This is a genomic window from Stutzerimonas chloritidismutans (genome assembly GCF_038562055.1).
Taxonomy (GTDB): Bacteria; Pseudomonadota; Gammaproteobacteria; order Pseudomonadales; family Pseudomonadaceae; genus Stutzerimonas; species Stutzerimonas chloritidismutans_A.
On sequence record NZ_JBCFXD010000009.1, the window covers coordinates 1 to 57,396 of the forward strand.

A 57,396-nucleotide genomic window follows, 5' to 3' on the forward strand; every position below is an offset into this window, starting at 1 on the left:
CCATGTGAGAGTAGGTCATCGTCAAGCTTCTACACCAAACCCCCGATCTTCGTAAGAGGATCGGGGGTTTGTCTTTGGGCGCTGAAAATTCGAAATCCGCGGCACCGTTCTGCCCGGTAAATGATTCCGTAGCCCCCGGCCACTGACTTTCAGAACGGGCGAGCTATCGCGGCCTGACTTGGCAGCTAAGGGAACACGAGAAAGTCATCAGTGGTCTGCGCGGGTTGCCGGACGCTTGCAGGCCTAGAGTCAGGCGCTGATACCGCGCCAGGACGACCCTCTGCTTCGAGCGAATCGCTCAATCCCGCGTTCCGGGCGGATGCATTCCGCGGTGCCTGGTCCTCTCTAGAAAGGTCGCTGGTTGCTCTGCTCTTGTTCAGTAAGCGTTGTGGTCCACGCGCCAAAATTCGCCTGGTGGCGAAGAGTTCGGCACTTTCAAAGGCGACCGCCTACGGCGCTGGTATCTGTTCAACGCAAAGGTCGTTCGGCTGGCGACCAGTGGTTGCTCATACGTACCAGTAGGAGGAGCGCCCCGCGGCGAACCAGCCCTTCGCCTGCACAATACCCAATAGAAGCAGCAGCGCTTCGGATCGGGGCGTTTTTCAAGCTTGGCGCAATACTCATTAAAGAATCTCGCCACCTGTCCGAATACCTGTGCAGGCGGCTCGCTTCGTTGCGAATCCGCCGGTGTCGTACAGGTTGTTCTCGGGGCTTGCAAATTATTTTCGACCGCCTCCTAAAGCTCACCGAAACGGCGCCGATAAGCTAATCGAATGCGAACTCAATGGGTGCCTGGGCAAACAGCCGGCCCGGAGTCGCAAGCTCAGGCAACCCAAGTAACTAGCGCCCTTGGAGGCACATCATGGCTCTTACAGTCAATACAAACGTAGCGTCCCTGAATACTCAGCGGAACCTTAGCAGCTCGTCGAACGCCCTCAGCACCTCCATGCAGCGTCTGTCCACCGGTAGCCGCATCAACAGTGCCAAAGACGACGCGGCAGGTCTGCAGATCTCCAACCGTCTGACCAGCCAGATCAACGGTTTGGGTGTCGCGGTTCGTAACGCCAATGACGGCATCTCCCTTGCTCAGACCGCTGAAGGGGCTCTGCAGCAGTCCACCAACATCCTCCAGCGTATGCGTGATCTTTCCCTGCAGGCCGCGAACGGCTCTAACGCCGGTACCGAGCGAAGCGCTCTGCAGCAGGAAGTCACCCAGCTGCAAAGTGAACTGACACGTATTGCCGAAACCACCACCTTTGGTGGCCGCAAACTGCTTGACGGGTCGTTTGGCTCCTCCAACTTCCAGGTTGGTGCTAACGCTAACGAGACGATTTCTGTAGCGTTGGCCGGTGCCGGTGCGAACGCGATTGGCAGCTACCAGATCAAAGGCGGCGGCTCGATCTTCGGTACGGCTGTAGACGGTGCCACAAACGCGTCAGCTATCGGTGATCTGACTATTACTGGCAATGGTAAGACAGCCAATGCGGCTGTAGCTGCCAACGCATCTGCCAAAGATTTTGCAGCAGCCGTAAACTCCACTACTAGTACTACCGGGGTTTCAGCGACCGCGCGCACAGAAGCGATTCTCGGCGGTTTTAGTGTTGGCGCTGGCACTCAGATGACCTTCGATGTGACCGTCGGCACACAAACGGTTAGCATCGCCGGAGCTACGTCGCTGAAAGACGTATCAGACCAAATCAATTCCCAAGCAGGTAAGTCTGGCTTAAATGCGGTGCTTGAGGGCGACAAGCTACGACTCACTAATGATAAAGGTGAGAACATTGCGGTTGGTACCGTTACTGGTGATGCTGCTGCGACCCTAACGCTTGCCGGCGTTGCGGCTGATGGCACTGAGCAGACAACGCCTGAGAACGCAATGGACGGTTCGGTTGCAACTGGAAATGTCACGGTTAATTCGGCATCGGGCTATGTAATGACCTCTGCTGGAACTCTCACCGAAGCACTAAGCTCCGGTGTTGGAACCATGGCGACCGTAGGTAGCATTGATATTTCGAGTGAGTCTGGTGCGCAGGATGCCCTGGCGATTATCGATGGTGCGATTGCCAAGATCGACTCACAGCGGGCTGACCTCGGTGGTGTGCAAAACCGTTTCGACAACACTATCGCCAACCTGCAAAGTATCTCCGAAAACGTCTCCGCTGCTCGCGGTCGTATCCAGGACACCGATTTCGCAGCTGAAACCGCGAACCTGAGCAAGAATCAGATCCTGCAACAGGCCGGTACTGCGATCCTTGCCCAGGCGAAGCAGCTGCCGCAGGCTGTTCTCAGTCTCCTGCAGTAACAAACGAAAGGCGTTAGCGATGGGGGCGGGGTAACTCTGCCCCCATTGATTCATGAGAGGTGAATCAATGGACGTCGGAAAAATATTGGGCGGGACTACATCGCCCATGACAGCTGGTTCGTCACCCAGCCTCTTGAAGGAGGTTGGGTTTTCTGCGTCTGGAAATCAGGACAAACCGCAGAAAGCCGAAGAGGGGGACAAGTCTGTAAATATGACCGATCTGGTCGAGCGGTTTCGTTCACAGGTACAAAGCATCCAGCGTGACCTGAACTTCAGCGTCGACGACTCGACCGGCGACGTGGTAGTGCAGGTCATTGACGGCGATTCAGGCAAGGTCGTTCGGCAGATACCGTCGGAGGAAATCTTGCGGCTCACCGAGCGATTGGATGAAATGCGTAGTTTGATGTTTGAAGCCAAGGCTTAAGGTGCGTTTCTTGCATCACGCGTGCGGCTAACATTATCTTGACGGGGTGGGCTATGGCAGGCGTAACAGGCATCGGTTCCGGTATTGATATCGAAAGTATCGTGTCCAGTATGGTCGCTGCTGAGCGTGCGCCGAAACAAACGCAGCTTGCAAATCTCGAGAAGAAAACTACCACTCAGATCACTGCTGTCGGTGCCTTGAAAAGTGCCATCAACGATTTTCAAACTGCATTGGGTTCGCTTAACAAGGCGGATCTCTTTCAGGCGCGTTCGGCTACTTCCAGTAAAATGGATCTGGTGGGCGTAACGGCCAGCACCACGGCGGGTGTGGGAAGCTACCAAGTTGAGGTCAAGAGTCTGGCTACCAACAGCAAGGTTGCGCTTGCTGCTATCGAGAATACTGCCGAAACACCGGCTGCCTTCTCTAGCGGAACGCTGAATATTTCGTTGGGTGTACCAGGCACGCCCCCTTCAAAGGATACATTTTCCGTCACGGTGGATGAGAGTAACAATAGCCTTGCTGGTGTGCGTGATGCCATCAACGAGGCTGGGAAAGACATGGGCGTTAGTGCCACGATTGTGACTGATGAATTTGGCTCTCGACTCGTATTGACCAGCAGCAAGACGGGCGCAGGACGTGACATAACGGTAGGCGTAACGGACGAGGCGGCGCTGCAAACCGGGCAGACCTCTCTATCGGCCCTTGCGTTCGACGGTGCCACATCAAATACCGGAGCGGGTGCTCGGGTTCTATCTTCAGCGCAGAGCGCGGAGCTGTATATAGATGGTTTAAAAGTAATCAGCGAGACCAACAAAGTCGAAGGCGCCATCGACGGGGTTACGCTCGATCTTAAAGCCAAGACTGTCGCTAATGAGCCTCTCACCGTCAGCGTCGCGGAAGACAAGGCGGGCGTCAATAAGCAGGTGCAGTCTTTCGTTGATGCTTACAACAAGCTCATCGGCGTGATCAATGCACAGACAAAGGTGACGTCTGTGGGGGATGGCAAGGCGCCCGTCACTGGCGCACTTGTAGGCGATGCGACTGCTCGTACGCTGCTCGGAACGATCCGCAGTGAGTTAGTCAATACGCAGGGTGATGGCGCGATCCGCGCGCTGACGGATATGGGAATCACAACCCAGAAGGACGGGACCCTTGCCATCGATAGCACTAAACTCGACAAGACCTTGGCTGGCAATTTCGACCAGTTGTCCGGCTTCTTCACTGGCGACAACGGGCTCGCCGCCCGGCTCGATGCGAAGCTGAAGCCTTATACCGAAACCGGCGGCATTCTCGAACAACGCAACAAGGCGATGACAGAGACCATTACGAAGATTGACGATCAGAAAGAAAACCTCAATCGACGCATAACGGCTTTGCAAGAACGCCTGTACAAGCAATTCAACGCCATGGATTTGCTGGTTGGGCAGTTGTCTAATACCTCTTCCAGCCTGATAGCGTCTCTCGAGAATCTGCCATGGGCTGCCAGCAATTCAAAGAAATGATCTTAGCTGTATGAATCAAACCGCCGTCGAGGCGGTTTTTTCATTCTAAAGCAGATACACACTATCAAGCTTGAGCGCCGCTGACCGATAAGCTGTACATGCAAACGTGATGTAGCAAGGGGCTTTTCCATATGTACGCAATGTCCGCGATGAAACAGTATCAGCAGGTTGGTGTGAAAGCTCAGGTGACTGAGGCTGATCCGCACCGCTTGATTCAAATGTTGATGCAGGGCGGCCTGGATCGTATCGCCCAGGCTAAAGGTGCCATGGAGCGTGATGCGTTCGCTGAGAAGGGTGTTCTGGTCGGCAAGGCCATCAACATCATTGGCGGCCTTCGTGATGCGCTGGACAAGAGCATCGGTGGTGAGCTGGCCGAGAATCTGGATCGCCTCTACGAATACATGACGATGCGCCTGTTCGAGGCCAGCCGGCATAACGATATTGAGAAGTTGAACGAAGTTGGCAGGCTGCTGGGCGAGATCAAGGTGGCCTGGGACCAGATTGCGCCCAAAGCGTAAGTTATCTGTTCTCCTAGCATCCTGCGGATAGGCTTCCGATTTACTCACCATGCGCTAACAAACTAGGATGCCCATGTCGTCACCCAAGCAAGCATTCTCACTACTCGCGAACAAGTTGCGTGATGCATTCGCAGCGAGCGATTGGGAAGCCGTTGCGCTGTTGGATGAAGAATGTCGTGCCCTGGTGGCCGCACTAGGTGATGGAGATGCATCTGACCTGGAGCTACGCGAGCAACTGGCCGAGCTTTCACGCGTTTATGACGAGCTTCAACAGGCTGGTAGAGCGGAGCGAGAGCGATTGGCTGGGGAGCTGACGCGTTTGAACCAGTCGAAGCAGGTCAATCAGGCCTACAAGCCGCTGGGCTGAAGCGGTCGGGATCGATGTCTGTTTTCGGCTTTGGTGGGCTGAAGCCCACCCTACAGGTGACGTAGGGTGGATTAGCCGACGGAGTAGTCCGAGGTCCGGTTGATGCGGTTGTGGTGCCGCGGTGAGAAATGGCGCCGTACGCGGTAAACGACGGAAGCGCCTCTGGCGATTCCATCCTACGAGGAGCGTTCACCGTGCTGCGGCTGGGTGGGCTGAAGCGGAGCGCCGCCCGGCGCACCCTGCGGGTTACAGGGGACGTGGGTGGATGGCGCCTTACCCATCCACCGCAACAAAAGCCCGGATTGCCGCGTTTCAAATCTGCCGCTTAGCGGTACTCACACAAGTAGGCAGTCGCCTCGGCTACTTTCAGCTGAAACTTGCTGTTGGCCGGTACGGTGAACTGGGTGCCAGCGCCGAAAGTTTCGTAGTTTTCGCTTCCCGGCAGTTTCACGTCGAGGCTGCCGGCAACCACGTGCATCACTTCCAGCTGGCTGGTGCCGAACTCGTAATCGCCAGGCGCCATGACGCCGATGGTGGCCGGGCCTGCTGCCATGTCGAAGGCGATGGATTTGACGGTGCCGTCGAAGTACTCGTTGACCTTGAACATTTAGAAAATCTCTAAGGGGTGGGAAAGGGCGGCCAGTATGCCGAAGCCGCTGAATGCCGTCATCAGGTCGTATAACGGCATGGCACGGTGCAGAAATACCCGTCGAAACGGCTGCTACGAGCGAAAGATGAAGTAAACCGCCCCCAGCAAACACAACCCGGCCCACAGGTAGTCGAGCTTCATGGGTTGCTGCATGTACAGCACGCTGAACGGCACGAAGATGGCGAGGGTGATGACTTCCTGCATGATCTTCAGCTGGCCGATGGACAGCTCGGTGTAACCGATGCGGTTGGCCGGCACCATGATCAGGTATTCAAACAGGGCGATGCCCCAGCTGATCAACGCGGCTATCAGCCAGGGTTTACCGTTGAGCGTCTTCAGATGACCGTACCAGGCGAAGGTCATGAACAGGTTGGAAATGCAAAGCAGTGCAGCGGTCTGAATCCAGATAGGCATAGGACACTCCGGGGCGGTGGCGAATCCTATTGGCCCTGGATAGGGTCTCGCAAGTATCTGACGAACGCTGCGCAACGCTAGTGCCTTTTGCCGGGGCGGCGATTATGATCGCCGCCCCCGTTATTTCATTTCGGACGTTGAAATGAATTGCCGTCCCGGTTGCGGTGCTTGTTGTATTGCCCCTTCAATCAGTTCACCGATTCCCGGTATGCCTGCTGGCAAACCGGCGGGTGAGCGCTGCCTGCATCTTTCCGAGCGAAACCTCTGCGGGCTATTCGGCCTATCGTCCAGGCCTGCTGTTTGTAGTCAGTTTCAGGCCGATCGTGAGGTTTGTGGAGACTCTGAACAGGAGGCCATTCAGCTACTCGGGTGGTTGGAGCAGGCGACCGCCTAATCCCTTTGGCGTGTCAGTGGCAGTTACCGTTTCGGGACTGTTTTTCTGGCATACAGCCGCGCCAGCGTGAAGGGCGACAGCTTGAGCATGAACGCAATGGCTAACAGGCGGTTTCGACCGGCGCGGCGCCACCAGCCGTCACGTTGCCAGCGGCGTGAGCTGACCCCAAGGCCATGCTCGAGGCGCTGAAAAATTCCCTGCTGGCGCAATCCTTTGACCAGGGGCACTTCCTCGAAAAGCGGCCAGGGCGCATGTTGTCCAGCGGCGAAATAGGCCGTGCGCCGGGCGAAGATGCCCTGATCACCATAAGGCACGCCGACCCGGTTTCGCCACGCCACCAGGCGTTCGATCAAGCGGCCCTGCCAACAGTTGGTGTCGCTGAAGCGCAAGGTGAAGTAGCCTCCCGTAGCACCTTCCTCTATGGCCTCGCTTACGGCCATCAGTGCCTGACGCCCCAGATCGGCGTCGGCATGCAGAAACCAGAGGGTCTCATACACAGAGAGCGCGGCTCCCTGGCGTAACTGCTCGCCTCTCGACGGCGTTGCCGATGACCACAGCGCATCGTTGCTCCGGCACAGCGCTTGGCATCGCTCGCTGACAGCCGCATCCACTACGACGATTTGCAGCGGTATTTCTGTTTCTGACTCTGTCAGGCGCAATTGAAGAAGCAGCCGCTCAAGGCGGTCTTCGTCGTGCAGGCACGGAATGATCACACTGATCCCCGCTGAGCTCACGCTTGTCGTCTCTCAAGATTGTTCAGCGTCTTTAGCAGTCTCCGCCTCGCTGCTCGGGGGTCGTCAGCGAGCGCCTGGGCTGCAAGGGGTAGGTCTGCCTTTTCGTCGATATCAAACAACTCGCCGCTGAGCGAGACCGAATGACCCACCCGGCGGCATGCATCCGCCAGTGCGTGACCCAGCTCAGGGGTGCTCCAAGGCAAGGCAGCCAGGTCCGGCCAGGGAAGGTTCGACGCCATCAGTACCACCCCGCCGTCGCGCGCAGCGACGAGCACTGTATCCTGTGCCTGCAATGCAGTGTGTACCCGCCGATAGTCATCCGGTGTGAGCGCCGGAGCGTCGCTTCCTATGTACAGGAGCTGCCGGTGACCGAGGCCGCGCAGGCTGTGGTCCAGATTGTTGATACGCTCGCCCAGGTTGCCGGCAGTTTGCGCAAGGCACAGTGCCTGCGGCGCCTGCTGTATGGCCCAGTCGCACGCATCGCTCTGATCAGGGGCAATGACGACTGGTCCGGGCCAGCTGTGCAGGTCTTCCAATGCACAATCCAGCAGATGCTCGGCGATCTCCAGGGCTCGCTCGACTCCGACCTGCACGGCCAGGCGCTGTTTGCCGTGGCCAAGGGCAGGTCGCTTGCAGATGAGGACGAGCGCTGCGTCGGTTGGAAGGGTTTGCTTTGTAGTCATTAAGCTAGCTCGTTGGAAAAGGCGGGTGCTGCACATCTCGGCGATGCGGTTATGTTCCGTTTGGATAGGCCGCTCTACAGATTGTTGCAGTGAAGCGTTGAAGGTGTCTTTGGATTTGCCTGTCGGGCATTCGATGCAAGGTCTAGCGGCTAGCCGTTGAGTTTCATCCGCTGCTTACCTACACGAACAACAAAGTGACGGTGCCGTTTCTGTTTGCGCGGACTTGAACTGCGCTTTGCCATGGTTATTGCAAATCTGTGCTGCCGCCACGTCGCCAGCGATGAAACCACGCCACCCAGCGCAGCAACCGAGCTGGTGCATGGGCACGTTTCCATTCCCCTGCAACAGACTTGTTGGCTTCGGCCAGGGTTGGATAAATGTGGATGGTGCCGAGAATCTTGTTCAGCCCCAGCCCGTGTTTCATTGCCGAAACGTATTCGGAGATCAGGTCACCCGCATGCTCCCCGACGAGGGTAGCGCCGAGAATCTGGTCCTTGCCTGGCACCGTCAGCACCTTGATATAGCCAAGCGCGGCCTCGTCGGCAATGGCGCGATCAAGCTCATCCATGCCGAAGCGTGTGACCTCATAGGCAACACCCTGGGCTTGCGCTTCCTGTTCGTTGAGCCCGACATGGGCGACTTCCGGGTCAGTGAAGGTGGCCCAGGGAATCACGTGATAGTCCACTTTGAAGCGTTTGAACCCACCGAAGAGCCCGTTCACCGCGCCATACCAGGCTTGGTGAGAGGACACATGGGTGAACTGGAAAGGCCCGGTCACGTCGCCGACGGCGTAGATGTTGGGGAAGCGAGTAGCCAGGTAGTCATCGGTGGCGAGAGTGCCGTTATCCCGCACCTCCAACCGCAACGCCTCGGCACCAAAGCCCTTGATATTGGCGGTGCGGCCCAGTGCCAACAGCACCTGATCAAACTCGATAACCACGTCGCCGTCGCTATCACGACTGCGACTGACGAGCTGCCGCCGCCCCTCAATCACAGTGAAGTGTTCAGCGTTGTGCCCCAGGCGCACGTCCACACCGTCAGCACGCAAGCCCGCCAGTACTGCGGCGCTGGCATCGGCGTCCTCACGGGGTAGCAGGCGCTCGTTGCGCTGCACCAGCGTGACCTGGCAGCCGAGACGCTGAAAGGCCTGGGCCAACTCGCAACCGATGGGCCCGCCGCCGAGCACCAGCAGCCGTTTCGGCTGCTCGCGCAGTGCCCACACCGTATCTGACGTAAGCGGCGCAACCTGTTCGATACCTGGGATACGTGGCACCGTTGGGCTCGCACCGGTGGCGATGACGATGGCGCGGGTGGTGATTCGCTGGCTGTTGACTTCAACTTCAACTGTCCATGGCGAAGTGATTCGCGCCTCGCCTTCAATCACCTCGACACCGAGCCCGGTGTACCGCTCAACTGAATCGTGCGGTTCGACCGTGGCAATCACGCGCTGAATACGCGCCATGACCGCGGCAAAGTCCACTTCGGCGTCGATTGGCTTGAAGCCCAGCTGTTCGGCTTTCTTCAGATCGCTGGCCAGTCTCGCCGAACGGATCAGCGCCTTCGAAGGCACGCAGCCGGTATTCAGGCAATCGCCACCCATCTTGTGTTTTTCGATCAGGGTGACCTTGGCCTTTACCGCTGCCGCGATATAGGCGCTGACCAGCCCTCCGGAACCAGCGCCGATGACCACCAGATTCCGGTCGAACTGACGAGGCTTATTCCAGCCGGCGTACACCTTGCGCGCCTTGAACCCGTCCAGCGCCTTGCGCGACAGGACGGGCAACAGCCCCAACAGGACGAAGGCGCCGATCAGGCCCGGCGAGAGAATTCCGCCTAATGATTCCAGCTGACCAAGCTCGCGTCCGGCATTTACGTAAAGCAGCGTTCCGGGCAGCATCCCCAGCTGACTGACCCACCAGAATGTCCGGACGGGCAGTTGCGTAAGGCCCATCGCCAGATTGATCAGGAAGAAGGGAAAGACCGGCACCAGACGTAAGGCAAACAGATAGCTGGCGCCTTCGCGCTCGATCCCCTGGTCGATTTTCGCGAGTCGCTGTTGGAAGCGTGTTTGTACCCAGTTGCGGAGGAGGTAGCGGCTGAGCAGCATCGCCAGGGTCGCCCCCAGTGTCGACGCAAAGGAAACCAGCAAGGTGCCGCCCAGAAGACCGAACAGCGCGCCACCCACCAGCGTCATTAGCGCCGCGCCAGGCAGGGATAGCGCGGTAACCAACACATAGACGATGAAGAACACGCTGCCAGCGACCCAGGGGTGAGCCTGCACCTGCGCATCAAGCGCTGCTTGCTGTGCCTTGAGGGCATCGAGAGTGAGATACTGCCCGACATCGAATACGAAGAAGCCTGCCAGCAGGACCAGAACCAAGGCTATCAAGGCCACTTTGCGGCTGTTCATCCTTGCGTCTCCGTTCATTGAGGCCCGATCAGCTGGTGCAGCCGTTTGGTATTGCGCCTTACGTCTAATCGCTCAGGCTGCCACCGCAGCTCGAGCCCTGCCCGGCGGTGCAGGCGTAGCAATGGTCACGCGTGACGATGGCGTTGCCGTTGAGGCTCGTCGTCTGCAGCAGGTTGCGCAAGTGTGGTCGGTCACGACCAATCAGCTTGGGCATGGCCATTGGCAGGTCGAGCATCTGGTTGAAATCGCAGTCATACAGATAGCCCTGCCAGTCCACGCTGATCAGGCTGCGGCACATCAACGCGCCGAGATTCGCCGGCCGGTAGCTGTCGCGCAGCAACTGCATGTAATCACCGAATTGGCCCTTGCTGATCAGGGTACTGCCGAAGCGGGCGATGGGCTGGTTGGTGATCGTCAGCAGGTGATTGAAGCGAATGTCGAAGTCTTGCCCCAGGTGGCTCTTGTAGTCGGCCTCGAGCTGGTTCTGCGGGGGTGGCAGGCTGGGGCCTTGGGGGTTGTAGACCAGATTGAGGATGCGATCACTGCCCTCGGCTCCGTAGCCGAGACGGTTGAGTTTTCGTAGCCCGGCGATGCTGGCCTCGAACACGCCGTCGCCGCGTTGCTTGTCGACGTTTTCACGTGAGTAGCAGGGCAGGGAGGCGGTGATCTCAACGCCCTGATCGGCAAGAAACTCAGCCAGATCTTCGTATCCCGGTTCGCTCAGGATGGTCAGGTTGCAGCGGTCGATCACCCGCAACCCCTCTCGCCGCGCATGGATGACGATCTCGCGAAAACGAGGGTGCATCTCCGGTGCGCCTCCGGTTAGGTCGAGTGTGTGCACCGGGTGCGCGTCGATTACCTCATGCAGCAGGCTCAGGCTTTCATCGGTCATCGCCTCCGTGCGCGTCGGCCCGGCGTTCACATGGCAATGCAAGCAGCGCTGATTGCAGCGGTAGGTCAGGTTGACCTGCAAGGCCTCCAGCGACCCACGACTGATCGGGGGAAACGCCAGGGCGTTGAGAAGAGGAAGCGTGGCATGCATGGCGATCGCTACTCTTGAAGTGGTGTCCATTGGAGCCGCGCCGCGGCCCAGCGTTACAGTTTTTTCTGCATGCGAACAGCGGATCGGCTTGCTCAGGTCGCTTCGGCGAACAGACTCTCGCGATCCGGACACCGAACAGCGTCTCCGGGTGGCACCAACCTACGTGCAAAAGGATGCCCTCAGATCAGGTAAAAATGCACGGGCGATGTATGTCAGAAGGTTATCTATGGCTTACCAGCCAATAGTCACCTAGCCGTCCAGCAGCCCCTCAAGGCATCGCCTTTGCAAACGAGCTGTGTTCAGCAACGAGAGCAATGTCAGCCAGCCGAAGCCGCTTCCGAGCGTGCTTCGGCTTACAAATGCCCCCGATGCGTCAGAGCGGCTTGCTGGCCAGGGGCTGCGTGGCCGGACCGTGAATGACTTCGCCGTCGGCCTGGAAGATCGAGCCGTGACACGGGCAGTCCCAGGTGCGGTCGGCGTTGTTCCAGGTCACGCTGCAGCCCATGTGCGTGCAGGCCGCAGAGACGCCATGCAGCGCGCCGGCATCGTCGCGCCATACCGCAATCTGTTCATCGCCGCGGGTGATCACGCCGCCTTCGCCCGGGCCGATGGCCTCCAGATCATCGACCTGCGACTGGCTCTCACCGCTCTGGTTGTAGTCGTCCGGCGACGGACGCTGGGGATCGAACAGCGTCTTCCATGGCCTGCGTCCAGTCACTATCTGGCGGGCGATGCCGAGCCCGGCGGCGGTGCCGTTGCTGATGCCCCAAGCGTTGAATCCGGTCGCGATGAACAGCCCGGGCGCCTGCTCGGGGTCAGCTTCGCCAACGTAGGCCATACGGTCGGCCGTGTCGTAATCCTCGTTGCACCAGCGCCACACCGCTTCACCGACCGGCAGGTTGCTGCGCGCCCATTGCTCGAGATCGACAAAGCGCTTCGCCACGTCGCCGTCCTGTCCGGTGTTGAAGCGCGGTCCGAGCACGAGCAGCAGCGGGCCTTGTTCGTCGCGGCCCATGCGAATCGAATGAGTCGGCTCTTCAACCGCAATGAACATGCCGTCGAGGCTGGCGCCATCCTCTGGGCGGAAGGCGATTGCCACGTGACAGCGCGGTTGGGTGGGGCTGGCCAGATCGATTGGCGTCTCCACCGGCAGGTGCGTAGCAATGATCACCTGGTCGGCCTGGATCGTGCCGCCGTCGAAGCCTATCTGCCAGCGCTCGTTGCGCTCGAAGCTCTGGGCGCGGGTCTGCTGGTGGATCTGCCCACCGCGAGCCTGTACTGCCGCCGCGAGACCGACCAGATAGCTGGCCGGATTGAACTGTGCCTGATCGGGAAATTCCAGCGCACCGGTGGTTTCGAAGGGCAGGGGGGCGCGGTCGAGAACGCGGGCTGCAAACCCCAGGCAGTGTGCAGCTTCGGCCTCGCGCTCGATGGCTTCGCGGGCGTCTGCCGAACAGCCATAGGCGAAGGCAGATTGCCGCTGGTAATCACAATCGATCTCTAAGCTCTCCACCCAGTGACGAATGCGTTTCACCGCTTCGCGGTTAACGTCGGCGTAGCACTGCGCCAGCTCCTGGCCAAAAGTGTCGATCAGGTGGCGGTAGATGAGCGCATGCTGAGTGGTGACCTTGGCGGTCGAGCGTCCGGTGACCTGCCGGCCGACTTCGCGCGCTTCGAGTACCACGACTTTCTTGCCTGCCTCGCAAAGGGTCATGGCTGCGCTCAGCCCGACGATACCGGCGCCGATCACAACGACGTCGCATTCGCTGTGGCCAGTCGCTGGCGGAAAGTCGCAGTGGGGTGCGCTGGCAGTCCAGCAGCAGTCGGGTTTTGCAGATAGCGCAGGCATGGGGGACTCCTCGGCTGAGTCGCATGGGCTGTCGACATTTCGCCATCCGTCGCGGCGTAGTCGGCATGACGGGCGGAAAGAAACGTCAGGCACTATGCAGTAGAGCGACCCGGTTCGGGCGGGTTCCGGACCGCCTGGCAGGCGGCCGTTACTGTGCACAGGAACAATCAGCGCGAGGGCCGATCCGAACTAGCTATGGACTGGACTCAAAAGGTGGAGGGCAAGCCATGACCCAAGACATCCTGGTTGGGGTGACGATGGTATTCGTGGCGGTCACTCTCATTCAATACTGGAGCAACCCGAGCTGGTGGATACGTGGCTGGGATTTTCCCAAGTTGCAGATCGGTGCGTTATTGCTGGTGCTGCTGCTGATTCAGCTCGTACTGCTGGATTTTTCGAACCACTGGAACCTGCTGCTGCCACCAGTGACGCTAGCTTGCCTGGCCTACCAGTGGTGGTGGATACGCCCATACACGCCGTTGGTGCACTGTGAGGCCGATTGGGCCGACCCGAACGACGACGGGCCTCGGATTCGTATCCTGTCCTCCAATGTGCTCACCCCGAACCGCCATGCCGACCGCCTGATCGCTCTGGTCAGACAGTATCGTCCGGATGTATTGGTCACCCTCGAGAGCGACCAATGGTGGGAGGACCAGCTACAGGTCCTCAGCGACGACTACCCCTATTCCATCCGCTGTCCGTTGGACAACCTCTACGGCATGCACGTGTTCTCGCGGTTACCCTTGGAAAATCAGAGGCTGAGTTACCTGGTGCAGGACGATATCCCCTCGATGCACGCCCGGCTGCGGGTCGATGACGAGCTGGGCGTGCAAATGCATTTCCTGCATCCGGCACCGCCGAGTCCGACGGAAAACGATGAGTCCACCGAACGCGACGTCGAGCTGCTGATCGTCGGGCGCAGCGTCAAGCAGACCGATGAACCGGTGATCATCACGGGTGACCTGAACGACGTAGCCTGGTCGCCGACTACTCGCCTGTTCCGCAAGATCAGCGGCCTGCTCGATCCGCGCATTGGTCGCGGCATGTTCAACACCTTTCACGCGCAGCACCGCTTGCTGCGCTGGCCGCTGGATCACTTCTTCCACAGTGCTCACTTTCGCGTCGTGCGCATCAAGCGCCTGACGGATATTGGGTCCGATCACTTTCCAATGTTCATTGAGCTGCAATACGACCGTCGCCATGCGAGCGAACAGCACAGCCTGGACACCAACGCTGATGACCGGGCGCGCATGCAGAACAAAGTCGCGCAGGAACCGGCCAGCAAGGACGATGTGCCGCGCCCCTGAGCGTGCCGGGCAGCGCGGGGAGCCTCCGACTGCCGCGGGGTGGAATCATCGTAGGTCTGTAAATGCACCGAATACGCACGGCTATATTTCGACGGATAGATAAGTAATGACAGCAAGAACCGCTTCGTTTTATTAATCGACATTACGTTTTTGTCAGTTAGCTGAATTGCCAGCAACTAACCTCCGCGCTGTTATGTCTACGCCTTAAGCAAAGCCACTCACTCGATGGAGGTAACGAGTTATATGGAAAACTCCAGAGGCTCCTTTACCAAAGGCATAGCGGCGGGCGTGGTGTTAGCTGCTTTATTGGCCTTGTTGCTCATGTTATTCGTGGCCTATACCGGCTCATACAACATCGCCGCTTCCCAGGATCATTCACCCTTTGTTCGTTGGTTGTTCTCCACCACCATGAGTCACTCAGTGGCGGCCAGGGCCGATGAGTTGGAGCCGCCTGAAGCCTTTTCCGAAGCGCAGGTCGAGGCCGGCGCAGAGCACTACAAGGCAATGTGCGAACACTGCCACGCTGGCCCGGGCGTCAAGCGAGCCGAGTGGGCCCAGGGCATGCTGCCGCAACCGCCGCACCTGATTGACGAGGCAGCACACTGGCAGCCGAACGAAGTGTTCTGGCTGGTCAAACATGGCGTGCGCATGTCGGGAATGCCGGCCTTCGGCGAAACGCATGAGGATGCCGAACTCTGGGATATCGCCGCTTTCGTGGAGCGCCTCCCCGGCATGACCAGCAGCGAATATGCCGCGCTGGGTCAGCAAACCGGCACGCATAAACACTAAAAAGGAAACGAGATAATGCAAATGTCTTATTGGCGCTTTGCCGCCATGATCGCAACTTCCACTGTAGTGATGTTCGGCCTGATGTACTTGAACACTTATGCCTTCGAGCATATTTTCTGGAGCGAGACTCGGGCATGGATGGCGCTTTTGATGGGCGCCGTCATGGCCGTAATCATGCTGAGCTTTATGCTCAATATGTATCAGAAGAAGGGCGTCAATATCGCCATATATATTGGCAGCATTGTTGTACTCGCCTTGACGCTCTGGGTAATTAGAAGCCAGTCCACCGTAGGCGATACGGACTATATGAAGGCGATGATTCCCCACCATTCGATTGCAATCATGACCAGCGAGCGCGCACAGATTACCGATCCGCGCGTGCGCAAACTGGCTGATGAAATCATCGCGGCGCAGCGTCGTGAAATATCGGAAATGAAATACCTGATCAACGAACTGGAGAGGGTCGACTGATGCAACTTGATATGCACCGGAGCGGCTCTCGTTCGCTCGCCTGGAAATGGCTCATGCCGCTTGCCGCACTGTTGCTGACCGCCTGTGGCGACCCTGCGCCTGGGGAAGGTGTTAAAAAACCGCTGATGAGCGGACCGACACCAGAGGTTGTCAGTGCGCGTGAAGCGGTGGGCACGCCTGATATTCCGACGATTGATCCGCAGACGCTCGACGCTGCCGAAATCGACAAGGTGCTGGCCGCAGGTCCGCGCTGCATTTTTGCCTACACCGCCGAAAGCTCGCCGGTCGTTGCGCTTGAGTTGACGGGTGATACAGCGGGCCAAGGCGTGGTGAAGGTTAATGGCCGGTTGGTGAAACTCGCGGCGCAGCGTGCCGAGGCCGGTGGTTTCGCGCTGAGCGCCGAAGGTATGTCCGTCAGCATCAAACCCGCTGAGATAGCCGGCGACACCATGCCAACCAAGCTCTCGGAAGCCGATATGGTTTTCGAGCTGGACCAGGGGCTACGGGTTGGCTATCGCGGCTGGTATCGCTGCACCACCCCGTGATTCTGCGCGATAAGCCGCTATCCGCACCTTTGCCATCCCATGAAGACCGCTTGGCCTTCCACCGATCCGTGCAGGAGAAGAGCATGCTTCGCCACCTTGTGTTCGATGTAAACGAGACGTTGCTGGACGTCGCCGCGCTTGATCCGCTGTTTGAGCGCCTCTTCGGTGATGCCAATAGCCGTGTCGAATGGTTCCTGACCCTGCAGGAGGGCTGGATGACCGCGACCATCATTGGCCGTTTTCAGCCGTTCGCCGATCTGGCTCAGGCCGCATTGGTGATGGTCGGGCGCCGACACGGGGTCGAGGTGAGCGAAGCGCATTGTCAGGGGCTGGTTGAGGGCATCAAGCGGCTGCCGGCCCACCCGGATGTGTGCCCCGCGCTGGTACAGCTGCGCGACGCGGGATTTCACCTGACCGCCCTGAGCAACGGCAGCTTGCAGGCGCTACGGCAGCAGCTGGCGTCGGCGGGGCTGGGCAAGAGCTTTGACGCTGTTCTGTCGGTCGAGGAAACACAGCGTTATAAGCCGGCAGCGGAGCCGTATAGAATGACTGCCGAGCGCCACGGTATAGCGCTGGGAGACATGATGATGGTCGCGGCGCATGCCTGGGACATCACCGGCGCGGCGGCAGCAGGTTGCCGAACCGCGTTCATCGCGCGTCCAGGCAAGGTGCTCAATCCGGCCGGTAGCCCGCCGGATCTGATCGGTGATGATCTGCAGAATTTCGCCGCGCAACTGCTGGCCACACGGCAGGCGTAGCGACGGTTAACGGCCACTCATTGCTCTGTCTTTTTGCCGCTAAAGGCGGTGATCGGCTTCTCTGCCTCCTTGTCCAGGCCACTGGCAAAGGTCTTCAGTCCCTCGATGATGGGCATCAGCGCAGCCCACAGTTCGTCGTCGTGCAGCATCTTGTAGGCGCCGGTCACACCCGGCGCTTCGTCATGTTTGGCGTCCGGCGTGTACCGGCCGACGGCGGCAAAGGCGGACTGGAACGCGAACACGGTCTTGTAGAACTGCGCGGGCTCGATGCGGGACAGCGCCATGCCGAGGATTGACAGGTTCTGCACGGCGTTGAGCGAGCCTTCCTTACTCATGCCGTCCACCAGCACCTTGAGCAGTTGTTGCTGCGAGCCGGCCAGATCATTGGCGAAGCGCAGGATGCCGCTTTGATGCAGGGTTTCCAGCAGGGTATCCAGTTCTTCGCGGGCAGTCGGCTCGGTCGGGGTCGGCTTGACGTCGTAATTCAATCGTTGGGCCATCAGAATCTCTCCGGATGCGGGGCTTGGGCGGGCGGTTCGACGTAGTCCTCGCGATACCACTTCACCTCGACGGGCACGCCTTCGTTCGGTGTGCGATGGGCGTTGCGGAAGTTGTTCGACGGTAGCGGCGGCTCGCCTTTCTCTGGCAGCACTTCCAGCTTGACCGCGGTTTCCTTGTAAGCCGGCGTGTTCACATCCGGGTCATGATGTTCACCGGTGAGCAGATTCAAGCCGGGTTTGCCCTGGTGGATCGGCATGAACAGCGTGTTGCCGGCGACCCGGTCAGTCACCGTGGCACGCACTTCCACCGAACCGCGCCGCGAGGTCACGCGTACCCAGGTGCCGTCCTCGATGCCGCGCTCGGCGGCCAGCTCGGGGCTGACTTCGACGAACCAGTTCGGCGCCTGCGACCAGATGCGCGGCCCGCGTCCGGTCTGATTGGTGCTCTGAAACTGTTCAAGCATGCGGCCGTTGTCGAGCATGATGTCGTACTCGCTGTCGGCCGCTTCGGCGGGCTCTTTCCATTCCAGCGGGAAGAGTACGGCCTTGCCGTCATCGGTGTGGAAGCGCTCGGTGTACAGCAGCGGTGTGGTGCTGCCGTCGCTTTGCATCGGCCAGAACAACGATTGCCAGCCCTCCAGCCGCTCATAGCTGACGCCTTGGAACATGGTGGCGATGCTCGCCGCCTCATCCATGATCTGGCTCGGGTGGGTGTAGCCCCAGTCATAGCCCATGCGCTTGGCGAGGTCGGTGAGGATTTGCCAATCGGGACGGCTGTCGCCGAGTGGCGGCAGTACCTGGTAGAAGCGCTGAATGCGGCGTTCGGTGTTGGTGAAGGTGCCGTCCTTCTCCACCGAGGGAGAGGCCGGCAGCACCACGTCGGCGAACTCGGCGGTGCGGCTCATGAAGATGTCCTGCACCACCATGAAATCCAGGCTTTCGAAGCCGCTGTGCACGCTAGTGCTGTCTGCGTCGGAGAATGCGGTTTCCTCGCCGATGATGAACATCGCCTTGACCGAGCCCTCGTCGGCGCCCTTGACCATGGTGAAGTTATCGTTGCCTTTTTTCAGCGACAGTTTCTCCTTCGGTACGCCCCAGGCTTTGGCCCACTTGTCGCGGTTCTTTTCCTCGGTGACCTTTTCGTAGCCGGGGTACATGTTTTTCAGGCAACCGAAGTCGCTGGCGCCCTGAACGTTGTTGTGGCCGCGCATCGGATAGCCACCGGTGCCGGGACGGCCGTAATTGCCGGTGACCAGCAACAGGTTGGACAGCGACGTGCTGGTGTCCGAACCGTGGCTGTGCTGGGTGATGCCCATGGCCCAGAGCAGGCAGACGCTTTTCGCCTGACCAATCAGCTCGGCCGCTTCGATCAGTTTTTCTTTCGAGATACCCGTAATCTCGGCGGCAAAATCCATGGTGAAGGGCTCAAGCGACCGTTTGTATTCGTCGATCTGATTGACCCGGGCATCGAGGAATTGCTGGTCGGCATAGCCGTGCTCGAACATGTAGCGCGACAGCGCTGATGCCCAGACCATGTCGGTGCTGGCGTTGGGGCGCAGGTGAATATCGGCGCGCTCGGCCATCTCGTGTTTGCGGGGGTCGAACACCACCCACTTCTGGCCCCGGTGCTTTTTTTGCGCCTTCAGCTTGGAGGCAATCACCGGATGGTTTTCGGACAGGTTGCTGCCGACCATCACTATCAGGTCGGCCTTCTCCATATCCTCAATGGTGCCGGCATCGCCACCGTAGCCGACGGTACGAAACAGGCCTTTGGTGGCCGGGTTCTGGCAGTAGCGCGAGGAGTTGTCGACGCTGTTGGTGCCGATGATCGCGCGGGCGATCTTCTGTGTGAGGTAGGCCTCTTCGTTACTGGCCTTGCTGGAGCCGATGAAGCCGATGGCGTCCGGGCCGTGGCTATCGCGGATCTGCAGCAGGCGATGGGCGACCAGATCGAGCGCCTCATCCCAGCTGGCCTCACGAAACCTGCCGTTGTCGCGGATCAGCGGGGTGGTCAGACGCTTCGGGTCGTTGACGAAATCCCAGGCGAACTTGCCCTTGATGCAGGTGGAGATGCCGTTGGCTGGCGCATCGATTACTGGTTGCACCTTGAGAATATGCCGGTCGCGCGTCCACATCTCGAACGAGCAGCCCACGCCGCAGTAGGTGCAGACTGTTTTCGTACGTTTGATCTCAGGCTGGCGCCAATGCATGTCCAGCTTCGAGATGGCGGTGATCGGCCGCGCGCCGATGGTTTCCTCAAGCTTCTTGACCATATCGATCATCGGCCGCTTCACATCCTGCGGCAGCGACGTGAACGGGCCAGCGTCCGGCTGCATGGTCTTTTCCAGCAGTGCGTTGCACGGGCACACCGTGACGCAATGGCCGCAGCTGACGCAGCTGGATTCGTCGATCGGCTTGCCGCCATCCCACAGCACGCGAGGATGATCCATGTTGAAGTCGATCGACAACGTCTCGTTGACCTCGACGTTCTGGCAGGCCTCGACGCAGCGGCCACAGAGGATGCACTGGTCCGGATCGTAGGTGTAGAAGGGGTTGGAGTGGTCCTTGTCGTAGGGCTTGCGCTTGAATTCGTAGCGCTGGATCGGCGGATTGATCTGCGCATAGGTGTTATGCAACGTGCAGTCGCCGGTGTTGTGCTCGCACAGCGTGCAATACAGCTCGTGCTTGGCCACCAGCCGATCCATGCCTTCCTCGCGCGCGGCCTTGGCCTCGGCGATCTGGCTGGTCACTTCGAGCCCGTCGCGCGCCTGCAGCGTACAGCCGCGCACTAGCTCGCCATCGACCTGAACCCAGCAGACGTCGCAGGTTTGTGGCGAGCCCAGCGCGCGGTGATAACAGACGTGGGGAAGGTCGATGCCGTGGCTGGCTAGAAAATCGATCAGCGGGGTGTCGGCATCCCCGTTGAGGGGCTTGCCGTCGAAGTGGATCGTGCAGTTGCTCATCAGGCCTCCGTTTTTGTTGTCGGATGGGTGCGGATGGCATCCTGGCCTGGTGCCGGCACGGCCCGGCGGCTCCTGCGAATTCCAACGCTCTAGCGCAAGGCTAGAGCGTTGGTTCCGGAAAAGATTGTTCATAGCTGACTGACCGGCCTGCGCAAATGTTCCCTTCTGATCTGTGGGGTCTCCATGGCCTTTGGCAGCTGGTTCGCCGCTTCGATTGAACTCATACGGCGGCGGGCGGCCAGAAACATACAGTCACAAACGGATACAGTCAGGACGCGTTTTACCGGATGGCCCAGCTTTTCCCCCGCACCGCCGACATGTGGTTACGTCTGGCATTGCTCCTTTTGTCTTTGGGGCTTGTCGGAGTTTTCGTCGCGTTCGTCGTCCTCTCGCGCTCGTCCTATGTCACCGACCAGGGGTGGACGATTCATCAGCCGGTGCCGTTCAGCCATGAGCATCACGCCGGTGCGCTGCAAATCGACTGTCGTTACTGCCACAGCAATGTCGAAAACAGTCCGGTGGCGGGGCTGCCGCCAACACACACCTGCATGAGTTGCCATTCGCAGATCTGGACCGGCGCGGACATGCTCGAACCGGTTCGCCAAAGCCTGGTGCAGGGCGAACCGTTGCGCTGGAACCGGGTGAGCAAGCTGCCGGACTACGTGTTCTTCCACCACGGCGTACACGTGAACGCGGGCGTAGGTTGTGCCGAATGCCATGGGCGCGTGGATCGCATGCCGCTGATGCAAAAAGCGGAGCCGTTCACCATGAGCTGGTGCCTCGATTGTCATCAGGACCCCGCGCCGCGCCTGCGCCCACGGGAGGCGGTGACTGACATGAATTGGGAATACAAGGGCGACCGCCGGGAGCTCGGCGAGGCGCTGATGCGCAGGTTTCACATCGGCGACGGCAACCTGACCCATTGCTACACATGCCATAGGTAGGCCATGCAGATTCGAGAAGACACCGAACCACAGCAATCTGCGCCCCTCGACTGGAAGGCGATTCGCACGCGTCTGGAAGGCGAACGCGGGGCAGGGTACTGGCGCAGCCTCGAACAACTGGCCGACGAACCGGCGTTCGCCGAATTCGTCGAGGCGGAGTTTCCTTCGATTGCGCCGCAGATGGACCGTCGGCGGTTTCTGCAGGTGATGGGCGCGTCCATGGCAATGGCCGGGCTTGCTGGCTGCAGCGAACCGGAGAAGGGTGTTCCTTATGTGGTACAGCCAGAAAAGATCATCCCCGGCGAGGCGCAGTGGTATGCCACCACGGTGACCTTCGCCGGCTACGCCCAGCCGGTACTGGGCCGCACCCATGTCGGCCGCCCGACCAAGCTGGAGGGCAACCCCGATCACCCGTTGAGCCAGGGAGCGAGCACGGCGATCATTCAGGCGGCGATTCTCCAGCTGTACGACCCGGATCGCTCGCAGGCGCCGCGTTTCAAGGGCGTGGATACCACCTGGGACGGCTTTCAGCTCGATGCCAGCCGCCTGGCTGAACGGCTTGATCAACAGCGTGGTCGCGGGCTGCACCTGTTGTTTGGCGCTAGCAGCTCACCGACGTTGCGCCGTCAGCTAGAAGAACTGCTGCAGCGCTGGCCCGAGGCGCAGCTGTATCGCCATGAGCCTTTTGAGGGCGATCACTATCAGGCTGCCGAGCGTGCCTTTGGCCGCGCCGTCGAGACGCACTACCGCTTTGAGGCCGCCGAATGGGTGCTGAGTTTCGAACATGACTGGCTCGGTGTCGGGCCTCGCGAACTGCCGCACGCGCTCGGCTGGGGCGAGCGCAAGCGGCGAGCAGCGAAGGGTGATGGCGAAGCACGTTTGCTGGTCGTCGAATCAGTGCCGACGCTGACCGGGGCCAAGGCCAGCGAGCGCCAGCGAATCGAACCGGAGGCGTTGCAAGCCTACCTGCAGGCGTTGGCAGCCGCGCTGGGTGAGGGCGAAGGACCGACGCAAGCGCTGCCAGACGAGCGTCAGCGCTGGATCGAGGCGGTCGCCCGCGAACTCAAGGCCCGCGCCGGTCGCTGCCTGATCACTGCCGGTGAACGCACGCCGGTGGCGATTCAGGCGGCCGTGCACCGGCTCAATCAGCGACTGGGTAACGTCGGGCACACGCTGAGCTATAGCGAGCCGGTGGTCTGGCTCGAAGCGGGCGGGCAACGTCTGGGCGATCTCCCTGCGCTGGTCGATGCGATTCGCGATGACCAAGTCGAAGCGCTGCTAATGCTCGAATGCAATCCGGTGAACACTGCTCCGGCGGACCTGGAGCTTGAATCGATGCTTGATCAGGTGCCGTTGCGCGTCCATGCCGGGCTCTACTACGACGAAACAGCCGCCTACTGCCACTGGCATCTGCCGTTGACCCACAACCTCGACGGCTGGAACGACGCCCGCGCCGCCGATGGCAGCGTCTGTCTGGGCCAGCCGCTGGTGCGCACCTTCTACAGCAGTCGCACGCTGTCCGAGGTATTGGCGTTGTTGCAAGGGGACCTCACTCCCGATGGCCGCGCCGAACTGCGCAAGACCTGGCAGTCGCTCGATGAAAACGCCTGGCGACAGGCGCTGGAACTTGGCTTCATCGCCGACACCGCGCTACCTCCGTTGACCGTCGAGGCGGCGCCCGCCAGCTGGGATGCCGAACCCACTCCGGCGGATGGGCTGACCCTGCGCTTTCTGCCGGACCCCAGCGTGTGGGACGGGCGCCTGGCGAACCTCGGCTGGCTGCAGGAACTGCCCAAGCCGATCAGCAAACTTACTTGGGACAACGTCATCGGCGTGGCGCCAAGGCTGGCCGAAGCCTACGGGCTGGCGAACGGTGACATGGTGCGCGTCACGCTCGACCGCCGCGTGGTGATTGGCCCGGTCTGGATCATGCCCGGTCATGCCGAGCGCACCCTCAGCCTTTACGCCGGTTACGGCCGTACCCGCGGCGGGCGGGTGGCGGATCGTCTGGGCTACGACCTGGCGCCGTTGCGCACGGCGGCTGACCCCTGGCTGCGTCGCGGCGCCAAGCTGGAGAAGACCGGCGAGTTCATGCCGCTGGCCACGACCCAGTCGCATCACATGCCGCAGGGCAAAGAAGTCATCAAGAGCGAGCCGCGCGAAGAGGCCTATCGCAAGGTGGCGACAGAGCCGCTTTACCTCTTTGAGCAAGCGAAGACGCTCTACCCGCCGACGCCTCCGAAAGAGCCGGTGTGGGGCATGACCATCGACCTGGATCAGTGCATTGGTTGCAATGCCTGCGTTGTCGCCTGCCAGGCGGAGAACAATATCCCGGTGGTGGGAAAAGAGCAGGTCGCCGTGGGCCGAAACATGCACTGGCTGCGGGTCGACCACTATTACAAGGGCGACCCTGACGAGCCTGAGTCCTCGGCGTTCCAGCCGGTTCCCTGCATGCAGTGCGAACAGGCGCCGTGCGAGGTTGGGTGCCCAGTCAACGCCACGGTGCACGGGCCGGACGGTCTCAATGAGCAGATCTACAACCGCTGCATCGGCACCCGCACGTGCGCGTCCTACTGCCCTTACAAGGTGCGCCGCTTCAACTGGTTCGACTGGACAGGCGACGATGAGCCCTCGATCCAGCATCAGCGCAATCCCAACGTCACGGTGCGCTCGCGCGGTGTGATGGAAAAGTGCACCTACTGTATTCAGCGCATCAGCGAAGCCCGCATTGCCGCACGAATCGAGGATCGACCAATTGCCGATGGCGAGGTCCAGACCGCTTGCCAGCAGAGCTGTCCGACACAGGCCATTGTGTTCGGCGATCTGTCCGATCCGGGCGCGCGCGTGCGCGAAGGGCGCGATACCCAGCGTCACTATGCGCTGCTGGAAGAGCTGGGCACGCGGCCGAAGACCACTTATCTGGGTCTGGTTGATCTGCCCAATATCGTCGAGGACAAGTCGTGAGCGGCGCGGGTGTAGGTTCCGGGTACACCGGCGCCGATACGCCGCATTTCCTGCCCGGGCAAATGCCGCTTGGTGAGGTTTCGGACCGGGTGCTGACCGTCCCGGTCGACTTCGCTCGTTATCGCCGCGCCTGGTGGGCGCTGTTCATCTTCAGCTGCCTGTTGCTGGGCCTGTTCGTCGCTTCGGCGGTCGTGGTGGTCTGGAAGGGTGTCGGCGTGTTCGGCAACAACGATCCGGTGTTTTGGGGATTTCCCATCCTCAACTACATGTGGTGGCTGGGCATCGGGCATGCCGGAACCTTCATTTCGGCGATGTTGCTGCTGCTCAACCGGCCGTGGCGTAACTCGCTCAACCGCATGGCCGAGCTGATGACGCTGATGGCGGTGGTCTGCGCGGGCATCTACCCGATCCTGCACCTGGGGCGGCCCTGGCTGTTCTACTGGAGCGCCCCGTACCCCAATACCATGGAATTGTGGCCGCAGTTCAAAAGTCCGACCTCGTGGGATTTCTTTGCCGTGCTTGGCTACCTGTTCGTGTCGCTGATGTTCATCTACATCGGGGCCATACCGGATTTCGCCTCGGCCCGCGATCACGCCCGCAAACGCCGTTACAAGATTTTCTACGGGCTGCTGGCGCTCGGCTGGCGCGGTGCTTCTTCGCACTGGGCGCACTGGCGGCGGGCCTATCGTTTCATCGCGCTGCTGGCGATTCCGCTGGTGTTTGCCGTGTCCAGCGGCTACTCGTTCCTGCTCGATCTGTCACCGGAAACCGGCTGGCACTCGACGGTGTTTCCTCCGTATTTCGTCGCTGGCGCAATCTTCTCCGGCTTTGCGTTGGTGATCATCATTGCGCTGGGGCTGCGCCGTTTCTTTGGTTGGCAGTTACTGATCACGGTCAAGCATCTGGACGTGCTCGGCGTATTGCTGCTCGCCAGCGGCTGGATGACTGCTTACGGCTATTTCGCCGACACCTTCATTGCCTTCTATTCGGGCAAGGAACACGAGATCACCATGGCCATGGCGCGTCTGACCGGGCCGATGGCCTGGAGCTGGTGGACGGCGATCTTCTTCAATCTGGTTTGCCTGCAAACACTCTGGTGGCCGCAGGTGCGACGCAACGGTAAGGCTCTGCTGGCGATTGCGGTCGGCGTGCTGATCGGCATGTGGTGCGAGCGCTGGATGCTGATCATCGTTCCGGCTACCCGCGATTACCTCACGGCCACCTGGCAGGGTTACAGCCCCACGTTCTGGGACTGGTCGTTATTCATCGGCACCTTTGGGCTGTTTCTCGTGCCGTTCAGCCTGTTCATGCGGATGCTGCCGATGATCTCCACCTTTGAGGTCAAAGAGGCGCTACACCGCAATCGAGGAGAGGCTGATGACTGAGCGCTGCTACGGATTGCTGGCCGATTTTGCCCATCCTGAACCGCTGATCGAAACAGCTCGCGCCGCGCGCGAGGCTGGCTACACGCGAATGGAGGCCTACAGCCCGTTTATGCTGCCAGAGCTGGAGCCGGTGCTCGGCCAGCGCAGCAATCGTGCCTACTGGGCGGGGATTCTTGGCGCGCTAACCGGCGGTGCATTGGCCGTGGGCATGCAGCTATACGCCAATCTCAGCTACCCGCTGGATATCGGCGGCAGGCCTCTGGTCGCGTTGCAGGGCTTCGCCGTCATTACGTTCCTGTTGACCATCACCGGCGGCGCGCTGGGGGCGTTGTTCGGTCTGCTGTTTCTTTGCCGCCTTCCGCTATTGCACCACCCGCTGTTCGAGATGGAGGCTTTTAAGCGCGCCAGTGATGATCGCTTCCTGCTGTGTATCCGCGCCGACGATCCGCGGTTCAGCGAGACCGATACGGCTCTTTGGCTGGCGGAGCGGGCGGTGTCGGTCAGCAAGGTGCCTGCCTGATGCCTTGGCTTTTCGTTTTCATCCTGTTGCTCAGCGGCTGCGATCAGATGGCGCAGCAGCCACGTGCCGACGCGCAGGAGGCCAGCCTGTTTTTCCCGGACGGCAAGGTCAACCAGGCGCCGCCGGTCGGCTCGGTGGCGCGCGGCGAGTTGGCATGGGAGACGGTCCTGGATGAGCGTCCACCACTGTCCGACGCGCTCCTGGCCCGGGGCGAGGAGCGCTATCGCATCAATTGTGTGCCCTGTCATGGACTGGCCGGTGATGGACTGGGGACAGTGGTGCAGCGCGGCTTCCCGCAACCGCCAGACTTCGCCGAGCCGCGGTTGGTGCAGGCACCTGATCGGCATTTCATTAAGGTCATCACCGATGGTTATGGCGTGATGTACAGCTACGCCGCGCGGGTTCGACCGGCCGATCGCTGGGCGATCGTTGCGCACATACGGGCGCTGCAGTTGGCGCGCACGGCCGAGGTAGCCCAACTGCCCGAGGCTGATCGCCGCGCGCTGGAGGCATTGCCATGAGCGCGGTGAGATTCAAGGGCGCCAAGGGTGCACGCAGCATTGCCTGGGCGGCGTTGACCATCGGCGTGGTTGGGCTAGGCATAGGCCTGCTGCTGGCGCCGCGCGATACCTTGGCCGCCTGTGTGGCGAGTCTGTTGGGCTGGGCTGGGATTCCGCTGGGCGCGCTGGCATTGGGCCTCGCTTTGGCGCCGGTCAGCGGCAGCGTTCGCGATCAGCTATGGCCCTGGACGCTGGTTGCCAGCCGGGCCATGCCGGCGTTGGCAGCGCTGGTGTTGCCCGGACTGCTTGGCGCCGGGTTTATCTACGAGTGGATGCACCAGTACAACGATGGCTTTCGCGGGTTGTGGCTCTGGTGGCCCAGTTTCGTCGTGCGCGGTTTGCTCTATGTCGGCCTGTGGTGGGCGCTGGCGCGCTGGCTGCTGCCGACCACGCTGCACAACCCGGCGGGCGCCGGTTTGGGCCTGATCGCGGTGGTGCTGAGCGTGTCGCTGGCGGCCTTCGACTGGGCTCAATCGATGGCGCCGCACTTCGCATCCAGCATCTTCGGGCTGATATGGCTGGGCCGGCTGATGCTGTCCGGGATCGCTACCTGCATTCTGCTCAGCCTGATCGCCGGCACCTCCCGCCCGGGTGTGTTGCGCGGCTTGCTGTCGGCTGCGGCGTTAGCCTGGATCTATCTGCACTTCATGCAGTATCTGATTGTCTGGTACGGCAACCTGCCCGAAGAGGTTCGCTGGTACGAGATCCGCGCCCGAGAATGGCCATTGTTGACCTGGCTAGTGGCGCTGCAGAGCCTCGTATTCATCGCAACCTGGTGGCCGTTTTCAGCGCGCCGGGTGCCACTGGCGATACTCGCCGGTGGCACGCTGCTGCTGGGGCTGGCCGAAGGCGCCTGGCTGAGTATGGCGAGCCTGTCTGGTTTGAATGCGCTGGCAAGCGGCTTGGCGATGTTGGCCGCTGCCGCCGCTGGCGGAGGACTGATCGCGCTGCTGGTTCTACCGAGGAGGTCCACATGAGCGTCCCGGTTGACCCTCGCTCGAAAGATGATGGCTTCGAACACCACGACGCTAATGTCAAAGGCCTGTTGGCGGTTGGCTTCGGCTTGCTGGCTACGCTGGCAGTGTCACTTACTGCCGTGGCTGTGCTGATTAGCTACTACGACTCGACGCCCGAGCCACCGGTGACGGCGCTCGAGCGCGACAGAATTATCCCGCCTGCGCCGCGTCTGGAAACCAGTAGCCGTGGCAACGGCCAGCAGGTGATCCGCGAGGCCGAGCAGCGCCTGAACCGCTACGCCTGGATCGACCGCGAGGCTGGCGTTGCGCGTATCCCGCTTCCGCGAGCACGCATCCTGTTGCTAGAGCGCGGCTGGCCGAGCCCGGTGGAGGCCAGCGGCGGGCGGGACGTACGCCTGCAACAGACCAAACAGAGGGCGCAACCCTGATGAGCCGTCTGCTGCTGATTCTCGCCGCCTTGTCTTTGGTGCTGACATTCTCTGCGCGAGCCGCCGAGCCATTTGATCCCTTCGCTGCCGCTGGCATCGACCCGCAGCCCGGTGCACAGGTGCCAGTGAATACGCGGTTCACCGACGACAGCGGCAAGTCGGTCACGCTTGCCGAATTGCTCGACGGCCGTCCTGCGGTACTGGTGCCGGTCTATTTCCGCTGCCCTAACGTGTGCGGGTCGCAGCTGGCGAGCCTTTTCAACCTGCTCGGCGCGGTGCCCTTCGAACTGGGCAAGGATTACGTGGTGATCGCTTATAGCTTCAACCCGCACGAGACACCAGCCGATGCCCGCGTCGAACGCGACAAGCTCGAACGGCGTTGGCCAGAGTTGGCGGGTTCGCAATCGGTTCATCTGCTCACCGGACAGGAGTCGGCCAGCCGCAGCGTTAGCGACGCGCTGGGCTTTCATTACCGCTGGGATGCGGACATTAAGGAATACGCGCACGCCTCGGCGATCGCCACGCTGAGCCCGTCCGGCAAGCTGGTGCAGTGGCTGTATGGGCTCGGCTATCAGCCCAACGATCTACGGCTGGCCCTGACTGATGCAGGGGAAGGGCGGGTCGGCGATTTCAGTGATCAGTTACTGCTGCTCTGTTACCACTACAACCCGCGCACCGGCGGGTACGACAACTGGGTCATCGGTGCGCTGCAGGTGGGCGGCACCGGCACGGCGGTGGCGTTGCTCGGTTTCATAGGGCTGTCGCTGTGGCGCGAGCGACGCAAGCGGGAGGCCGGCGATGGACAATGATTTTCTGCGCCTCTGGCCGCAGACCGCATCCGAGCATGCGAACAGCATCGACTGGCTGATCTGGTCGTTCACCGGAATGATGGCGATCTTCGTCGTGCCGGTGTTCGTGCTCACGATTCTGTTCGCGATACGCTACCGCAAGGGCACCCAGGTGCGGCGCGACCATCGCCCGCGCGGCAGCATGAAGGTCGAAATGACCTGGATCGTGCTGCCCTTCATCGGCTCGATGATCATCTACCTGGTCTCTGCGAAGCTCTACTACGAAGTGCGCACGCCGCCGGTGGATGCCATGGAAATTCAGGTCGTGGCCAAGCAATGGATGTGGAAATTCCAGCATCCCGGTGGTCAACGCGAGATCAATACCTTGCACGTGCCGGTTGGGCGCCCGGTGCGGCTGAACATGATCTCCCAAGACGTGATTCACAGCCTGTATTTTCCGGCCCTGCGCATCAAGCAGGACCTGTTGCCGGGGCGTTACACGCAGCTTTGGTTCAACGCCACCGAAACCGGTCGCTACGAGGTGTTCTGTGCCGAATACTGCGGCACCGATCATTCGAAGATGCTTGCCACGCTGATTGTGCAACCGCCACAGGAGTACGCGCGCTGGCTGTCACAGGCCGGTGCCAGCGAGTCCCTGGCCGAGCAGGGCGAGGTGCTGTTTCGCCAGTTCGGTTGCAGCGGTTGCCACGGCCCGGCCGCCGTGGCGAGAGCGCCAGAACTGGAGGGGCTCTATGGTCGCCGGGTGGCGCTGGAAGACGGTCGTTTTGCAGTCGCCGATCAGGCCTATATCCGCGACAGCATCCTGCTGCCGCACAAGCAGATCGTCGCTGGCTACGAATCGATCATGCCGAGCTTCGCCAACGTGATCGATGAGGAGGGCGTGCTGCGCCTGACGGCCTATATCCAGTCGCTTGGCAAAGTTGGGGAAAGCGGACAGCGCGAGCCGCATGCCGACAGCCCCCGCAGTCCAACGCCAGAGGAGACACTCCCTTGACTCAGAAGAACCCGGCCGCCGACCGCTCGCCCAGTTACCTTGCCGACGAGCACGGGCTACGCACCTGGCTGCTGACCACGGACCACAAACGCATTGCGATCCTCTACCTGATCGGCGTCACGGCCTTCTTTTTTCTCGGCAGCCTGGCCGCCGGTCTGGTGCGCATCGAGCTGGTCACCCCCGAGGGCGACCTGTTGAGCCCGGACGGCTACAACCGCACCTTCACCCTGCACGGTGTGGTCATGGTGTGGTTCTTCCTGATTCCCTCGATCCCGGCGGTATTTGGCAACTTCCTTATCCCGATCATGATCGGTGCCAAGGAGATGGCCTTTCCCAAGCTGAATCTGTTCAGCTGGTATCTGCTGGTGGGCGGCGGTCTCTTCACGCTGTATTCACTACTGGCTGGCGGTGTGGACACCGGCTGGACCTTCTACACGCCGTTGTCGACCATGTTCAGTAATGGTCATGTGGTGGCGGTGATTCTCGGGGTTTTTATTGTCGGTTTTTCGTCGATCCTGACCGGGCTGAACATCATCGTCACGATTCATACGCTACGGGCGCCGGGCATGACCTGGTTCCGAATGCCGCTGTTCTGTTGGTCGCTCTATGCCACCTCGGTGATCTTGGTGCTGGCCACGCCGGTGCTGGCCATCACGCTGCTGCTGGTGGCGGCGGAGTACCTGTTCGGCATTGGCGTGTTCGACCCCAACCTGGGCGGCGATCCATTGCTGTTTCAGCACTTGTTCTGGTTCTACAGCCATCCGGCGGTGTACATCATGATCCTGCCGGCGATGGGTGTGATGAGCGAGCTGATCACCGCGGCGGCGCACAAGCGTATTTTTGGCTATTCGTTCGTCGCCTATTCCAGCCTGGCCATCGCGGTGATCGGCTTCATGGTCTGGGGCCACCACATGTTCGTGGCGGGGCAGTCGATGTACGCCAGCATGGTCTTTTCACTGCTCAGTTTTCTGGTGGCGATCCCCTCGGCCATCAAGGTCTACAACTGGACCGCCACACTCTACAAAAGCAATCTGACCATCGACGCGCACTTCCTTTATGCGCTGACCTTTATCGGTCTGTTTGTCATCGGCGGCGTGACCGGGCTCTTCCTCGCGCTGCTGGCGGCGGATGTGCACGTACATGACACCTATTTCGTGGTCGCGCATTTCCACTACATCATGGTCGGCGCGGCGGTGGCCGGGTTCTTTGGCGCGCTGCACTTCTGGTGGCCAAAGATGACCGGACGGATGTACTCGCAGCTATGGGGAAAGATTGCGGCAGTGATGATCTTCTGCGGCTTCAACCTGACGTTTTTCCCGCAGTTCCTGCTCGGCTATCTCGGGATGCCGCGGCGTTACCACAGTTATCCGGAGGATTTTCAGTTCCTCCATGTGCTGTCGTCCGCGGGCGCAGGGGTGCTGGCGGTGGGTTACATCATGCCGTTCTGTTATCTGCTCTGGTCGTTGCGTTACGGCCCGTTGGCCGATGATGACCCGTGGGATGCGGCGGGGCTGGAATGGCGCACCTCGTCGCCACCGCCACAGTACAACTTTGTCGAGACGCCGATCGTTGACTTCGAGGCCTACGATTACCCTCCCGAGGCGACCCATGGCCGATCCTGACGGGTACCTGACCGAGCCCTACCAGACCGCAGCCCAGCAGCGAGAAGCGAGTTTTCTGGGCATGTGGTTGTTTCTCGCCACTGAAATCATGATGTTCGGTGTGCTGTTTCTGATCATCTATTACTACCGGCTGCAGCACCCCGAGGCAGTGGGCGAGGCGGTGCAGCACCTGCATTCGATCCTGGCGGGATTCAACAGCGCGCTGTTGCTCACCGGCAGCCTGTGCATGAGCCTGATGGTGCAGGCTTCGCGCTTGGGTAACTACCGTCGGGTGCAGCAGTGGCTCTTGCTCAGCGCCTTCTTCGGCCTGGCGTTCCTGGCGGTGAAGTTCTTCGAGTACGGCTGGGAATACCAGGAAGGGTTGTTGCCCGGCATAGGCCCCGAGTCCCCGCTGGAAAATCCCGCCGCGCGGCTGTTCATGAACATCTATTTCTTCGCCACCGCGCTGCATGCGGTGCACCTGACCATTGCGGTGGTGATCGTACTGGGCATGGTGGGGCGCATTCACTTCGCCCATATGAAACTGCCCGAGCGGGCGATCACACTGGAAATGGTCGGCCTGTACTGGCATCTGGTCGATGTAGTCTGGATCTTCTTGTATCCCTCGCTTTATCTGGTCGGGAGGGCAACATGAAGGCAGGCAAGCTGGTGCTGATCTATGTCGGGCTGCTGGCGCTACTGGCGATCAGCGCCACGATAGCCATTCAGTTTCCACAGTGGGCGATGCTTGCGCTGGTCTGTGCAGCCGGGCAGGCCATGCTGGTGCTGTTCGGGCTGGCCCAGCTCGGTACCCACTCGCCGCTGGTGCGCTTTTTTGCGCTGGGCGCGGGGTTCTGGCTGGTGTTCCTGTTCGCCCTTTCAATAGCTGATCTGCTGACGCGCGGTAGCTAGCTGCTCGCTGGGTCCATCACTGAAAGTCCCGACTGCGCACATCGAGCCCGGTGAGCATCGGGGTGAGATCGCTGAGGCGCCCGGCGATGACGTGCCGTACACCGTTGGCCGATTCAAGATGCCCATCGATTCGAAGCATTTGCGACTGTATCAGCACGCGCCGTTGCCGCTCGGCCAGGTCGTGCCAGACCACCACGTTGATCATGCCGAACTCGTCTTCCAGGGTGACGAAGATGACCCCGCTTGCCGTCTGGGGGCGCTGGCGACCAATGACCAGGCCCGCGACGCTGACCAGACGACCGTGTTCCACCTTAGACAACTCCCGCGAACTGCGGCAGCGTCGGCTCCTGAGCTGGTCACGTAACAAAACCAGCGGGTGCGGGCCAAGCGTTGTGCCAAGTGTCGCGTAATCGGTCATCAGCTCTTCTCCAACCGAGGGCACCGGCAAGGCGACCGGCGCCTCTTCGGTCGAAACCTGTTCAGCGAACAAGGGCAGTTGCGGCTCGAAGCCAGCCACGGCCCAGCGAGCCTGGTGCCGGTGGCCGACCAATCCTTTCAGCGCTCCGGCGTCAGCCAGCTGTTCTCGTGCGCGGGCATCCAGTCGGGCTCGCAGGCAGAGGTCGTCGATACCGGTGAAGGGTTGCTGCTCACGAGCCGTCTCGACGCGATTCGCATCCTCCTGACGAAATCCGCGTACAAGGCGCATTCCCAGACGGATTGCTGGTTGCTCGGTCTCGGTCGGCTCAAGGCTGCAATCCCAACCGCTGTGGCGAACATCCAGCGCCCGGATTTCGAGGCCGTGACGGCGAGCGTCCTGGAGAATCTGATCGGGATTGTAGAAGCCCATCGGCCAGCTGTTGATCAAGGCACAGGCGAAGGCGGCTGGTTCATGATATTTGAGCCAGCAACTGGCATAGGTGAGCAGGGCGAAGCTGGCCGCATGCGACTCGGGAAAGCCGTAACTGCTGAAGCCTTTGATCTGCTCGAAGATCCGTGCAACGAACTCCGGGGTGTAGCCACGGGCGAGCATACGTTCGCTCAATCTCACGCGGTGCGGCTCGAGACTGCCGTGTCGCTTCCAGGCAGCCATGGCGCGGCGCAGTCTGTCGGCTTCATCGGCGGTGTACTCGGCAGCGACGATTGCCAGCTCCATCACCTGTTCCTGAAACAGCGGCACGCCAAGGGTGCGCTCGAACACGGGTTTCAGTTCTTCGGAGGGATACTCCACCGGCTCTTCGTTATTGCGACGGCGCAGGTAGGGGTGAACCATATCGCCCTGAATCGGCCCGGGCCGCACGATGGCGACCTGAATCACCAGATCGTAGAACGTCTGAGGACGCAGCCGGGGCAGCATGGCCATTTGCGCGCGCGACTCGATCTGGAAAACGCCCACGGTGTCGGCGCGGCTGATCATCTCGTAGGTCGGCCGGTCTTCCTTGGGCAGTGTGGCAAGGGTCCACAGCGTGCCGCGATAACGGGCAATCAGGTCGAAGGTACGGCGAAGCGCACTGAGCATGCCGAGCGCCAGCACATCGACCTTCAGCAGGCCGACCACATCGAGATCGTCCTTGTCCCACTGGATCACGGTGCGGTCGGCCATGCTGGCGTTCTCGACCGGCACCAGGGTATCCAGCGGATACTCGGAGATGACGAACCCGCCCGGATGCTGTGAAAGGTGACGAGGAAAGCCGATCAATTCACGGGTCAGCACCAGAACCCGACGCAACACCGGACTGCTGGGATCGAAGCCGGCTTCTTGTAGTCGGGCGTCATCGGGTATGTGCTCACTCCAGCGTCCGCAGCACTCGGCCAGGGCATTGATCTGATCCGGCGGCAAGCCAAGCGCCTTGGCCACATCTCGCACTGCGCCTGTGGCGCGGTAAGAACTTGCCACCGCCGTCAGTGCGGCGCGATTGCGGCCGTAGCGTCGAAACACATATTGGATCACTTCTTCACGGCGCTCGTGCTCGAAGTCGACGTCGATGTCCGGTGGCTCGTTGCGCTCACGGGAAAGAAAACGTTCGAACAATAAGCGGCTATGCGAGGGGTCGAGTTCGGTGATGCCCAATACGAAACACACCGTCGAGTTGGCTGCCGAACCGCGGCCCTGGCAAAGAATGTGACGTTCGCGGGCGAAGCGGACGATGTCGTGGACGGTGAGAAAGTAACTCTCGTAGTGCAGCTCGGTGATCAGCTGCAATTCATGTTCGACCAGCGCACGTGATTTTTCCGTCACACCTGCCGGCCAGCGCCATCTCATGCCATCTTCGACCAGTTTGCGCAGCCATGAGCTGGCATCGTGGCCGCTGGGCACCAGCTCGTGTGGGTACTGATACTTCAGCTCTTTGAGGCTGAACGGGCAGCGCTCGGCGATACGCAGCGTCTCTGCCAGCAACTCGTGGGGATAGAGCTGGGCCAGCTCCTCACGCCGGCGCAGGTGGCGTTCACCGTTGGGGAACAGGTGGCGCCCGGCCTCGGCTACAGGCAGGTGATGGCGGATTGCAGTCATGCAATCCTGCAGGGCGCGCCGGCCACGGGCGTGCATATGCACATCGCCACAGGCCACAGCGGGTATGCCTACGCGCCTGGCCAGTGCCTGCATTCGGTGCCGGTGCGTGGCATCGTCGTGTCCGCGGTGCAGTTCGATGCCCAGCCAGAGACGATCCGGAAAGTGTTCGCGCAACCAGAGACCTTCGGCGTCAGCCTCGGGCTGGTGGGTCAGCCAGATGGCCAATAGCCCATCCAGGGGGTCGTTCAGGTCCTCGCCCAGCAGCTGGTATTGGCCTTTCTCGGCGCGACGCCTGGCGTTGGTAATCAGCCGGCACAAGCGTTGATACCCAAGCAGGTTCTCGACCAGCAGGAGCAGCTTCGGACCCTTCTCGATCTGCATTTCACTGCCGACAATCAGCGGCAGGCCTGTTTCCTTGGACGCCTGCCAGGCACGGACGATGCCAGCCAGCGTGCATTCATCGGTAATCGCCAGGGCGCTATAGCCCTGGAGCGCGGCGCGTTCGAACAGCTCTTTGGCACTGGAGGCGCCCCGTTGAAAACTGAAGTTGGAGAGGCAGTGCAGTTCGGCGTATTCGGGCGTCATGCGAACCAGCCGTGCAACATCAACGGCCCTCCCGTGACAGCCCGAAAGGCCCAGCCGCGTTGACCCGTGCGGGTTTCCACCAGGTAGTAGTCGCGGCGCACATCGCCACCGTCCCACCAGCCCGATTCGATACGCTCGGGGCCGCAGAGAATGCGCAGTGTGGCTTCGTGTAGCGGTTTAGTTTCGCTCAACAGCCAGCCGGGGCGGGGTGCTGTGGACGATGGCATTTCCAGGTGGGTCGCAGACTCTGGTCGCCAGGCGCATTCGGGGCGATGGTCGGCGCGCACAGCAAGCCCTTGCACGGCATCGTCGCCCAAGCGGGCACGCAATCGCTCGCGCAATTGTTCCCAGGGCAGCGACTGCTGCGGTCGCTCATCGAAGAGTGCGCGATGCTCGGGCACGAAGGTCGGCAACTGGTCCGCAACCAACCGTATGGCCAGCACCGGGGCTGGAAGTTGCAGATGCTCCAGGCGACCGCGGGTCAGTTCGAACAGCATGGCCGGGTCGCGCTCCGCGCCGAGTAGACCGACCGGTAACAGGCTTTCGGGCAGGCTGCGGTGCTCCAGGTGCAAGGTGAAGCGTTGCACCCCACTGTCGCGGCCTGCCAGGTAAGCGGCGAGGTCGGCGGTCAGACGGCGCAGCGGGAACAGCAGGGCCTGGTGCGACTCGACTTCGAAGTTCAGCTCGATACGCGCATCGAAGCGGTCAGGCGGGCGATAGAAACCCAGGCCCAACGGGCGATGCTCCAGCAGGGTGTCGAGGTGTCTCAATGCTTCTCCCGGAAAACGCTTTGCCAGACCATCCCGAGGCAGTGCCAGCAGTTGCGTGAAGGTGCGCAACCCCATGCGCGCCAGGGCGTTGGACACATCGCGTGGCAAGCCGAGGCGATCTACCGGCAGGTCAGCCAGTACCTGATGCAGCTCAGGTGTATCCGTTACCGCCAAGCCGTCATGCACGTTGGCCAGTACCCGTGCGGCTGCAGGATTGGGTGCCAGCGTGATGCGATGCCCAAAGCCCAGCGCACTCAGCTCGGTGCGCAGTCTTGCCTCCAGACGCGGCCAGGGGCCGAACAGGCCGAGGCTCGATTGCACTTCCATGAGCAGGCAGCGCGGGTAGTGCAGGCTGACCTGTGAACTGAAGCTGTAAGCCCAGGCGGCGAGGAATTGCTGCCAGCGTTCGATCGAAGCCAGGTCATATTCAGCCGTCTCGAATCCCCGTGTCAGCGCCTGGGCCGCTATCAATGATTGCCCAGCCTTTAGCCCGAGTGCCCGCGCCGCTGGGTTGACGGCCTGTAGCACGCGGTGCTGGGGCGTTCCGCTCAGCAGTGCCAGTGGCGCGTCTGCGTCGCTGCGACTGCGCAGTACACCGTCCATGGCCAGTTGCGGCAGCAGGATGCAGGCCCAGAGCATGCTCACTGCCATCCCACGGCAGAAATCGGCTGGTCGGGCGCCAGTCCGCCACGGCACTTGAGAACACGCACCTGGGCCGGCTGAGCTTCGATTGCCAGCCGCAGTGCCGCTGGCGAGGGGTTTACCGCTTCGTGCAAAGCGCGATAGGCGAAAGCCAATGTCTGTCCGGTTTCGGCTGCTACCTGCAGGCGACGCAAGGCACGATCATCGGCTTTTTGCGGCCAGCACAGCACCGCACCACAGCTGCCTGAACGCAAACACTGTTCTGCGGCCCATAAGGCGTCTCGTCCTTGCGCTTGAACGAGGCTGAGGTGGCGCAGGTCGATCCCGGCAGCGAGCCAGGCATGAGGGAAGGGCAGGTGAGGCGGGGCGACCAGGACTACCCGTTCGCCTGCAGCGGTCAGCCGTGCCAGTGTGGGCCAGAGCAGTCGTAATTCGCCGATGCCATGCGTGGCGATCAGCAGCTCACTCAGTGCCGCCTCCGGCCAGCCCCCGCCGGGCAGCGCGGCGTCCAGAGCAGGATGTCCGGTGGGCTGGTTACTGGTCGAGACGATGCTGGGCTGGCCTCGCCATAGCCGGCGCGCATCGAGCAATCGATCAAGGGAAACGACGGAGGACATGATGAGCAGTCAATTCAGAATACTGTATATGAATACAGTATTCTGCGTTGCCTGAGTGCGGGTCAAGTCGATGTGATGAACGTCATCGACTCAGGGTGAAACGGTCCAGCTCAGAGCAGGATTTTCAGCGCTCCTATCACGCTGAGGGCGGCGCCCATTGGTAGTGCCATACGCTCACGCCAGGCGAGCATCAGGCCTACCAGCACCCCGGCGCACATCAGTTGCCCCAAGCAGACCACCAGGCCGATGGCCCATCCCAGCGCTGCGACATCCAGCAGGACGATGGCAATCAGCAATCCGGCTGCCAACAGGCGCAGCCCATGTTGCTGAAGGAGGCTCGGTGCGCGATTGAACAATTGTCGATGATGACGGGGCATGGCCAGGCACAGCGCAAGCATGCCCACGTAAGCCAACGCAAAAGCGAGTAGCGTCATGGTGAAACCTCCTGCAGGCGCCTCTCTCGTGCCGGTCGCGCTTCGGGCCGGGCGAAGGCCCGCCAGCCGCACACCAACCCGACGGCGAGCAATACCAGGTCGATGCCGAAGAGCGTCATATCACCTCGCGTCAGGCTCGCAACAAGGTTGCCTTGGGGCGCCACGATACCGTTCAGCGCAGGCAGGCCAAGGGCGAGAATCGCCAGTACCGCAAACAATTGACGGGTGGTCCGTGCGGGTTGGCCAGGCCTGATGCATGCGAAGGCTGCCACTGCCAGCCAGCTCAAGGCGAAACTCCAGCCTTCCATGGCCGCCCGGTCAGGCAGGGTGTCCGGCAACAGGCGATTGGCCCAGAGCAGTACCAGCGACGCGATGGGCAGCCCGAAGAAAACCGCTCCGTTGAGTGCACGAACCACCTTTAGTCCTTTGATCTGCCGAGCTTCACGCTTGCGTAACCAGACCGCTGAACCTGCGATCAGCATTGCGCCCCCAGCCAGTCCCATCAGTCCGTAGAACAGCCGGACGATCTGACCGCCGAATTGCGCCATGTGCAACCCGACCATCCACATGTAGGCCTTGTAACTGGTCGGTGCCTGTTGCTGGTGAAGCATTTCGCCTGTGGTTGCGTCGTAATTCAGGGTGTCCTGTGGTGAACCGATACGTGAGGGGTCCAGGCGGCGAATGCTGACCACTGCCGAGGCGTCGAATGGGTGCTCAACGATCAACCAGCCTGCCTCGCCGCCATTCCAGCGTCGACGGGCATCGTTGATCAAACCTTCCAGGGCGGTGAGTTCACCTACGGGCTTGTCCATTTCATTACGGTGATAGCCGCCCTGGACCTCCTCGAAGAAGGCCAGCGGATCACTGTCATAGGCCACCATCGCGCCGGCTGGCATGTAGGTCGCGACAAAAATGGCGACGCCCGTATAGGCCAGTATCAGATGGAAGGGCAGGCCGATCACTCCGAACAGGTTGTGTGCATCGAGCCAGGCACGTTGGCCGTTGGCTTGCGGCCTGAGGGTGAAGAAGTCTTTGAATATCCGCCTGTGAACGATGACCCCTGACACCAACGCGACCAGCATGAACATGCCGGCCAGGCCGACGATATACATACCAATCGTGCCTGCCTGAAGGTTGTAGTGCAGGGTGAAGAAGAATTCACCCCCCAGCGTGTCCGGCATGGGCTTGCCGGTAGCGGGATCGAAGGCGGCCCGTCCACGTTCGCCGGTGCCATCTTTTTCCCAGCCCAGCTTCCAATAGGGCTCGCGTTCGGTAGGGCCATGCAGCCAGTAAGCATGCAGGGGACCTTCGACGTTGGCATTCAACCACTGCCGGACGTTGTCAGCATCGATGCTGCTAGTTGTGGGAACGTGCAAGGCCGGGCGCATCCAACGTTCGAGCTCCTTGTCGAAACAGGCCAGCGTGCCCGCAAAGATAATCACGAACAGCAACCAGCTGGGCAGCAGTCCGCCCCAGGTGTGCAGCCCGGCCATCGATTGACGTAAGGTCACGGTCTGCTCCTCCATTCAACAGGCAGATAAGCGGCCAGGCACAGCAGCACTGTCAGCACACCCAGCCACATCCAGGCCCGCAAGGCGCTGCGGGCCGCAAAGGTGTAAATGACAGCGGCTACCCAGACGGCAAAACACAGCAAGCTGGCCGTGACCACTCGATCTGCTCGCGCCAACGGCAGATAAACAGATAGAAAGGCGGTAGAGCCGAACGCCAGCGCATAGCCGCCGAACAGAGCGGCCGTGATGCGTCCCGCCAGCTCCAGCCGTCGCCTCGATGAAGTCATGTTCATTGAATTCCCTTCATCAAAAGCTGTAGCTGACGGTGCCGACGACGGTACGACGGTTGCCGACAAAGCAGTCGCCGCGTGCCAGACAGGTGGTGTAGTAGGTTTCGTCTTCCAGGTTGGTGGCGTTGAGCCTGAAAGCCCAGTCCTGGTAGCGGTAGCCGAGCATGGCGTCGAACAGGGTCGTCGAAGGGGTTTTCAACGTGTCCCGTCCGTCCCAACTGGCGCCGACATAACGAGCACCGGCCCCCGCTTCGAAGCCGGAAACGCCAAACAACGAGAAGCGATGTTGTGACCACAGGGATGCCATGTGCTCTGGAATCGAGGCGATGCGGGCCCCTTGTTCGGCTGACGATCCTTTGATGACCTCGGTGTCGAGGTGGGTATAGGTCGCGATCAGATCCCACATCGGGGTAATGGCGGTCAGGGCTTCGAGCTCGATGCCCCGTATGCGAACTTCGCCGGTCTGCACAGTGTTGTTGGGACGAATCGGGTCCGGCATCTGCCGATTCAGCTCGCGCAGATCGAACACGGCGGCGGTGTAAAGGCTTTGGCTTGCCACCGGCTGATATTTAACCCCGAGCTCCCATTGTTCTCCTTCTCTAGGCTTGAAGGATTCTCCGTCCGCGTCCAGGCCGATGGTCGGCAGGAAGGACTCGCTGTAACTCAGGTAGGGTGCCACGCCGTTGTCGAACAGGTAGGTGAGACCAACACGCCCGGTAACTGCGTCATCCTTTTGCCGTGTGCCGCCTTCCGTGCGGTTGTCGGCCCAGTCTTTGCGCATGCCGAGCGTCAGCAACCAGCGCTCGTACTTGAGCTGGTCTTGAACGTAGAGCCCTTGCTGGACGATGGTCTGATCCGGCTGATCGGTATAGGTAACAATCGAGGGGTCGAAAGTGCCGTAAACCGGGTCGTACAGGTCGAGGGGAGTCGCTGAACCACCCGCGCGTTTCTGGCGAGTGTCTGCATGCTGATAGTCACTGCCGATCAGCAGGGTATGTTGGAGCGGGCCCGTATCGAATAATGCTTGGGCATTGTGATCGGCAACCCAGGCATCGACCTCGGTTTTGGCGCCGTAATAGATACGATTGAGCGTCCGGTTGTCAGCGTTTAGTGCTAAAGGACGAAAATTGCCGTAGATCTGCTGATAACTGACTTCGCTTTCGTGGTAACGCAGGTTCTGTCGCAGAGTCCAGACATCATCCAGTCGCCAGCTGACTTGTGAGGTGAGGGCGAGCTGTTCGGTATCGTACTCGTCATAGTTGGGCTCGCCGACGAACAGGTCGGTGTCGAACTGACCGTATGGTGCAGCGAGAACCGTACCGCGGTGCGGTAGAAACATGGAGCTGGGCACGCTGTCGTCGCGTTGCACATTCGCCAGCAGTGTCCACTCGATATCATCAGTGGGACGCCAGTTGATTGAAGGCATCAGAACCAGTCGCTCGCTGTCGACATAATTGACCTGGCTGCCGCTTTTACCCGCAATGGTGACGACGCGGTAGAGCAGGCTTCCGTCTTCGGTCAGCGGGCCGGTGGTGTCCACGGCGATTTGCTTGTGGTCGTTGTTGCCGTACTGCAGTTGCATATGGGTTTTCTGCTTTTCGCGAGGCCGCTTGCTGACTTGATTGACCAGCCCCCCGACCGGGCTTTGTCCATACAGCATGGAAGACGGACCCTTGAGTACTTCGATTCGCTCCAGCGTAAAGGGATCCGTGCGGGTATTGGTGTAGCTGCCAAAGCTCTGTTGCAAGCCGTCGAGGAATAGCACCGGTGATGTACCGCGTATGAGTGCGAAGTCTCCACGGCTGTCTAGTCCGTACGCCTCGCCACGCACGCCAGCGGTATAACGCAGAGCATCCTGCAACGTCAGCGCGCCCTGATCGCGCATGCGGTCGGCGGTGATCACGCTAATCGACTGAGGGATCTGCAGAATCGGAGTGTCGGTCTTGGTACCTGTTTGCGTGCGCGCCGCAACGTAGCCATCAACCGGGCCGTCGCCTCGCTCGGCCTCACTCGCCATGACATCTTGAGCGGGTAGTTCGAAAGCCGAAGCGTCCACCCTTGGTCTCTCCTCAAGCGCCTGCGCAAGCGCAACCGTGCTGAGAGACGCAGCCGGGATGGCGACACTGGCGGCACGTAACGCTGTGAGCAGTGGCCGCAGGGAAGGGTGGTGTGTCATGACGTTTATCATTCCGTTTGAAAGAAGTGCGCATGTTAATGCGAATCCATATTATTTGTAATCATCAATGGATTCCGCTGACATACGCTACGGCCCATGGGTCTTGCGTGGGCCGCCATCGACAGCAACCATCCGCCTCCGCTTGTGCTAGCAAAATCAGTCGATTAGGATTCGCGCCGGGTAAACGGTGCAAGACGAGTACTCGGTTCGCCGTCCCAATCTATTGAAGCGAAGAAGCCCGGCCTGAAAGCGACCGGGCTTCTTTGTTTTTCGACCTTGATCCAGCGCCAGATCGCTCGTTCAGGTCGCTGCTAATCAAAAGAGGTATGCCATGCGCGAACGTTTGTTGGCCGCGGAAAAGGTAAAGGCCATCGGATGGGAGGGCGGACAGCTGCGTTTGCTCGACCAGCGCAAGCTGCCCTTGGAAGAGCTCTGGCATACCTGTGATTCTGCTGCAGCGGTGGCCACTGCGATCCGTGAAATGGTCGTGCGCGGCGCGCCCGCCATCGGTATCAGCGCCGCCTACGGGCTGGTCATGGGGCTCAGGGCCCGGCTCTCCGAAGGAGAGGGCTGGCGTGCGGCGCTTGAATCCGACTTCGAGCTGCTGGCTACCAGTCGTCCAACCGCCGTCAATTTGTCCTGGGCGCTCAACCAGATGCGCGAACGCCTCGACCGTCTGAAGCCTGGCGAGGATCCGCTTACCGCTGCCGAGGCTCAGGCGGCATCCATCCATGCCAGTGATCGCGAAGCCAATCTGACCATGGCGCAATTCGGCGTCGACCTTATTCGCAAGCATCAGGGCAACTCGCAAAACATTCTGACTCACTGCAACACAGGGGCATTGGCTACCGGAGGGTTCGGCACTGCGCTCGGTGTGATCCGCGCGGCACACCTGGAAGGGCTGGTCGAGTGTGTCTACGTCGATGAAACCCGTCCGTGGCTGCAGGGCTCCAGGCTGACCGCCTGGGAACTGGCAGGCGAGGGTGTACCGGTGATGCTGAATGCCGACTCGGCGGCGGCGCATCTGATGAAGACCCGCGGCATCACCTGGGTCGTTGTTGGCGCCGATCGGATCACGGCCAATGGTGACATCGCCAACAAGATCGGTACCTATCAGCTTGCCGTGCTGGCCATGCATCATGGTGTACGGTTCATGGTGGTAGCAGCCAGCTCGGCTATCGATATGGAGCTGGAATCGGGTGATGACATTCCCATCGAGGAGCGCGGCGGTCACGAGCTGCTGGAGGTCAACGGTCAGCGGTTCGCCGCTGATGTCGAGGCCTTTAATCCTGTCTTCGATGTCACCCCTGCTGACCTGATCGATGCCATCGTCACTGAAAGAGGCATCGTCGAACGACCGAATGCGGCCAAGCTCGCCGCGCTGATGAGCCGTAAGCGGCTTCATTGAAGTGGCGATGCACACCCGGTCATGCATTCCAGAGTGTGCATCCTGGAGCCTGCGGCTCCCCAGCTGTGATACCATTCCGCGCTTAATCGCAGGACCCTGCTGACTACAAGGAACCAGGCTTCCATGGGCGAACTGGCCAAAGAAATCCTCCCGGTCAATATCGAAGACGAACTCAAGCAGTCCTACCTCGACTACGCCATGAGCGTAATCGTCGGTCGTGCGCTGCCGGATGCGCGCGACGGATTGAAGCCTGTGCATCGCCGTGTGCTTTTTGCCATGAGCGAGCTGGGCAACGACTGGAACAAGCCGTACAAGAAATCCGCCCGTGTGGTCGGTGACGTGATCGGTAAATACCACCCTCACGGCGACTCAGCTGTTTACGACACTATCGTGCGTATGGCGCAGCCTTTCTCGCTGCGCTACATGCTGGTCGACGGCCAGGGCAACTTCGGTTCGGTGGACGGCGATAACGCTGCCGCCATGCGATACACGGAAGTGCGGATGGCCAAGCTGGCGCACGAGTTGCTCGCCGATCTGGAGAAGGAAACCGTCGACTGGGTGCCCAACTACGATGGCACCGAGCAGATCCCGGCAGTTATGCCGACCAAGATTCCAAACCTGTTGGTCAACGGCTCCAGCGGTATCGCCGTGGGCATGGCGACCAACATTCCGCCGCATAACCTCAGTGAAGTCATCGACGGTTGCCTGGCGCTGATCGAAAACGCCGATATCACCATTGATGAACTCATGCAGTTCATTCCCGGGCCGGACTTCCCGACCGCAGGCATCATCAACGGTCGCGCCGGCATCGTAGAGGCCTACCGCACCGGTCGCGGACGCATCTATATGCGTGCCCGCTCGACCATCGAAGACATCGACAAGGTCGGTGGCCGTCAGCAGATCGTCATCACCGAACTGCCTTATCAGCTGAACAAAGCGCGGCTGATCGAGAAGATCGCCGAGCTGGTCAAGGAAAAGAAGCTCGAAGGCATCACCGAGCTGCGCGACGAGTCCGACAAAGATGGTATGCGCGTAGTGATCGAGCTGCGCCGCGGTGAAGTGCCGGAGGTTGTTCTCAACAATCTCTACGCTCAGACCCAGCTGCAGAGCGTGTTCGGCATCAACGTGGTGGCCCTCATCGACGGCCAGCCGCGCACCTTGAACCTCAAGGAGCTGCTCGAGGCCTTCGTCCGCCATCGTCGCGAGGTTGTAACTCGCCGCACCGTTTACGAGCTGCGCAAGGCGCGTGAGCGTGGCCATATTCTCGAAGGTCAGGCAGTAGCGCTGTCCAACATCGATCCTGTGATTGCTCTTATCAAGGCCTCGCCGACGCCGGCTGAAGCTAAAGAAGCGCTGATTGCCAAAGCCTGGGAATCCAGTGCTGTCGAGTCGATGGTCGAGCGTGCCGGTGCCGACTCCTGCCGTCCTGAAGGGCTTGATCCGCAGTACGGTCTGCGCGACGGTAAATACTATCTTTCGCCGGAACAGGCCCAGGCCATTCTTGACCTGCGCCTGCACCGCCTGACTGGCCTTGAGCACGAAAAGCTGCTCAGCGAGTATCAGGAGATTCTCACCCAGATCGGCGAGCTGATCCGGATCCTGACCAACCCGGTACGGCTGATGGAGGTTATCCGCGAGGAACTCGAAGGTGTGAAGCGGGATTTTGGCGACGCGCGTCGTACCGAGATTCTCGAAGCGCGGCTGGATCTGACCCTGGCTGACCTGATCACCGAAGAAGAGCGCGTCGTCACTATCTCCCACGGCGGCTATGCCAAATCCCAGCCGCTTGCCGCTTATCAAGCGCAGCGTCGGGGCGGTCGTGGCAAGGCTGCAACCGGGGTGAAGGAAGAGGATTACGTCGAGCATCTGCTGGTCGCCAACAGTCACACCACGCTTCTGCTGTTCTCCAGCAAAGGCAAGGTGTACTGGCTCAAGACGTATGAAATTCCAGAGGCCTCACGCACTTCGCGTGGGCGGCCGCTGGTGAACTTGCTGCCGCTGTCCGAGGGTGAGCACATCACCGCGATGCTGCAGGTCGATATCGAGGCGGCGCGGCAGCAACAGCTGAACGGCGACGATGATATCGAAGACGCCGACATCATCGGCGAAAGCGATGATGTCGAAGAGTCGATTGAGGGTGACGAGACCGACGAGTCGGTGGACGAGCCTACCGGTACTTATATCTTCATGGCGACCGCGAAGGGCACCGTGAAGAAAACGCCGCTGTCGCAATTCAGCCGTCCGCGCAGCGTGGGTCTCATCGCGCTCGGCCTGGAGGAGGGCGACACCCTCATCGCAGCCGCCGTGACCGATGGTGCGCGCGAAGTGATGCTGTTCTCCGATGGCGGCAAGGTTATCCGGTTCAAGGAGAAGCACGTCCGCACCATGGGCCGTACCGCCCGCGGTGTGCGTGGCATGCGCCTGCCTGAAGGGCAGCGCCTGATTTCGATGCTGATCCCTGAGCCAGATGCTCAGATCCTGACGGCGAGCCTGAACGGTTATGGTAAGCGCACCGTGCTGGATGAGTTCCCGCGCCGCGGCCGTGGCGGTCAGGGTGTGATTGCAATGGTCTCCAATGATCGGAACGGGCCGTTGGTTGGCGCAGTTCAGGTGCAATCAGGCGAGGAAATCATGCTGATTTCCGATCAGGGCACGCTGGTGCGTACGCGAGTCGACGAGGTCTCTTCGCTGGGTCGCAACACGCAGGGCGTCACCCTCATTAAGCTGGGCAAGAATGAACACCTTGTAGGCCTTGAGCGGGTGCAAGAACCTTCCGAAGAGGACGTCCTGGAAGACATCGAGGCGGTAATCGATGAGGATGCGCTGGATAAGGAAATGCCCGTAGTCAGCACCGAGCCAGGCGAAGATGATTTGCTGGGCGGCGGGGGCGACGTTCCGCCAGATGTAGTGCCCACCGACGACGAGGATTGATCGAACGACGGCGCAGCCTTGAAGGCTTCGCCGTCGTTTCGTGTGTGCCTTTTTGCAGATGAAGGAATGGCGAGCACTGAGCCGAGCCTTGGGCGCGGACGGAGCGAGCTAGGTATCGACCGTATTTGAGAGAACGAAGATGAGCAAACGCGCGTTCAATTTCTGCGCAGGTCCCGCCGCGCTCCCTGAGGCCGTACTGCAACGCGCCCAGGCTGAACTCCTTGACTGGCATGGTCGCGGTCTATCAGTGATGGAAATGAGCCATCGCAGTGACGAGTACACAGCGATTGCTGAGAAGGCCGAGCAGGATCTGCGCGATCTGCTGAGCATTCCTTCGAACTACAAGGTGCTGTTTCTGCAAGGCGGTGCCAGCCAGCAGTTTGCCGAGATACCGCTGAATCTGCTGCCTGAAGACGGCGTCGCCGATTACATTGATACCGGCATCTGGTCGCGAAAGAGCATCGAGGAAGCCAAGCGTTTCGGCCACGTCAATGTAGCCGCCAGTGCCAAACCCTATGACTATTTCGCCATCCCAGGCCAGAACGAGTGGAAGCTGAGCGCCAATGCCTCGTACTTGCACTATGCAAGTAACGAAACCATCGGTGGGTTGCAGTTCGACTGGGTTCCGGAAGTAGGCGACACCCCGCTCGTTGTCGATATGTCGTCGGATATTCTTTCGCGACAGCTGGACGTTTCCCGCTTTGGTCTGATCTACGCGGGTGCGCAAAAGAACATTGGGCCATCGGGTCTGGTGGTGGTAATCGTTCGCGAGGATCTGCTTGGTCGGGCGCGTTCCAGCTGTCCGACCATGCTCAACTACCAGATCGCCGCCGACAATGGTTCGATGTACAACACGCCAGCGACCTTTTCCTGGTACCTCTCGGGGCTGGTGTTCGAGTGGCTGAAGGAGCAGGGTGGCGTCGAAGCCATGGAGCAGCGCAACCGCGCGAAGAAGGACTTGCTCTACGGCGTGATCGATTCCAGCGATTTCTATTCCAATCCAATAGCCACCAACGCCCGCTCCTGGATGAATGTCCCGTTCAGGCTTGCCGATGAGCAGCTGGACAAGGCGTTCCTGGCCGGCGCGGATGCGCGTGGGCTACTCAACCTCAAGGGTCACCGTTCGGTGGGGGGCATGCGTGCTTCCATCTATAATGCGGTCGGCCTGGATGCGGTCGAGGCACTGGTCGCCTATATGCGTGAATTCGAGAAGGAGCGCGGCTGATGAGCGATGTCGACCGGCTGAAGGCGCTGCGTGTGCGCATCGACAGTCTCGACGAGAAGATTCTCGAGCTGATCAGTGAGCGGGCTCGTTGCGCTCAGGACGTGGCCCGAGTAAAGACAGCTGCGCTCGCTGAGGGCGAGGAGGCGGTGTTCTATCGCCCCGAGCGTGAGGCCTGGGTGCTCAAGCACATCATGGAGCTGAACAAAGGCCCCCTGGACAACGAGGAAATGGCGCGCCTTTTCCGGGAGATCATGTCGTCCTGTCTGGCGCTGGAGCAGCCGCTACGGGTTGCCTACCTCGGACCGGAAGGCACCTTCTCCCAGGCCGCTGCGCTCAAGCATTTCGGTCAGGCGGTGATCAGCAAGCCGATGGCTGCGATCGACGAGGTATTCCGTGAAGTGGTCGCCGGTGCGGTCAATTTCGGCGTAGTGCCTGTGGAGAACTCCACCGAAGGTGCGGTCAACCATACTCTCGACAGTTTTCTCGAGCACGACATCGTTATCTGCGGTGAAGTCGAGCTTCGCATACACCATCACTTGCTGGTGGGGGAGACGACCAAGACGGATCGCATCACCCGTATCTACTCGCATGCCCAGTCGCTGGCGCAATGTCGCAAGTGGCTTGATGCTCACTACCCGAACGTCGAGCGCGTGGCTGTTTCCAGCAATGCCGACGCGGCGAAGCGGGTCAAAAGCGAGTGGAACTCCGCAGCGATCGCTGGCGACATGGCCGCGCAGCTGTACGGCCTGACCAAAATTGCCGAAAAAATCGAGGACCGCCCGGACAACTCCACGCGCTTTCTTATCATCGGCAGCCAGGAAGTACCGCCCACCGGTGATGACAAAACCTCGATCATCGTTTCCATGCGCAATAAGCCGGGCGCGTTGCATGAACTGTTGATGCCGTTTCATTCCAATGGCATCGATCTCACGCGGATCGAAACACGGCCGTCGCGCAGCGGTAAATGGACCTATGTGTTCTTCATCGATTGCATCGGTCACCATCAGGACCCTTTGATCAAGGATGTCCTGGAGAAAATCGGCCGCGAAGCGGTTGCACTGAAGGTGCTGGGGTCCTATCCCAAAGCAGTACTCTAAATAGCAGCTGCAAGTTGGCAGCTGAGGCTGGAAGTCGTAGAGCAACGTCGTTTGCCTGGCGCTTCAGGCTTCACGCTCCGGGCTTGCAGCTCCAGCGGAGCTGAATATGTCTTGTGATTTCCTTGCGCTGGCTCAGCCAGGTGTGCAAAAGCTGTCGCCCTATGTGCCTGGCAAGCCTGTGGAAGAACTGGCCAGAGAGCTCGATCTCGATCCGCGGTCCATCGTCAAGCTGGCCAGCAATGAGAATCCGCTGGGCCCCAGCCCGAAAGTCCTTGATGCGATCCGCGCGCAGCTTGATGAGCTGACCCGCTATCCCGACGGCAACGGTTTCGTGCTCAAGCAGAAACTGGCGCAGCGTTACGGCGTCGGCATCGAGCAGGTCACGCTAGGAAATGGCTCAAACGACATCCTCGAGCTGGTCGCGCGAGCCTATCTTGCCCCTGGCCTCAATGCCGTGTTCAGCGAGCATGCGTTCGCGGTTTATCCCATTGCTACCCAAGCCGTAGGCGCTCAGCCCAAGGCTGTCGCTGCCAAGCAGTGGGGGCATGACTTGGATGCCATGCAGGCCGCCATTGATGCGAACACCCGGGTCGTGTTTATCGCCAACCCCAATAATCCTACCGGTACCTGGTTCGGCGCCGCAGCGCTGGAGCAGTTCCTGGCTGCCGTGCCCGAGCATGTCCTGGTGGTTCTCGATGAGGCCTATATCGAATACGCCGATGATGGCGGACTGCCGGATGGATTGGCGTTCCTGGCCGCGCACCCGAACCTGCTGGTTTCTCGGACCTTTTCCAAGGCTTACGGATTGGCGGCGCTGCGCGTGGGCTATTCGATCTGTTCAGCTCAGATCGCGGATGTCCTGAATCGCGTGCGTCAGCCATTCAATGTCAACAGCCTCGCGCTAGCCGCGGCTTGTGCTGCCCTTGATGACAGCGAATACCTGGCCAGAAGCCGAGCCAGCAATGCCGCCGGCATGCAGCAACTGGAAGCGGGACTCAAAGAGCTGGGGCTGGAATGGATACCTTCCAAAGGTAATTTCATAGCGGTCGATTTTGGCCGTGACGCGACCCCCATCAACCAGGTATTGCTGCGCGAAGGAGTTATCGTACGGCCTGTGGCTGTTTACGGGATGCCGACTTTTCTCAGGGTATCGATTGGTACCGACGCCGAGAACGAACGGTTTCTGGAAGTTCTGCGCAAGGCGCTTGGACGTTGAGCCGAAACGGCGAGCCGCTCCCTGGAACGAGGCCGCTGCCTCGTCTGGCCGTCGTTGGTCTGGGTCTGATTGGTGGCTCGTTCGCCAAGGGCCTGCGTGAAGGCGGGCGCTGTGGCGAGGTGGTCGGGTTTGACTTGGACCCACGGTCTCGCGAGTTAGCTGTCGAACTCGGGGTAGTGGATCGCTGCGCTAGCAGCCTCGCCGAAGCGTGCGAGGGCGCGGACGTGATTCAATTAGCCGTCCCGATCCTGGCGATGGAGCGCCTGCTGACCGAACTCGCGCGGCTCGATCTTGGGCAGTCGGTATTGACTGACGTAGGCAGCGCCAAGGGAAACGTGGTCCGCTGCGCCCGCGAGCAGTTCGGTCGAATGCCGCCGCGCTTCGTGCCTGGGCATCCGATCGCCGGCTCGGAACAGAGTGGTGTTACAGCTGCCCAAAGCACGCTTTTCCGCCGGCACAAGGTAATCCTGACGCCTCTGGAAGACACCGATCCGGCTGCGCTAGCGCTTGTTGATGGGTTGTGGCGTGCGCTGGGTGCCGATGTCGAGCATATGGATATCCGGCATCACGATGAAGTGCTGGCCGCGACCAGTCATCTGCCGCATTTACTGGCATTTGGGCTGGTGGATTCGCTAGCCAAGCGCAACGAGAACCTGGAGATATTTCGCTACGCCGCGGGCGGGTTTAGAGATTTCACCCGTATTGCGGGCAGTGATCCGGTGATGTGGCACGACATCTTTCTCGCCAATCGAGAAGCGGTGCTGCATACCCTGGACGATTTTCGTGCCGACCTAGACGCCCTGCGCGCCGCGGTCGATGAAGGAGACGGGCATACATTGTTGGGCGTGTTCACGCGCGCCAAGGCTGCCCGGGAACATTTCAGCAAAATACTGGCTCGCCGAGCCTATGTGGACGTTATGCATTCCAAAGATCTGATCTTCCTCGCCAATCCTGGCGGCAGCCTCAGCGGCCAAATTCGTGTTCCAGGTGACAAATCCATTTCTCATCGATCCATCATGCTTGGTTCGCTGGCAGAAGGCACAACAGAAGTTGAGGGCTTTCTTGAAGGTGAGGATGCACTGGCAACCATCCAGGCATTCCGCGACATGGGAGTGGTTATCGAGGGCCCAAATCAGGGGCGTGTGACGGTTCACGGCGTCGGCCTGCATGGCTTGAAGCCGCCGCCAGGGCCGATCTATCTTGGTAATTCCGGTACCTCAATGCGCCTGCTGTCCGGCTTGCTGGCAGCGCAGCCGTTCGATACCACCCTGACTGGCGACGCCTCGCTGTCCAAGCGGCCAATGAACCGTGTCGCCAAGCCCTTGCGCGAGATGGGGGCAGTGATCGAGACGGCACCCGAGGGCCGCCCACCGATGACCATCCGCGGCGGCCAGAAGCTTTCCGGTATGCACTATGACATGCCGATGGCCAGTGCTCAGGTCAAATCCTGCCTGCTCCTTGCGGGGCTGTATGCGGCTGAAAAGACTTCGGTCACCGAACCGGCCCCGACGCGCGACCACACCGAGCGGATGCTGCAAGGCTTCGGCTATCCGGTGCAGGTTGACGGCAACACGGCTACGGTCGAGTCAGGTCATACGCTGCGCTCGGCTCAGATCGAAGTGCCAGCCGATATTTCGTCGTCAGCATTCTTTATGGTTGCTGCGAGCATTGCGCCGGATTCCGATATCACGCTCGAACACGTAGGGGTCAATCCGACCCGTACTGGCGTCATCGACATCCTCAAACTGATGGGCGCCAACATCGAGTTGACCAATCAGCGCGAGGTGGGCGGTGAGCCGGTTGCGGATATCCGCGTGCGTGCCGCTCAGCTGAAGGGGATCGATATACCCGAAGAACTCGTGCCGTTGGCGATTGATGAATTCCCTGTGCTGTTCGTGGCTGCATCCTGTGCCGAAGGGCGAACCACGCTGCGCGGAGCCGAGGAGTTGCGGGTCAAGGAGTCCGATCGCATTCAGGTAATGGCCGATGGTCTACAAGCACTGGGCGTGAACGCCATCCCCACCCCGGATGGGATTATCATCGAAGGCGGCAGCTCCTTCGGTGGAGGAGAGGTCTGGGCGCACGGTGATCATCGTATCGCCATGTCTTTCAGTGTGGCTGCGCTTCGGGCCAGCGCGCCTATTCGAATCCACGATTGTGCCAATGTTGCTACCTCGTTCCCGAACTTCCTTGCACTGGCCGAGCGGGCAGGGATGCGAGTTGGTGTGGAGGATAACTCATGATCAGGCAGGTCCCCGTCATCACCATTGACGGTCCGAGTGGTTCCGGCAAAGGCACGGTTGCGGCGTTACTGGCGGCAAAGCTGGGTTGGAATTTTCTCGATTCCGGTGCGCTGTACCGTTTGCTTGCCTTCGCAGCGCGCAACCATGGCGTAGATCTGACCAATGAAGAGGCGCTGAAACTGCTGGCGGCTCATCTGGATGTGCAGTTCGGCGCTGCCAAAGGTGGCGAGGGAATGCAGATCATCCTGGAGGGCGAAGACGTCACTCAGGCGATCCGCAACGAACAAGTCGGCGCCGGGGCTTCACAGGTCGCCGCACTGCCGGTAGTACGTGAAGCGCTGCTGCAGCGGCAGAAGGCTTTTCGTGAACCGCCAGGGCTTGTTGCAGATGGCCGCGATATGGGCACGGTAGTTTTCCCTGACGCACCATTGAAGATCTACCTTACGGCCAGTGCCGAAGAACGGGCCCGACGCCGTTACCTTCAGTTGAATAGCAAGGGTGATGATGTTAATCTCGCGAGTCTTCTCGATGAGATACGGGCGCGCGACGAGCGTGATACCCAGCGTGACGTGGCGCCATTGAAACCGGCAGATGATGCGGTTCAGCTGGATTCCACCGATCTTTCCATCGAGCAGGTGTTAGGACAGATTCTGAGCGAAGTTGCCAAACGCGATTTCGCCTGAAGAGCGACCGCCGAGAGGCGGCCTGACGGCCACCCAAACTGGGGGCTGTTAACAAGGAGGCATGTGGGAGACCAGATCTAGTCCCGCAGGCCTTTTTTTATATGAATGAACCCACTTCTATCTGGGATGTGGAGATTGGGCGGATCCTCGTCCGAAAACAGCAGGAATAAACATGAGCGAAAGCTTTGCAGAACTTTTTGAAGAAAGCCTAAAAACCCTCGACATGCAGCCGGGTGCGATCATCACCGGCATTGTGGTCGACATCGACGGTGACTGGGTCACTGTTCATGCCGGCCTGAAATCCGAGGGCGTCATCCCGGTCGAGCAGTTCTACAACGAGCAGGGCGAGCTGACCATCAGCGTGGGTGACGAAGTTCACGTTGCGCTGGACGCGGTTGAAGATGGCTTCGGTGAAACCAAGCTGTCCCGCGAAAAAGCCAAGCGTGCAGAGTGCTGGATTGTTCTGGAAGCGGCTTTCGCAGCTGAGGAAGTGGTCAAGGGCGTTATCAACGGTAAGGTTAAGGGCGGCTTCACTGTCGACGTTAACGGCATCCGTGCGTTCCTGCCAGGTTCCTTGGTTGATGTCCGTCCAGTGCGTGACACTACCCACCTGGAAGGCAAAGAGCTCGAGTTCAAGGTCATCAAGCTGGACCAGAAGCGCAACAACGTTGTCGTTTCCCGTCGTAGCGTCCTGGAAGCTGAAAACAGTGCCGAGCGTGAAGCTCTGCTGGAGTCGCTGCAGGAAGGCCAGCAGGTCAAGGGTATCGTCAAGAACCTCACCGACTACGGCGCCTTCGTGGATCTGGGCGGCGTAGACGGCCTCCTGCACATCACCGACATGGCCTGGAAGCGCATCAAGCATCCGTCGGAAATCGTTAACGTTGGCGACGAGATCGACGTCAAGGTGCTGAAGTTCGACCGCGAGCGTAACCGCGTGTCGCTGGGTCTGAAGCAGCTGGGTGAAGACCCATGGGTTGCCATCAAGGCTCGTTACCCGGAAAACACCCGCGTTGTCGCGCGTGTTACCAATCTGACCGACTACGGCTGCTTCGCTGAGCTGGAAGAGGGCGTTGAAGGTCTGGTGCACGTTTCCGAGATGGATTGGACCAACAAGAACATCCACCCGTCGAAGGTCGTACAGGTCGGCGACGAAGTGGAAGTCATGGTTCTGGACATCGACGAAGAGCGTCGTCGTATCTCCCTGGGCATCAAGCAGTGCAAGTCCAACCCATGGGAAGACTTCTCTGGCCAGTTCAACAAGGGCGACCGCATCTCCGGTACCATCAAGTCGATCACCGATTTCGGTATCTTCATTGGTCTGGACGGCGGCATCGACGGTCTGGTTCACCTCTCCGACATCTCCTGGAACGAAGCTGGCGAAGAAGCCGTGCGTCGCTTCAAGAAGGGCGACGAGCTGGACACCGTCATTCTCTCGGTCGACCCGGAGCGTGAGCGCATCTCCCTGGGCATCAAGCAGCTGGAAGACGATCCGTTCTCCAACTACGCCGCCGTCAATGACAAGGGCAGCATCGTTCGCGGTACCGTGAAAGAAGTTGACGCCAAAGGCGCCATCATCGATCTGGGCAACGATATCGAAGCTACACTGAAGGCCTCTGAAATCAGCCGTGACCGCGTTGAAGATGCGCGCAACGTGCTGAAAGAAGGCGAAGAAGTCGAAGCCAAGATCATCAGCATCGACCGTAAGAGCCGCGTTATCAGCTTGTCCATCAAGTCGAAAGACGTTGAAGACGAGAAGGACGCGATGAAGGAACTGCGTACCAAGCAGGACGTAGAGCCGACTGCCGGTCCGACCACCATCGGTGATCTGATCCGTGCACAAATGGAAAACCAGAACTAAGTTCTGTAATCCATTAAAAAGGGCGACCTCGGTCGCCCTTTTTTGTGTCTGGATTTTCCGTCTTGCGGTCTAGCAAGGTTTGGTGCTTCGACCCGGCTGTAGTCGTTAGGCAGCCACTGCCAGCGGTTAACGTCTGACTGCCGGCCGGTTTCAAATGCGCGTCGTGCCCGTTGCCAGTGCTTGGTTTACCGCTAGCCAGCCATTCACTTCTTCTTCTCCTGCATGCTCAAAGGCCCGTTCGAGCAACCGCACCTGCTCGCGTCGCAATGCCTGTTCGAGCTTTGCACCTTCCGCGGTGAAGCGCAGCATGCGCTTGCGCTTGTCGTCATCGGCCGTCCTGCTTTCTACAAGGTGCATCTCGATCAGCTGGCGCAACGGCGTATTCAAGGCCTGCTTGCTGACCCCCAGGTAACCGAGTAGCTCCTTCACGCTGAGGTCTGGATAACTGGCGATAAAAAACAGGATCCGGTGATGCACCCGGGACAGTCCGCGTCGAGCAAGCATCTCGTCCGGCTTGGCGGTAAAGGCCTGGTAGCCCAGAAAGAAACTCTCCATGATCTGGCGTTGGACAGTGCTTTTTTTTAGGTCAGGCATATTGACGTATTCACGATAGGGGGCGTAATTTCGGTCAAGCAGTTTGACTCATTTTTCTTTCCCCTGCATCTGGTGCCCCATGGCCTTCTCCGAACGCGTCGACCGCCTGAAAAGCTCGCTGATCCGTGAAATTCTTGCTGCTGCACAGCGACCTGAGGTGATGTCGTTCGCCGGTGGATTGCCTGCCGAGCCCATGTTGCCGAAGGTCGATTGGGCGCCTATGCCAGCGAGCCTGGGGCAATATGGCATGAGTGAAGGGGAGCCCGCATTACGCGAGGCCATCGCTGCTGAAGCACGTGCCATCGGAGTTTCTTGTTCTGCCAGCCAGGTACTCATTGTCAGCGGTTCCCAGCAGACGCTGGACCTCGCTTCCAAACTGTTCATTGATCGGGGCACCGAGGTGCTGCTCGAGGCGCCGACTTACCTGGCTGCGCTGCAGGCCTTTCAGTTATTCGGTGCCGACTGTCTGGCAGTGGCGCAGGAAGCCGATGGTCCATCGCTGGACGCGCTGCGTCAGCGGCTGGAGCAGAACAAACCGGCTTTTGCCTATCTTATTCCAACATTCCAGAACCCTTCTGCGGTGCGTTATAGCGAGGAAAAGCGCGACGCAGTAGCCGCGCTGCTTGATGAGTTTGGCGTGACCCTGATTGAAGATGAGCCCTACCGTGAACTGGTATTCGACGACGGGCGGGCTCGTCCAATCGTTAGCCGTTTGCACAAGGCGAGCTGGATCTACACCGGGACGGTTTCCAAGACGCTGCTGCCGGGGCTGCGAGTCGGCTATCTGATCGCGACCCCAGACCTGTTCCCTTATCTGTTACGTCTGAAGCAGTCAGCCGACCTGCACACCAATCGCATTGGTCAGTGGCAGGCACTTCAATGGCTTGGCAGTGAGCAATATCGGCTGCACCTAGGCGAGCTGCGCAGCTTCTACCGCCTGCGTCGGGATGCCATGCAAGCGGCGTTGGCTGAACATTTCACTGATCTCGCCGATTGGTTGGTACCACAGGGCGGGCTTTTCTTCTGGCTGCAGCTGAAACAATCGATCGACACCCGAACGCTGCTTGATTCGGCGCTAGCACAGGACGTGGTGTTCATGCCGGGCGAGCCGTTCTTCGTCGACCCCGAACAGAATCTCGGATATCTGCGGCTTAACTTCAGTCACGTCGCACCAGAGCGCCTTGATGAAGGTGTTCGCCGGCTGGCAGGGGTAATCCGAGAGGCGCTGTTGGTCGAAGCAGCCTAGTTCAGGCGCGGTGGGAACAGCCGCTGGAGGGGCAAATGACTTACAAGGTTTATGGCGACCATCGGTCCGGCAATTGCTACAAAGTGAAGCTGATGCTGCACTTGATCGGGCGGGCCTATGAGTGGATTCCGGTGGATATCCTGCGCGGTGAAAGCCGCGAGGCTGCCTTTCTGGAAAAGAATCCCAACGGCAAGATTCCGGTGCTCGAACTGCAAGACGGTACCTGCCTATGGGAATCGAATGCGATTCTGAATTTTCTTGCCGAAGGAAGCGAATTTCTGCCGGCCGATGCCCGCTTGCGGACCCAGGTGCTGCAGTGGCAGTTCTTCGAGCAATACAGCCATGAACCCTTTATCGCTGTAGCGCGCTTCATCAAGGTTTACCTCGAGCTGCCTGATGATCGCCTTGATGAGTATGCAGCCAAGCAGCTGGATGGCTATCACGCGCTCGATGTGATGGAGCAGCAACTGCTTCGCACGTCATATCTGGTTGGCGAGCGTTACTCGATCGCGGATGTGGCGCTCTATGCTTATACCCATGTAGCCGAGGAGGGTGGCTTCAGCCTTGATCGCTACCCGGCCATCAGCGCTTGGCTGCAGCGTGTAGAACGTCACCCGCGCCATGTCGGTATGTACGATTAAGGCCA

The 57,396-nt window shown here is 60.4% G+C and carries 50 protein-coding genes; 33 read left to right on the forward strand and 17 right to left on the reverse strand.

Annotated features, from left to right (window positions below):
- Positions 1-862 precede the first annotated feature (862 nt).
- The 5 genes from AAGW23_RS14340 (at position 863) to AAGW23_RS14360 (ending at position 5,113) form a co-directional block, all read left to right on the forward strand.
- On the forward strand, positions 863-2,302 hold the full coding sequence (locus tag AAGW23_RS14340) for a flagellin (protein ID WP_342407087.1): 1,440 nt from the start codon (positions 863-865) through the stop codon (positions 2,300-2,302).
- A gap of 67 nt (positions 2,303-2,369) precedes the next feature.
- Positions 2,370-2,726 (forward strand): flagellar protein FlaG, encoded by a 357-nt coding sequence (locus AAGW23_RS14345; protein ID WP_342407088.1) that lies wholly within the window; start codon positions 2,370-2,372, stop codon positions 2,724-2,726.
- A 53-nt stretch (positions 2,727-2,779) separates the two neighbouring features.
- Positions 2,780-4,228 (forward strand): flagellar filament capping protein FliD, encoded by a 1,449-nt coding sequence (fliD, locus tag AAGW23_RS14350; protein ID WP_342407089.1) that lies wholly within the window; start codon positions 2,780-2,782, stop codon positions 4,226-4,228.
- Between the two features lie 131 nt (positions 4,229-4,359).
- Positions 4,360-4,746, forward strand: a complete 387-nt coding sequence (gene fliS, locus AAGW23_RS14355; RefSeq protein ID WP_029404571.1) for a flagellar export chaperone FliS — start codon at positions 4,360-4,362, stop codon at positions 4,744-4,746.
- A gap of 73 nt (positions 4,747-4,819) precedes the next feature.
- Positions 4,820-5,113 carry a flagellar protein FliT gene (locus AAGW23_RS14360; protein WP_319297050.1) on the forward strand — a complete coding sequence of 98 codons (294 nt, stop codon included), beginning with the start codon at positions 4,820-4,822 and terminating at the stop codon, positions 5,111-5,113.
- 325 nt (positions 5,114-5,438) lie between these two features.
- On the opposite strand, the gene AAGW23_RS14365 is transcribed toward AAGW23_RS14360, so the two are convergent.
- Positions 5,439-5,720 carry a pyrimidine/purine nucleoside phosphorylase gene (locus tag AAGW23_RS14365; RefSeq protein ID WP_319297049.1) on the reverse strand — a complete coding sequence of 94 codons (282 nt, stop codon included), beginning with the start codon at positions 5,718-5,720 and terminating at the stop codon, positions 5,439-5,441.
- A 114-nt stretch (positions 5,721-5,834) separates the two neighbouring features.
- Positions 5,835-6,176, reverse strand: coding sequence for a DMT family protein (locus tag AAGW23_RS14370; RefSeq protein WP_200637092.1), 342 nt, complete (start codon positions 6,174-6,176; stop codon positions 5,835-5,837).
- A 142-nt stretch (positions 6,177-6,318) separates the two neighbouring features.
- Between AAGW23_RS14370 and AAGW23_RS14375 the strand changes: the two genes are divergently transcribed.
- Entirely contained in the window at positions 6,319-6,570 is a 252-nt protein-coding gene (locus tag AAGW23_RS14375) for a YkgJ family cysteine cluster protein (protein WP_102835479.1), read from the forward strand.
- A 23-nt stretch (positions 6,571-6,593) separates the two neighbouring features.
- On the opposite strand, the gene AAGW23_RS14380 is transcribed toward AAGW23_RS14375, so the two are convergent.
- The 5 genes from AAGW23_RS14380 to AAGW23_RS14400 all read right to left on the reverse strand — a co-directional run bounded on the left by AAGW23_RS14380 (position 6,594) and on the right by AAGW23_RS14400 (position 13,288).
- Positions 6,594-7,283 (reverse strand): hypothetical protein, encoded by a 690-nt coding sequence (locus AAGW23_RS14380; RefSeq protein WP_342407090.1) that lies wholly within the window; start codon positions 7,281-7,283, stop codon positions 6,594-6,596.
- Positions 7,284-7,300: 17 nt separating this feature from the next.
- A complete protein-coding gene (locus tag AAGW23_RS14385; RefSeq protein WP_342407091.1) occupies positions 7,301-7,987 on the reverse strand; it encodes a DUF2064 domain-containing protein in 687 nt (228 codons plus the stop codon).
- Between the two features lie 244 nt (positions 7,988-8,231).
- Positions 8,232-10,397, reverse strand: coding sequence for an FAD-dependent oxidoreductase (locus AAGW23_RS14390; protein ID WP_342407092.1), 2,166 nt, complete (start codon positions 10,395-10,397; stop codon positions 8,232-8,234).
- 64 nt (positions 10,398-10,461) lie between these two features.
- Positions 10,462-11,469 carry an arsenosugar biosynthesis radical SAM (seleno)protein ArsS gene (arsS, locus tag AAGW23_RS14395; protein ID WP_342407093.1) on the reverse strand — a complete coding sequence of 336 codons (1,008 nt, stop codon included), beginning with the start codon at positions 11,467-11,469 and terminating at the stop codon, positions 10,462-10,464.
- Positions 11,470-11,812: 343 nt separating this feature from the next.
- Positions 11,813-13,288, reverse strand: a complete 1,476-nt coding sequence (locus AAGW23_RS14400; protein ID WP_342407094.1) for an FAD-dependent oxidoreductase — start codon at positions 13,286-13,288, stop codon at positions 11,813-11,815.
- Between the two features lie 227 nt (positions 13,289-13,515).
- Between AAGW23_RS14400 and AAGW23_RS14405 the strand changes: the two genes are divergently transcribed.
- The 5 genes from AAGW23_RS14405 to AAGW23_RS14425 all read left to right on the forward strand — a co-directional run bounded on the left by AAGW23_RS14405 (position 13,516) and on the right by AAGW23_RS14425 (position 17,158).
- Positions 13,516-14,595, forward strand: a complete 1,080-nt coding sequence (locus AAGW23_RS14405; protein WP_342407095.1) for an endonuclease/exonuclease/phosphatase family protein — start codon at positions 13,516-13,518, stop codon at positions 14,593-14,595.
- Positions 14,596-14,838: 243 nt separating this feature from the next.
- Positions 14,839-15,384 carry a cytochrome c gene (locus AAGW23_RS14410; protein WP_342407096.1) on the forward strand — a complete coding sequence of 182 codons (546 nt, stop codon included), beginning with the start codon at positions 14,839-14,841 and terminating at the stop codon, positions 15,382-15,384.
- Between the two features lie 15 nt (positions 15,385-15,399).
- Complete coding sequence (locus AAGW23_RS14415; RefSeq protein WP_342407097.1) at positions 15,400-15,855, forward strand: DUF305 domain-containing protein; 456 nt, start codon at positions 15,400-15,402, stop codon at positions 15,853-15,855.
- A 53-nt stretch (positions 15,856-15,908) separates the two neighbouring features.
- Entirely contained in the window at positions 15,909-16,400 is a 492-nt protein-coding gene (locus AAGW23_RS14420) for a hypothetical protein (protein ID WP_342407098.1), read from the forward strand.
- Positions 16,401-16,483: 83 nt separating this feature from the next.
- Positions 16,484-17,158: a haloacid dehalogenase type II gene (locus tag AAGW23_RS14425; protein WP_342407099.1), complete on the forward strand. Its 675-nt coding sequence runs from the start codon at positions 16,484-16,486 to the stop codon at positions 17,156-17,158.
- A 17-nt stretch (positions 17,159-17,175) separates the two neighbouring features.
- Here the strand turns inward: AAGW23_RS14425 and AAGW23_RS14430 are convergent, their stop codons facing one another.
- Both AAGW23_RS14430 and fdhF read right to left on the reverse strand, forming a co-directional pair.
- Complete coding sequence (locus tag AAGW23_RS14430) at positions 17,176-17,658, reverse strand: DUF1641 domain-containing protein (RefSeq protein WP_342407100.1); 483 nt, start codon at positions 17,656-17,658, stop codon at positions 17,176-17,178.
- The gene (gene fdhF, locus AAGW23_RS14435) at positions 17,658-20,621 is read right to left on the reverse strand and encodes a formate dehydrogenase subunit alpha (protein ID WP_342407101.1); all 2,964 of its coding nucleotides are present in this window, start codon (positions 20,619-20,621) and stop codon (positions 17,658-17,660) included. Before fdhF ends, AAGW23_RS14430 begins: the two co-directional genes overlap by 1 nt.
- A 287-nt stretch (positions 20,622-20,908) precedes the next feature.
- On the opposite strand from fdhF, the gene AAGW23_RS14440 reads away from it, so the two are divergent.
- From AAGW23_RS14440 to AAGW23_RS14495, 12 genes are read left to right on the forward strand one after another with little or no spacing between them, the layout of a single operon-like run.
- Complete coding sequence (locus AAGW23_RS14440) at positions 20,909-21,565, forward strand: cytochrome C (RefSeq protein ID WP_342407102.1); 657 nt, start codon at positions 20,909-20,911, stop codon at positions 21,563-21,565.
- 3 nt (positions 21,566-21,568) lie between these two features.
- Positions 21,569-24,529, forward strand: a complete 2,961-nt coding sequence (locus tag AAGW23_RS14445; protein ID WP_342407103.1) for a TAT-variant-translocated molybdopterin oxidoreductase — start codon at positions 21,569-21,571, stop codon at positions 24,527-24,529.
- Positions 24,526-25,914 (forward strand): NrfD/PsrC family molybdoenzyme membrane anchor subunit, encoded by a 1,389-nt coding sequence (nrfD, locus tag AAGW23_RS14450; protein WP_342407104.1) that lies wholly within the window; start codon positions 24,526-24,528, stop codon positions 25,912-25,914. Before AAGW23_RS14445 ends, nrfD begins: the two co-directional genes overlap by 4 nt.
- Positions 25,907-26,434, forward strand: coding sequence for a DUF3341 domain-containing protein (locus AAGW23_RS14455; RefSeq protein ID WP_342407105.1), 528 nt, complete (start codon positions 25,907-25,909; stop codon positions 26,432-26,434). The genes nrfD and AAGW23_RS14455 overlap by 8 nt, the downstream gene beginning before the upstream one ends.
- Positions 26,434-26,955, forward strand: coding sequence for a cytochrome c (locus tag AAGW23_RS14460; RefSeq protein ID WP_342407106.1), 522 nt, complete (start codon positions 26,434-26,436; stop codon positions 26,953-26,955). Before AAGW23_RS14455 ends, AAGW23_RS14460 begins: the two co-directional genes overlap by 1 nt.
- Entirely contained in the window at positions 26,952-27,971 is a 1,020-nt protein-coding gene (locus tag AAGW23_RS14465) for a hypothetical protein (RefSeq protein ID WP_342407107.1), read from the forward strand. Before AAGW23_RS14460 ends, AAGW23_RS14465 begins: the two co-directional genes overlap by 4 nt.
- A complete protein-coding gene (locus AAGW23_RS14470; protein WP_342407108.1) occupies positions 27,968-28,399 on the forward strand; it encodes a hypothetical protein in 432 nt (143 codons plus the stop codon). The genes AAGW23_RS14465 and AAGW23_RS14470 overlap by 4 nt, the downstream gene beginning before the upstream one ends.
- Positions 28,399-29,208, forward strand: a complete 810-nt coding sequence (locus tag AAGW23_RS14475) for an SCO family protein (protein WP_342407109.1) — start codon at positions 28,399-28,401, stop codon at positions 29,206-29,208. The genes AAGW23_RS14470 and AAGW23_RS14475 overlap by 1 nt, the downstream gene beginning before the upstream one ends.
- Complete coding sequence (gene coxB, locus AAGW23_RS14480; protein WP_342407110.1) at positions 29,198-30,202, forward strand: cytochrome c oxidase subunit II; 1,005 nt, start codon at positions 29,198-29,200, stop codon at positions 30,200-30,202. Before AAGW23_RS14475 ends, coxB begins: the two co-directional genes overlap by 11 nt.
- A complete protein-coding gene (locus AAGW23_RS14485; RefSeq protein ID WP_148924031.1) occupies positions 30,199-31,824 on the forward strand; it encodes a cytochrome c oxidase subunit I in 1,626 nt (541 codons plus the stop codon). The genes coxB and AAGW23_RS14485 overlap by 4 nt, the downstream gene beginning before the upstream one ends.
- Complete coding sequence (locus AAGW23_RS14490) at positions 31,811-32,458, forward strand: cytochrome c oxidase subunit 3 (protein ID WP_342407111.1); 648 nt, start codon at positions 31,811-31,813, stop codon at positions 32,456-32,458. The genes AAGW23_RS14485 and AAGW23_RS14490 overlap by 14 nt, the downstream gene beginning before the upstream one ends.
- The gene (locus tag AAGW23_RS14495; RefSeq protein ID WP_342407112.1) at positions 32,455-32,715 is read left to right on the forward strand and encodes a hypothetical protein; all 261 of its coding nucleotides are present in this window, start codon (positions 32,455-32,457) and stop codon (positions 32,713-32,715) included. Before AAGW23_RS14490 ends, AAGW23_RS14495 begins: the two co-directional genes overlap by 4 nt.
- A gap of 16 nt (positions 32,716-32,731) precedes the next feature.
- On the opposite strand, the gene AAGW23_RS14500 is transcribed toward AAGW23_RS14495, so the two are convergent.
- The 7 genes from AAGW23_RS14500 to AAGW23_RS14530 form a co-directional block, all read right to left on the reverse strand.
- Positions 32,732-35,809 (reverse strand): error-prone DNA polymerase, encoded by a 3,078-nt coding sequence (locus tag AAGW23_RS14500; protein ID WP_342407113.1) that lies wholly within the window; start codon positions 35,807-35,809, stop codon positions 32,732-32,734.
- Positions 35,806-37,218, reverse strand: a complete 1,413-nt coding sequence (locus AAGW23_RS14505) for a DNA polymerase Y family protein (protein ID WP_342407114.1) — start codon at positions 37,216-37,218, stop codon at positions 35,806-35,808. Before AAGW23_RS14505 ends, AAGW23_RS14500 begins: the two co-directional genes overlap by 4 nt.
- A 2-nt stretch (positions 37,219-37,220) precedes the next feature.
- Positions 37,221-37,838, reverse strand: a complete 618-nt coding sequence (gene imuA / locus AAGW23_RS14510; protein WP_342407115.1) for a translesion DNA synthesis-associated protein ImuA — start codon at positions 37,836-37,838, stop codon at positions 37,221-37,223.
- A 110-nt stretch (positions 37,839-37,948) separates the two neighbouring features.
- Positions 37,949-38,272 carry a DUF3325 domain-containing protein gene (locus tag AAGW23_RS14515; protein ID WP_342407116.1) on the reverse strand — a complete coding sequence of 108 codons (324 nt, stop codon included), beginning with the start codon at positions 38,270-38,272 and terminating at the stop codon, positions 37,949-37,951.
- Positions 38,269-39,783 carry a PepSY-associated TM helix domain-containing protein gene (locus AAGW23_RS14520; protein ID WP_342407117.1) on the reverse strand — a complete coding sequence of 505 codons (1,515 nt, stop codon included), beginning with the start codon at positions 39,781-39,783 and terminating at the stop codon, positions 38,269-38,271. The genes AAGW23_RS14515 and AAGW23_RS14520 overlap by 4 nt, the downstream gene beginning before the upstream one ends.
- Positions 39,780-40,076: a DUF3649 domain-containing protein gene (locus AAGW23_RS14525; RefSeq protein ID WP_342407118.1), complete on the reverse strand. Its 297-nt coding sequence runs from the start codon at positions 40,074-40,076 to the stop codon at positions 39,780-39,782. Before AAGW23_RS14525 ends, AAGW23_RS14520 begins: the two co-directional genes overlap by 4 nt.
- 13 nt (positions 40,077-40,089) lie before the next feature.
- Entirely contained in the window at positions 40,090-42,249 is a 2,160-nt protein-coding gene (locus AAGW23_RS14530; RefSeq protein WP_342407119.1) for a TonB-dependent siderophore receptor, read from the reverse strand.
- A 331-nt stretch (positions 42,250-42,580) separates the two neighbouring features.
- Here AAGW23_RS14530 and mtnA point away from each other — a divergent pair, with 331 nt between their 5' ends.
- The 8 genes from mtnA to rpsA all read left to right on the forward strand — a co-directional run bounded on the left by mtnA (position 42,581) and on the right by rpsA (position 54,910).
- Positions 42,581-43,657 carry an S-methyl-5-thioribose-1-phosphate isomerase gene (gene mtnA, locus AAGW23_RS14535; RefSeq protein WP_342407120.1) on the forward strand — a complete coding sequence of 359 codons (1,077 nt, stop codon included), beginning with the start codon at positions 42,581-42,583 and terminating at the stop codon, positions 43,655-43,657.
- Between the two features lie 123 nt (positions 43,658-43,780).
- A complete protein-coding gene (gyrA, locus tag AAGW23_RS14540) occupies positions 43,781-46,588 on the forward strand; it encodes a DNA gyrase subunit A (RefSeq protein WP_342407121.1) in 2,808 nt (935 codons plus the stop codon).
- Between the two features lie 139 nt (positions 46,589-46,727).
- Complete coding sequence (gene serC / locus AAGW23_RS14545) at positions 46,728-47,813, forward strand: 3-phosphoserine/phosphohydroxythreonine transaminase (protein ID WP_342407122.1); 1,086 nt, start codon at positions 46,728-46,730, stop codon at positions 47,811-47,813.
- Positions 47,813-48,910, forward strand: coding sequence for a prephenate dehydratase (pheA, locus tag AAGW23_RS14550; RefSeq protein WP_102835445.1), 1,098 nt, complete (start codon positions 47,813-47,815; stop codon positions 48,908-48,910). The genes serC and pheA overlap by 1 nt, the downstream gene beginning before the upstream one ends.
- A gap of 106 nt (positions 48,911-49,016) precedes the next feature.
- Positions 49,017-50,126, forward strand: a complete 1,110-nt coding sequence (gene hisC, locus AAGW23_RS14555; RefSeq protein ID WP_342407123.1) for a histidinol-phosphate transaminase — start codon at positions 49,017-49,019, stop codon at positions 50,124-50,126.
- Positions 50,123-52,369, forward strand: a complete 2,247-nt coding sequence (locus AAGW23_RS14560) for a bifunctional prephenate dehydrogenase/3-phosphoshikimate 1-carboxyvinyltransferase (protein ID WP_342407124.1) — start codon at positions 50,123-50,125, stop codon at positions 52,367-52,369. Before hisC ends, AAGW23_RS14560 begins: the two co-directional genes overlap by 4 nt.
- Complete coding sequence (cmk, locus tag AAGW23_RS14565; RefSeq protein WP_148924043.1) at positions 52,366-53,052, forward strand: (d)CMP kinase; 687 nt, start codon at positions 52,366-52,368, stop codon at positions 53,050-53,052. Before AAGW23_RS14560 ends, cmk begins: the two co-directional genes overlap by 4 nt.
- Before the next feature lie 172 nt (positions 53,053-53,224).
- Positions 53,225-54,910 (forward strand): 30S ribosomal protein S1, encoded by a 1,686-nt coding sequence (gene rpsA, locus AAGW23_RS14570; protein ID WP_083380720.1) that lies wholly within the window; start codon positions 53,225-53,227, stop codon positions 54,908-54,910.
- A gap of 150 nt (positions 54,911-55,060) precedes the next feature.
- Here rpsA and AAGW23_RS14575 read toward each other — a convergent pair whose 3' ends face one another.
- Entirely contained in the window at positions 55,061-55,504 is a 444-nt protein-coding gene (locus AAGW23_RS14575; RefSeq protein ID WP_319297014.1) for a MarR family winged helix-turn-helix transcriptional regulator, read from the reverse strand.
- 79 nt (positions 55,505-55,583) lie between these two features.
- Between AAGW23_RS14575 and AAGW23_RS14580 the strand changes: the two genes are divergently transcribed.
- Entirely contained in the window at positions 55,584-56,750 is a 1,167-nt protein-coding gene (locus AAGW23_RS14580) for a PLP-dependent aminotransferase family protein (protein WP_342407125.1), read from the forward strand.
- Between the two features lie 35 nt (positions 56,751-56,785).
- The gene (locus AAGW23_RS14585; protein WP_342407126.1) at positions 56,786-57,391 is read left to right on the forward strand and encodes a glutathione S-transferase family protein; all 606 of its coding nucleotides are present in this window, start codon (positions 56,786-56,788) and stop codon (positions 57,389-57,391) included.
- Positions 57,392-57,396: the final 5 nt, after the last annotated feature.

Bases quoted from the DNA above. Each gene is read 5' to 3' on its own strand.
- AAGW23_RS14340 (WP_342407087.1), top strand. From the start codon at position 863: ATGGCTCTTACAGTCAATACAAACGTAGCGTCCCTGAATACTCAGCGG.
- AAGW23_RS14345 (WP_342407088.1), top strand. From the start codon at position 2,370: ATGGACGTCGGAAAAATATTGGGCGGGACTACATCGCCCATGACAGCT.
- fliD (WP_342407089.1), top strand. From the start codon at position 2,780: ATGGCAGGCGTAACAGGCATCGGTTCCGGTATTGATATCGAAAGTATC.
- fliS (WP_029404571.1), top strand. From the start codon at position 4,360: ATGTACGCAATGTCCGCGATGAAACAGTATCAGCAGGTTGGTGTGAAA.
- AAGW23_RS14360 (WP_319297050.1), top strand. From the start codon at position 4,820: ATGTCGTCACCCAAGCAAGCATTCTCACTACTCGCGAACAAGTTGCGT.
- AAGW23_RS14365 (WP_319297049.1), bottom strand. From the start codon at position 5,720: ATGTTCAAGGTCAACGAGTACTTCGACGGCACCGTCAAATCCATCGCC.
- AAGW23_RS14370 (WP_200637092.1), bottom strand. From the start codon at position 6,176: ATGCCTATCTGGATTCAGACCGCTGCACTGCTTTGCATTTCCAACCTG.
- AAGW23_RS14375 (WP_102835479.1), top strand. From the start codon at position 6,319: ATGAATTGCCGTCCCGGTTGCGGTGCTTGTTGTATTGCCCCTTCAATC.
- AAGW23_RS14385 (WP_342407091.1), bottom strand. From the start codon at position 7,987: ATGACTACAAAGCAAACCCTTCCAACCGACGCAGCGCTCGTCCTCATC.
- AAGW23_RS14390 (WP_342407092.1), bottom strand. From the start codon at position 10,397: ATGAACAGCCGCAAAGTGGCCTTGATAGCCTTGGTTCTGGTCCTGCTG.
- arsS (WP_342407093.1), bottom strand. From the start codon at position 11,469: ATGGACACCACTTCAAGAGTAGCGATCGCCATGCATGCCACGCTTCCT.
- AAGW23_RS14400 (WP_342407094.1), bottom strand. From the start codon at position 13,288: ATGCCTGCGCTATCTGCAAAACCCGACTGCTGCTGGACTGCCAGCGCA.
- AAGW23_RS14405 (WP_342407095.1), top strand. From the start codon at position 13,516: ATGACCCAAGACATCCTGGTTGGGGTGACGATGGTATTCGTGGCGGTC.
- AAGW23_RS14410 (WP_342407096.1), top strand. From the start codon at position 14,839: ATGGAAAACTCCAGAGGCTCCTTTACCAAAGGCATAGCGGCGGGCGTG.
- AAGW23_RS14415 (WP_342407097.1), top strand. From the start codon at position 15,400: ATGCAAATGTCTTATTGGCGCTTTGCCGCCATGATCGCAACTTCCACT.
- AAGW23_RS14420 (WP_342407098.1), top strand. From the start codon at position 15,909: ATGCCGCTTGCCGCACTGTTGCTGACCGCCTGTGGCGACCCTGCGCCT.
- AAGW23_RS14425 (WP_342407099.1), top strand. From the start codon at position 16,484: ATGCTTCGCCACCTTGTGTTCGATGTAAACGAGACGTTGCTGGACGTC.
- AAGW23_RS14430 (WP_342407100.1), bottom strand. From the start codon at position 17,658: ATGGCCCAACGATTGAATTACGACGTCAAGCCGACCCCGACCGAGCCG.
- fdhF (WP_342407101.1), bottom strand. From the start codon at position 20,621: ATGAGCAACTGCACGATCCACTTCGACGGCAAGCCCCTCAACGGGGAT.
- AAGW23_RS14440 (WP_342407102.1), top strand. From the start codon at position 20,909: ATGGCCCAGCTTTTCCCCCGCACCGCCGACATGTGGTTACGTCTGGCA.
- AAGW23_RS14445 (WP_342407103.1), top strand. From the start codon at position 21,569: ATGCAGATTCGAGAAGACACCGAACCACAGCAATCTGCGCCCCTCGAC.
- AAGW23_RS14455 (WP_342407105.1), top strand. From the start codon at position 25,907: ATGACTGAGCGCTGCTACGGATTGCTGGCCGATTTTGCCCATCCTGAA.
- AAGW23_RS14460 (WP_342407106.1), top strand. From the start codon at position 26,434: ATGCCTTGGCTTTTCGTTTTCATCCTGTTGCTCAGCGGCTGCGATCAG.
- AAGW23_RS14465 (WP_342407107.1), top strand. From the start codon at position 26,952: ATGAGCGCGGTGAGATTCAAGGGCGCCAAGGGTGCACGCAGCATTGCC.
- AAGW23_RS14470 (WP_342407108.1), top strand. From the start codon at position 27,968: ATGAGCGTCCCGGTTGACCCTCGCTCGAAAGATGATGGCTTCGAACAC.
- AAGW23_RS14475 (WP_342407109.1), top strand. From the start codon at position 28,399: ATGAGCCGTCTGCTGCTGATTCTCGCCGCCTTGTCTTTGGTGCTGACA.
- coxB (WP_342407110.1), top strand. From the start codon at position 29,198: ATGGACAATGATTTTCTGCGCCTCTGGCCGCAGACCGCATCCGAGCAT.
- AAGW23_RS14490 (WP_342407111.1), top strand. From the start codon at position 31,811: ATGGCCGATCCTGACGGGTACCTGACCGAGCCCTACCAGACCGCAGCC.
- AAGW23_RS14495 (WP_342407112.1), top strand. From the start codon at position 32,455: ATGAAGGCAGGCAAGCTGGTGCTGATCTATGTCGGGCTGCTGGCGCTA.
- AAGW23_RS14500 (WP_342407113.1), bottom strand. From the start codon at position 35,809: ATGACGCCCGAATACGCCGAACTGCACTGCCTCTCCAACTTCAGTTTT.
- AAGW23_RS14505 (WP_342407114.1), bottom strand. From the start codon at position 37,218: ATGCTCTGGGCCTGCATCCTGCTGCCGCAACTGGCCATGGACGGTGTA.
- imuA (WP_342407115.1), bottom strand. From the start codon at position 37,838: ATGTCCTCCGTCGTTTCCCTTGATCGATTGCTCGATGCGCGCCGGCTA.
- AAGW23_RS14515 (WP_342407116.1), bottom strand. From the start codon at position 38,272: ATGACGCTACTCGCTTTTGCGTTGGCTTACGTGGGCATGCTTGCGCTG.
- AAGW23_RS14525 (WP_342407118.1), bottom strand. From the start codon at position 40,076: ATGAACATGACTTCATCGAGGCGACGGCTGGAGCTGGCGGGACGCATC.
- AAGW23_RS14530 (WP_342407119.1), bottom strand. From the start codon at position 42,249: ATGACACACCACCCTTCCCTGCGGCCACTGCTCACAGCGTTACGTGCC.
- mtnA (WP_342407120.1), top strand. From the start codon at position 42,581: ATGCGCGAACGTTTGTTGGCCGCGGAAAAGGTAAAGGCCATCGGATGG.
- gyrA (WP_342407121.1), top strand. From the start codon at position 43,781: ATGGGCGAACTGGCCAAAGAAATCCTCCCGGTCAATATCGAAGACGAA.
- serC (WP_342407122.1), top strand. From the start codon at position 46,728: ATGAGCAAACGCGCGTTCAATTTCTGCGCAGGTCCCGCCGCGCTCCCT.
- pheA (WP_102835445.1), top strand. From the start codon at position 47,813: ATGAGCGATGTCGACCGGCTGAAGGCGCTGCGTGTGCGCATCGACAGT.
- hisC (WP_342407123.1), top strand. From the start codon at position 49,017: ATGTCTTGTGATTTCCTTGCGCTGGCTCAGCCAGGTGTGCAAAAGCTG.
- cmk (WP_148924043.1), top strand. From the start codon at position 52,366: ATGATCAGGCAGGTCCCCGTCATCACCATTGACGGTCCGAGTGGTTCC.
- rpsA (WP_083380720.1), top strand. From the start codon at position 53,225: ATGAGCGAAAGCTTTGCAGAACTTTTTGAAGAAAGCCTAAAAACCCTC.
- AAGW23_RS14575 (WP_319297014.1), bottom strand. From the start codon at position 55,504: ATGCCTGACCTAAAAAAAAGCACTGTCCAACGCCAGATCATGGAGAGT.
- AAGW23_RS14580 (WP_342407125.1), top strand. From the start codon at position 55,584: ATGGCCTTCTCCGAACGCGTCGACCGCCTGAAAAGCTCGCTGATCCGT.
- AAGW23_RS14585 (WP_342407126.1), top strand. From the start codon at position 56,786: ATGACTTACAAGGTTTATGGCGACCATCGGTCCGGCAATTGCTACAAA.